The organism is Maribellus maritimus (assembly GCF_022267315.1).
Lineage (GTDB): Bacteria > Bacteroidota > Bacteroidia > Bacteroidales > Prolixibacteraceae > Draconibacterium > Draconibacterium maritimum.
The window spans coordinates 1-57,671 of sequence record NZ_JAIKLE010000041.1; the positions used below are offsets into that span (position 1 = coordinate 1).

Genomic DNA, 57,671 nt, shown 5'->3' on the forward strand with positions numbered 1-57,671 from the left:
ATCCGGGTCAGCTCCACCTTCCTGGTGTGGCCCGTTGTCGGAACTAAACATCACGATGGTATTATTTTCCAATCCCAGTTCTTTTAGTTTGGCCAGTACTTCGCCTACCTGCTGGTCTAAAAGTGTTACCATGGCGGCAAATGCGGCATGGCTTTCTGCTTGTGTGCCGTAAGCTCCGTTTCTAAAATCATCATCCCCGGGCTCTGCACCTTTAAACTCTTTTTCAGGAAGAAACTGCCCCCGAAACTCAGCCAGGTTTTTTTCGGGTAACAATAACTCGGCATGTGGAATTACATTCGGATAAAAAAGAAAAAATGGCCTGTCCTTATTTTTTTCAATAAACTGCAAAGCTTTTTCGTGAATCAGTTCAGCGGCATAATCTTCAAATTTATCCCCCCGGTTTCCTTCCAAGATAATTTTGTTTTGGTTGTCCCATAAATATGAAGGATAATAGTTATGTGCCAATCTCTGGCAATTGTAGCCAAAAAACTCATCGAATCCCTGGTTATTGGGCTCACCTTCAGAGCCGGGATAACCAAGGCCCCATTTCCCAAAACCACCGGTTACGTAACCGGCCTGTTTAAGCATCTCGGCAATGGTAAACGTGCCATCAGGAATGGGCCACTGTCCTTCGGGCTGAACTTCTTTGTTCCCCCGGATAGGCGTGTGCCCGGTATGCTGCCCGGTCATCAGCGATGAACGTGAAGGGGCACAGACAGTTGTGCCGGCATAATGCTGGGTAAACAACATTCCCTCGCTCGCCATTTTGTCGAGATTGGGTGTTTGAAAACGGCTTTGACCGTAACAACCCAAATCGCCGTAGCCTAAATCATCAGCAAGAATATAAACGATATTGGGTTGGGAATTTGTTGTTTCATCGCCGGTTTTTTGTGGTTTGTTTTGGCAGGAAAAAAGAATTGGAATAATAATGGTAAGGAAAAGATTTCTTTTCATTGAATAAAAGTTTGATTTGATCATTTGTTGAACGTAAACACCTCAGATTCCGTTCTGGCTGACTCCATTAATTTTAATAAGTTGTTGGTAATTTCGGGATGTCCTTCAGCTACATTGTTTTCTTCTCCCGGATCATTTGCCAGATTATAAAGTTCGGTTGTTGTTTTTTCAGGTGAAAACACGTCATAACGAATTAGTTTCCAATCGCCTTGACGCACAGCCAGCCGACCGTTTCTTTCATGAAATTCCCAGTACATATAATCATGTTCCTTTTGATTTTCGTTCCCCAGCAGCGTTGGCAAATAAGAAATCCCGTCGATATTTTCCGGTGTTTCTGCTCCAATCAAATCGGTTGCCGTAGGTAGAAAATCCCAAAAAGCCGAAATATGATTGGTTTTACTTCCGGCCTTAATTTTTCCGGGCCAACGTACCAGCATGGGCATACGGATTCCTCCTTCATACAAATCGCGTTTATACCCCTGGAAGGGTCCGTTGCTGTCGAAATAATCAGGATCAGCTCCGCCTTCAAGATGAGGCCCGTTGTCAGAAGTAAAAATAACAATGGTATTATCATCAATCCCGAGTTCCTTTAGCTTTGCCAAAATTTCTCCCACCTGATCATCCAACAGATTAATCATTGCGGCAAACGCTGCATGTGATTCAGGTTGCGATCCATAACCACCGGTTTTAAAACGGGGAGCTCCTTCGTCTGCTCCTTTGTATTCTTTTTCAGGGAGAAATTTACCGCGGTATTTTTTGATGTACTCTTCAGGAGCAAACAACTCGGCATGAGGAATTACCGATGGATAATACATAAAAAACGGTTTGTTTTTATTTTCCTCCATAAATTTTAAAGCCTGTTCGTGAATGGGGATTGGGGCGTAGGTTCCACGGCCCGCACCTGCGTTATCTTCCAGCCAAACTGTATCCTGATTGTGATTTAGAAAATAAGGATAGTAATTGTGTGCCAGGGTTTGATCGTTGTAACCATAGAATTCATCAAATCCCTGTTTATTTGGATCGCCTTCCGAGCCGGGATAACCAAGCCCCCACTTTCCAAAAGCCCCGGTAGCATAACCATTTTCTTTTAGTAGTTCAGCTACTGTTAATGCTTCCGATGCCATCGGCCAGTTGCCAAATTCGTCACGTTTGTTTCCGCGAATCGGTGTATGCCCGGTGTGCTGCCCCGTTAATAATACGGAACGCGATGGAGAACAAACCGTTGAACCTGCATAATGCTGCGTAAAAGTTATTCCCTCACTTGCAATTTTATCGATATTTGGCGTTTGAAAATGGGTTTGCCCCTGGCAACTCAAATCACCATAGCCCAAATCATCTGCTAAAATATATATGATGTTGGGTTTTGTATTCTCCTTATTCTCCTGTGGTTGATTCTGACAAGAGAACAGCAGTAAATTCAATAAAAATAAAATGAATAAATTCTTCATGTAAAATTATATTTAGGTTTTTTAGTTCAGCGTATACTTCAAAAATACATAAATCAGTCTACCAAACCATACGACACCCAAATTTAACTGATTCGGTTTGCTAACAATTAACACATAACACTCTCTCTTCAACCAAATCAATAACAACTAAAAAAGCGTCTGTTGATAAACAGATAAAAAGTATTCTAAAGTATGACGACCTAAAATAAAATTTTACGTATTGCTTCTAATTTTTATTGTGTTTGATTTTAATCCTTTCCCCTTGACTTGTAGTTCAATTTCACCGGCTTCCTTAATTGATTGAACAGTTACAACCAATTTTCCGTTAAAAGCTTTCATGGTTGGGATATGAAACATTTCCAGCGACGTAGCATCTCCGTTACAAACTGCCCTAAATTCACCTGCACCCGATACTTCAAAACTTAACTGATTGTCAGCATTCGGACAAAGATTTCCATCTTTATCAACCACGGAGACCGTTACATAACTTAAATCTTTTCCATCGGCTGAAATTACTTCCCTGTCGGCCGATAATTCAAGGTGATGTGGTTTTCCCGCGGTATGAATTTCTTGCTCTGCAACCGGATTCCCATTGCCATCAAAAGCAACTACTTTAAGAGTTCCGGGTTCGTATTTTACATCCATCCAGCGCAAACGGTAACGATCGAGTCTTTCTTCCCTGTTTTTTGTTCTTTTCCCCTGGCTCACGCCATTTACAAAAAGTTCGGCTGTATTATAGCTGGTGTAAACAAAAACAGGCGTGGTTTCTCCTTCACGACCATCCCAATTCCAATGTGGTAAAATATGTAAGGTCTCCTCTTTGGTATTCCAGCGACTTCGGTACAAATAATACCTGTCTTTCGGTAAACCGGCTAAATCGCAAATTCCGAAATAGGAACTCCTCGAAGGCCAGGCTTCATTATACGGTGTTGGTTCTCCCAGATAATCAAAACCTGTCCAGACAAACTCGCCAATTACCCAGTCATAATCATCCTGCCAGACAAAGTCGTCGTCAGGGATATTTGACCAGTTACACGCTTCCAAATCGTAGGAAGAACTTTGAAAATCACCGTAAGTTTTTTGTTTATACTCTTCCACCGGAAATTTATAAACACCACGCGAACTAACGGTTGAAGCTGTTTCCGAGCCCAGGATAAATCCTTGCGGGAACCGTTGATAAGCTTCGCCGTACAAAGGCAACCTGTAATTTAGGCCGGGAACATCGATAATTGCTCCGAATCCATTTTTCATTGTATTAGCCACCTGGTCCATACCAACCGTAACCGGGCGGGTGGGGTCTTCACGATGAAAGATATCCTGTAACCATTTTGCTCTTTTTACTCCTTCGTCTCCCCATTGGTCGGGAACTTCGTTGCCTGAACTCCACATTACAATACTTGGATGATTCCGGGTTGCGCGAACCAGGTTAACAACATCTTTTTCCGCCCAATCGTTAAACCACCTGTTGTATCCGTTTTTCACCTTTGCTTTTGCCCACTCGTCAAAACTTTCGGCCATAAATAAAAATCCCATTTCGTCGCATAATTCCAATTGCTCGTGCGAGGGCATGTTATGCGAAGAACGAATGGCATTGCATCCCATATCTTTCAAAATGGTAAGTTGCCGCTTTAACGCTGCTTTATTTACTGCTGCTCCCAGTGGCCCCAAATCGTGGTGCAGGCAAACGCCTTTAAACTTTGTTACTTCACCATTCAATATCAATCCTTTCCCGCGTTCGTAAACTACACTTCTGATTCCAAAACGGGTAACTAACTCATCTTTTAGTTCATTTCCCTCGAATAGTTTTGAATGTGCAGTATATAAATACGGCGATTCTGTATCCCATATTTCCGGATGGGGAACAGCAATATTTTGTTCTATTGTTTTACCAAATTTTTCATCTGAAGTTTTGCTTGCCACCACTTTTCCATCTGCGTCAACAATATCAGTAACCAATCTTACATCTTCACCATTTACATCTGATTTGATATTCACTTTTGCCACCTCTTCTGAAACAAATGGTGTGGTAATAAATGTTCCCCACTGTTTAAAACTTGTTTCATCTTTTACGATTATCTGCACCTTTCGGTAAATTCCGGCACCCGGATACCAGCGCGACGAATTTGATGGATTTTCTAACCTCACCGCCAAAATGTTTTCGCCATCTTTTAAATAATCAGAAATATCAAAATAAAAATATGCGTAACCATAGGGATGATTTCCAACTTCTTTACCATTTAGCCAAACGTGTGCATCGCTCATGGCTCCATCAAAAACCAGCAATACTTTTTTCCCTGCCTTAAGTCCGGGAAGTTCAAATGTTTTCCGGTACCAACCAATACCAATATGAGGTAATGCTCCTGTTCTGCCAGTTCTCATCCGGGCTTCTTTTTCCATGTCTTGCGTAACACGTACTTTTTGTGCATCGATTTCTTTATCGAATGGTCCTTTAATAGCCCAGTCGTGCGGTACGGAAACCGTTTCCCAGCTGGCTGTGTTTGTTTCCGGTTTTTCAGCTCCGGCAACTTCCTTATTTATAAATTTCCAGTTTGAATCCAACGTAACGAGCTGACGAACCTGTGCATTGCCCCCCAAAAAGAGAAAAACAAAAAAGCAAAGAAATATTGATGACTTCATGGTTTAAATATTATTGTTTAAAGTAAAGACTTTTCCAAAATAGAAATTACCTAATTTATTTCAAAGTATTCTTGTCTTTTGCTTTGTAATTTTGAACCGCTCCACCATATGGGAAGCCGGGAGTCTCTGAACGGTTTTTCTCAAACAACTCTTTCATTCTCTGAACCATTTCAGGGTTATCTTTGGCAACATTATTTGTTTCTGAAATATCGGTAGCAAGATTGTATAGCTCTATTTCATGGGACAATCCGTAGCGGACGCCTTTCCAGTTATCAATTCGGGCAGACTGGCGAAATCCTCCATCAGGCATAATTCTCCCCCAGCCATCCAACTGAAACTCCCAGTTTAAACTCTCGTGTTTGGCTTGTTCTTTTCCTTCTAAAACCGGCAAAATTGAAATCCCGTTGGTTTGAGCGGGAACCTCGATACCGGCAACTTCAGCAAGTGTTGGGAGAATATCCTGAAAGCCGCTGATATGATTTGTCATTGTTCCTGGAATAATTTTTCCTTTCCAAACAGCCATCATCGGCACCCTTATTCCACCTTCATACAAATCGCGTTTAAATCCACGCAACTCCCTGTTACTGTTAAAAAACTCGTGGTTGTGCCCTTCGTGGTGGGGGCCGTTATCGCTGGTAAAAAAAACAAGTGTATTTTCCATTTCTCCCATCTCCTCCAGCTTTTCCAGCAGTCTCCCAATTTGTTTGTCAAGTAAGGTAATTTTGGCGGCGTGCAACCTTTCATTTGCAGGCCAGCCTCTGTCCGCGTAGATATCTTTATTTCCAATTTGTCGCTCATGCCCGTGCGGCGCCCTGTATGACATAAACAGAAAAAAAGGCTTTTTTTGATCAATTTTATCCAGATAGTCAAATGCAAGTTCCGTTCTGAATTCATCTTTACATTCCCAATCCTCCCAATTATAATAAACCGAGTCCTGTTTCCCATTTATCCAGTGAAGTTCTTCATCATAATTAATACCGCCAAAACGCGAACTCCATTGTTCCTGCACGGCAAAATCAAAACCTCGGTTATATGCCCAGGTTGAAACATCATTGGGATCATCCAAATGCCATTTCCCAATAAAAGCAGTTTGGTACCCTGCGGTTTTCATCATTTCACCCAAAGTCATTTCACTTTTTTTCAAAGTTACTCTCATCCAGCGGTCTCCGGAAAAGCTGCCGCTATTTCCACGAATGGTATTAAAAGTAGATGAAATGCCGGTCATTAGCACTGCTCTTGAAGGAGAACAGACACAGTTTCCGGCATAAAAATCGGTAAACTGCATTCCCCGACCTGCCAGGCTGTCGAGTGACGGCGTTTTGATGATTTCCTGGCCATAACAACCCAATTCCCCGTAACCAAGATCGTCTGCAAGAAGAAAAAGGATATTGGGTTTTGTTTTATCAAATTTATTCTCCTGATTTTGACAGCTTGTCAAGACCAAAAATAACGCGGCATAAAAAAGAAAAAAAGGCTTCATATTATAGTAATTAAAAAACAGGTTATTTGATTTAAATTGGTTTTATAACTCTTCAGTTGTTATTTCTATTTCCATTTGATTCCACTTGTAATTGGTAGTGTGGTCATCTCCTGCATCCGACCATATCAATACCATTTTTTTACCGTCTTCGCTTATCCATTTAGGATTTAGTTTAAATCCGTACGTACGATTTTCTTCCCTGTCAACATAAAAGTCTTCCTCGTAATAAAACTGCTTCCATGGACCGTATGGAGTTTTGGAATACCAGAATCCTATGCAAGCCGGATATTTACAGTGATTACACCAGCCGTCCCAAAAGCTTTTATTTTCATCGGTAATTCCATAGCTTACCATCATGTACAAATCAAGCCCTTCGTTATACACAACACTTGGAAGCCATGATGCCCACATCCATTCTCTTCCTTCCGGAGCTTGCGGGTATTGCAGGTTTACTCCACGTTCTTTCATATTTTTTGTCCATTCTGCTTTCTCACCTTCCCAGTGTTTAAAATATTCATAAGATTCTTTATCCCGGATTTTATCCTTGTGTACTCTTATCATCGATAATTTATCGGGAGCGTGTTGCTCAGGAGCATACATATAAACAAAATCATCTTTGGCGGCTGAATTGTCCTTTCCATTCTGGCAGAAGGCAATCCAATTAAAAGCATATGAGTCTTTATCGATATGGAACCTGGGATCTTCTTTATAAAAGAAAAAAGATGCCGAATCAGTTTCGCCAAATGTTTCTTCGGTTTCCCGTTGGTCGTTCCAGCGATAAAATGTTTGCCCCAGATCGGGTGAATACAGTAAACGGTTAGCAATGGGTCGGCGATACCAGGTATCTGTTGCGCTTTTCCAAAGCCACACATAAATAACACCTTCAACAGATATGGTTCCGTACGCATACAATGATGAACTGCCCGGATTTACCGGCCATCCTTCCATTTTAGTAACATCTTTATCTGCAAAATTTTCGTCTCCCTCAATACGAATGCACATCGATCCCTGATATGAAGGGGCGGTGGTATTTTTTGTGCTATCTCCCCACCAGCCGTTTCCGTCGTCGAGCATGGTGTAAATATTTCCGTCGGCTGCCCAGGTCTGACACCAGTTGTCGCCAAACAATCCTTTTCTGGCAACCGTTTCTTCTTTAAAAATTATTCCGCTTGGATACTCTTTTTGTTTTTCCTGACAACAGGTAAAAAGAACGATAAGTACTGCTGCCTGAAGTATATTTTTCATTGATAAAAATTTTATAGTATATCCGCTACCTCATAATTCCAATAAATAATTTAATTAGGAGGAATAGGCAAAGGAACCACATCGCGATAAATAATCATCCAGCGATGAAGTTGCGTTTTAAATTCATGTTCCCGTTTTTTATGTTCCTCTTTCCCGGAAAGATTTACAAACTCATCGGGGTCATTTTTTATGTCAAAAAATTCGAACATTGGCCTTTCCGGAGAAAATATAGTGGTATGTGAAAATTTTTCTTCGAGTTTCCCTTGTTCGTGCAGTTGAATCATCTCTTTCCACATCTCGCTACCTGCAAAATCAACCGGATGGTAAGACAAATGAAAAAGCGGATTGTAGATCAACTTGTATTCTTTATTGAAAACTGTCCGCGATAAATCAAATGCTGATGAATTGCCCGGTAAACCTGAACCGTGTGCTCCGCGAACAGCAAACAAATATTCGTGATTTTCGGTTTCATCGCCCTGCATGGCATGTTTAAAACTTTTCCCTGTCATTTGTTTATCGGGTTTTATACCGGCAACGTCGAGAATAGTCGGACCCAGATCGCCGCCTGAAATCAGAATGTCTGACTTTGTTCCGGGCTCTATCAATTCAGGGTATCTGGCAATTAAGGGGACATGCAGACCACAATCGTACAAAGTTCCTTTTCCCCGCAATAAAGCCGCGCCATTATCTCCCATAAAAATAACAAGTGTATTATTATACAAGCCCCGTTGTTTCAATTCATCTAAAACTTGACCTATTCTGAGATCCAGTCGATTTATTTCGCCAATATGTGCAGCCAAATCTTTTCTTACTTCTTTTGTGTCCGGCATGCCTTCAGGAAGCGTTATTTTTTCAGGATCCGGTTCGAATTCCGGGGCAGTAAAAGGTCGGTGGGGATCGCTGTAGTTCGCCCACATAAAAAACGGCTTGCCTTTTGGAACCTCATCCAGAAATTCTTTAATCTGAACCAGAACTTTATCGCCAATGCCCTGGTTCACATAATCCATTCGTTTTCTGAAAGTTTCCATTCCGAATTCTTTAAAAACATCAATGGTTTCCCAGGGTTTTTTACCTGAACCATCAAGATGATAACTTCTTCCGCAAACGCCGGTATAGTATCCTGCTTCGCGCAATAATTCTGGAAAAGTAATGATGTCTTTGTCGAGTGGTGCGGAGAACCGCAACATTTGCACATCCAGTACATTTCGCCCGCTTAATAGAGAAGAACGGGAAGGAACACACTGTGGTGCGGTTGTATACGCATGATTAAACAACATACCTTCTGAAGCGAGTTTATCAAGACTCGGCGTTTCCATATCCTGATTTCCGTAGCACCCCAGATAAGGTACACTATGATCATCAGATAATAGAAACAAAATATTTGGCTTTTCTGCCGCTCCCGTTTTTGAATAACTATTTAAAAGAAACAGAAAGCACGCTAAAAATGGCAGGATATTTTTCATTGTAAATGGAGTTTGGTTAAAATTAAAACGTTAGTTTTTCCTTTTTAAAGTTATAACTGAAAATGATATAGCTTTTAAATCCAATTTAACCTTGTTTTGCTCTAGGTCAATATCTTTGGAAGTTGAAAAAACAGGACTCTCGTCATATGGATTTGTTCCTGAATATTCTACAAATGAATCAATAAAATCAGGCTCAAACCCGAGGATTTCGATATCAACTGTTTCTGATTTGTTGTTTTTATTGATTACAAGGATTTTGAGGACCTCCAGATCTTCGCTAACAGTTGCGTATAATCTTATAAAATCGTTTTTGTGAGGAAAATCAATAAAATAATCCAACACGTTTTCATTGATTAATTTGGTTATATCTCCCCGGGGTTCCCGATTATTGTCCATATCAAGAATATTATATGGCTGATTTTCATCTGGTCCGTTCCAGGGTCCGTGTGTGTTCCAAACATAGGTCGCTTTTACATCTTCGAAACAACACGCATTTAATACCATTTCACCATATGCAAGCGCTCTGAAAATATCATCATTATCTGATTTATCTTTCCAGGGACGCGAATTTAATTCCGTTACATGTATCTCGATCTCCGGAACAGCAGAGTTATTTACGGCATTCTGGCATTTTTCAACGTTATTCACCAAAATGTCAGTACTATTTTTCCAGCCCTCGTAATCCTGATTTCGCCATTCGTATTTGTATAAATAATTATGCACACAAATAAAATCGATAAGTTCAGGGGCATAATTTAACACCTCGGCATGCCAGTTTCCAAGTAATCCGGGACCAACCATAATAGATGGATCCACCTCTTTCATCGCCTGAGCAAAATCGGCATAAATGGTTTTATATTCTTCAAGTGAAATCAAATCAGAATGATGATCCACTTCGTTTCCGATGGCCCATCGTTTTACACTATACTCTTTTGTTATATTGGCATATCGAACCCACTCAACAGCCGTTTCTTTAAGATATTCGTAGGAAGGGCCGTTTTCGTATGTAAAAGAAAAAATATTAATTACGACCATAGGTTCGGCGCCAACTTCGCGACAAATGGAAATATATTCATCAAAATCCATGTCTTTAATAAACTCGCCGGAAGATTGATCTACCGCCCAGTCCCATTCACCGGGGGCCTGTGAAAAACTGGCCACTTTGGGTGTAAGCTTATTGCCCCAGTCTCCGTCTGCATCCCAGAGGTAGTTATCTGCCAGGTGTCCGTATGGAAACCGAATAAATTTTACCCCCATGTCTTTCATTGCATCCGCAAATGAAATTTCAGGGGAACGTTCTATATCAGAATCCATTAGCCAACAAGCAACAACACCTGCCGGCTTTGCCGTGACTTTTTTAATCGTTTTTGAAATATCAATTTTGATATCATTTACATCCGGTTCATTTTGAGTACTTTCTCCTATATCTGATTTCTGACACCCCAGAAACAGAAAAAACATTACGTATAAAATAACATTCATTTTCAAATGGCCAATTTTAGGTTAAGAAGAGGGGACTGATACCCCTCTTCATTTTCTAACAAACTAAACTAAACTACCAACCCGCATTTTGTTTCAGACTTGGATTGGCTTCCCTTGCGTTAAAAGGGATTGGATAAATATAATTTCTTAGTGTTGCATCTGCCTTGCGTGCGGGATTTACATTAAGCGTAAATTCCTCAAGCAATCTGCCTGTTCTCTGACAATCAAAATAGTGCAGGCCTTCAAAACAAAGTTCCCACTTTCGTTCCTGCCATATCCGCTCTCTGAGTTCTTCTTTTGATATGGGAAGTTCAATTGCAGGTTGACCCGCTCTACCCAGTACTTCATTTATTCCTTTAATTGTATTTGCATCGGGTGTTGAGCCGGCTTCGTTCAATGCTTCAGAATGCATTAATAAAACGTCGGCATAGCGGAGTACAATCCAGTCTGCACCGTAATCGGTTGCGTTTTGTGCACTTGTTTCAGGACCAACATCAGTTAGAAATTTTCTTACATGAGGTCTTTTGAAAGTATTCGAGGAACCGTTCCAAACTGTATCACCATTTGCACTTACATAGTACTCCAGAAATGTACGCATGTAGCGGTTATCGTTTTTAGTGTTATTTGCGATAAAGTCCTCCCAGAATGTTTCGTTAACCGAACATTGAAGCCACGAATAAGGCGTGTAGTCTGTTGCCCCGCGTACACCTGTTCTGGCCACTATCTGGTTTCCTTCTCCGGTTACCCCGGCAACCGCTGATTCAAGATACTGAATAGAAAACAGGATTTCTTCATTGTTAGCCACCTCATAAATTGACGGGTAGTCCTGCAATAAATCGTAGTTACCCGCCGCAATTACCTTCTCGCATTGCTGAGCGACATCGCCGTACAAGCTTGCATCACCGTCAACCAACTGTCCTGAATTATAGTCATATTGCTTACCTGCCATCGCCAGATAAACCCTTGCCAGCATTCCCGAAGCAGCACCACTTGATACTCTTCCTGCATCACTTTCCGTAACATTTGAAGGAAGATTCGATTCAGCAAATTTTAAATCTTCTACAATAAAGTCATAAATATCGTCTCGTTCTCTTTGTTTGAGAAACTCACTTTCAAATGCTTCCACGTTGGTGGAATCGGGTGCTAAAACATCGTTTAAACTTTCGGGTGATTTTGTAACCAATGGAATTTGACCAAACATCCTTACCAGATTAAAGTATGCGTATGCCCGGATAAACTTTACTTCTGCTTCGTACCTGCTTTTAATGGCATCATCGAGCGTTGAACCTTCCAATGCTCCCAAAACGGCATTTGCCCTGCTAATTGCATCGTAATGCCTGTACCATAAATTCCATATGTCACCCTGATCATCCTCGTAAACCATCGATTCCGCCCAGGGGCTCCAGTTGTGTCTCATTAAACCACCAATACACTCGCTTGTGTAAAATAATCGCCACCAAATATTCAGATCCTGGATTCCGTCGTAAACACCAACAAGGGCAGTTGTAACGTCTCTTTCGCTTTGAAAAAAATTGTTTGGAGTTATGGTTGAGTATACTTCTTCTTCAACTAATGAATCACAAGCTCCAAATATTATTATTACTATTAGAAGATATATTAACTTTTTCATTTCTGTAATTTTAATCTGTTAAAAAGTAATGTTTAATCCCATGGTAAAACTTCTAGGCACCGGATGCGATGCACGGTCGATACCATAATCAGTATTGCTGTTTACAGAACTTACATCAGGATCCCACCCTGTGTATTTTGTGAATGTAGCAAGATTTTGAACGCTGAAATAGATGCTCGATTGAGTAAAGATATTTTCAAGCGGCAAATTATATGAAAGCATTACATTTTGAATGCGCAAAAAGCTACCATCTTCAATATTTATATATCCCTGAGGTTGAGCCCCAAGTTTAGCATATTTTGAATCGGTATTTTCAGCTGTCCAGAAATTCCGTGTAATGACTCCATTATCAATTGACAATAATTCGCGCGACATATTGTTCCTGACATTCAATAAATTAGTCATGTAACCTTTGGTTTCATTTTTAATTTGTCCTCCATAGTTCCCATACAAAAACATACTAAGAGTAAAGTTTTTCCAGGTTATTTCATTGTTCATACTGAACGAAAAATCGGGTTCGGGATTAAAGATTATAACCTGATCTTCACCCGTTATTTTGTAATCGCCATCTGTATCAACTCTGCGATAATCGCCAATTTGTGCTCCACTTATAGGCACTCCCTCCGGGTCGCTATAAGCATCTAAATCGGCCTGATCCCGAATTATTCCATCAACAACATAACCCCTGTCTGCACCAGTTGGATATCCTATTTTCCAATCTTGTGTAGGATCCGATAATTTTGTGATTCGGTTCCTGTTCAAAAAGATACTTGCCGAAGTATTCCATTTTACTTCGCGATCGACAACCTGTGCATCCAACGAAAACTCCCAACCCTCGTTTTCAAGTTCTCCGGTATTCATTGTTGTAGAATTAAAACCCGATGTTTCGATGAGTGAAACACCTAGCAATAAATCGAGTGTTTTTTTGAAATAATAGTCAACGTTAAAAGTAAGACGGTTAAACAAACCGATATCCATACCAATGTCCAGTGTTTGTGTTGTTTCCCATTTTAAATCAGGATTTGCCAAACGGTTGGCTGCCACACCTGAAACAATTTGATTACCAATAGGATAATTAGCCAAACCAAAAGTCGCCATTGAATTATACAGGCCAATATTCTGGTTGCCGGTTTCTCCCCAGCTCGCTCTTAATTTTCCATAAGACAACCAGTCCAATCCTTGTGCAAACTCTTCTTCTGAAACGCGCCATGCGCCAGCTACAGAAGGAAAGAATCCCCATTTATTTCCTTCTCCAAACCTCGAACTGCCATCATATCTTCCCGTTACTGTGAAAAGATATTTATCAGCCAATACATAGTTAATCCTACCCAAACCAGAAGCCAACGACCACTTGGTTTTGTTTGATTGTGGTGTTCCGTATGTAGTTGCGGCAGCCAGATTATTGTATAAATAAGCATCGGTAAAAAAATCGGTCGCACTTGCTCCCAGCCTTTCATAAACCTCTTGCTCATAAGTAAAGCCACCAACAATATCGAAACGATGAATACCAAACTCCTTTTTATATGTAGCAATATTTTCATTAATTATGTATGAATTGTCTTGAATATTTAAGCTGGCATTACCATTTGACAATCTTCCATACTGAGTTGTTGTTGGATCGTAGTAGTAGTTTTTGCGGTTTCTGATATCACCGCCAATGCTAAATTTTACCGACAAATCCTTAACAGGCTTCACATTCAGATAAATGTTTCCGAATGCCCTGTTCATCCTCTGATAGTTTTCCTGCTCTTTTGCCTGGGCAACAGGATTTTCCAATGTTTGAGTTGCCGGCAGGTTGTTGATCTGATAATCACCATCTTCGGTATAAATTGGTAAAGCAGGCGACATTTTGATTGCCTGATTTATAATTCCTCCCCTGCCTTCCATACTTGTATTTTCGCCTGAGTTGGCTTCTATGTTATGACTCAGAAAAAGATCAAGACCAGTATCCAACCAACTGGTTATTTCGCTGGAAATAGCAGATTTAATGTTAATACGATCATACTGCCCTGAAATCATTAAACCTTTATGATTGAGATAACTTACCGACATAGCATAGGTGCTTTTATCGCTTCCCCCATTAACCGAAATTAAGTGATTTTGCACCATCCCTGTGCGAGTTATTGCATCAAACCAATCGGTTCCCTCACCTACTTCGGAAGGAAGTGGCCGGTCGTATGACGAGCCGTTATACCATACATCTGCCGGATCCAAACCGGGGTCGGTTGCCAGTTCCCACTCTGAATAAAAAGTAGCGAATTCTTCACCATTCATCAAGTTTAAATCGCCTGGAATAGTTTCGAAAGTGAATCGCGAACTATACATTATTTGTGGTTTTCCACCTTTGCTTCCTTTTTTTGTGGTGACCAGAATTACACCGTTTGCTCCCCTCGATCCATAAATAGCTGTTGATGAAGCATCTTTAAGCACTTCAATTGACTCAATATCTTCCACGGGAATTGTATTGATATTGCTTAGCGGAACACCGTCAACAATATAAAGTGGCTGAGATCCACTGTTAACAGAGTTATGCCCCCTGATGGTAATTGAAACACCTCCGCCCGGAGCAGAAGAAGTAGTACGAACCAATACTCCGGATGCTTTCCCCTGCAGTGCCTGTCCTAAATTAGCACTGGGACGTTCAACCAAATCTTCTGATTTTACTGAAACCACTGAACCGGTTAAATCACTCTTTTTCATTGTTCCGTAACCAATAGCAACCACTTCTTCAATTCCAATTACATCTTCCTTCAATGACACACCGATAGTTGATTGCCCCTCCACTGGAACCTCAATTGTGCTAAACCCAATAAATGAAAAAATAAGGGTTGAATTAGAACTGACACCAGACAAGGAATATCTCCCATCGATATTGGTAGTTGTGCCTGTGGTCGTACCTTTAATGACCACATTTACGCCGGGTAAACTCACACCATAGCTGTCGGTAACTTTCCCGGACACAGTGATCGTTTGAGCCTGAGCAAAAAATACACCCAGCAGCCCAAAATTTAATAACAAAATTTGAATGAATTTTTTCATACTTAATTAATTTTGATTTAGTTAGAAACTTTTAATTATCTGTTGATTGATATAAATTTTAGCAAAGACAATTTATTTATCATAAAATTTCTTTTTGATTCAATTTTCTTTCACACAAAAACAAATATTGATTTAAGCAACAGAAAAACAACGATTGCCAGCAAAATGATGAGGACAGAAAATACAACTTTATGTTTATTCAAAATTTGTTTCATCGGTTTAATTTTATGATACAAACTTATCCGGAATGAGTGGGTCTGGCGAGACGGAATTTTTATAAAACTGACATCATTTCTTTCTAAAAACAGCAACAAATTTGACGATTTCCGGACACAAATTTGACGATACAATATCATAAAAACCAGAGAATCAGCTCACTGTATATTTATTCGCAGAAATAAAAAAGGAAAGATTATTTTTCTGATTAAAGGGAGGAAATTATTTCTGAAAGAAGGACTGAAGAAATAAATTTTACCGGTTTAAACACGGTCGATATATTCCCTGGGAGCCATTCCATACAATTTTCTGAAACATTTTGAAAAATAAGAACGGTTCGAAAATCCTGTTTGATCCATCACTTCTGATACTGTAAACTTTTTAGTGCGCAAAAGTTGCTCTGCCCGCCGGATTCGAACCGTTCGAATAAATTCATTCGTGGTTTGCCCCGTTAAATTCTTAATTTTCCGATATAAAGCATTGGACGAAATCCCTGTTTGTTGCGAAAGTTTTGCAATGTTAAAGTCCGAATCCGATATATTATTCTCGATACAGTTTACAATCTTTTCAAGTACTTTTTCGTCTTGTGATGCGATGCTTACTTTTTGGGGAGTCACTATTTCATCGAGGCGCAAATACGCTTTAAGTTGCTCTTTCTTTTTCAGGAAGTTTTCAATTCGCACCTCAAGAAGTTCTATATCAAAGGGCTTAGTTATATACGCATCGGCACCACTCTTTAATCCTTCCAGTTGCTTTTCGGCCTCCGACTGTCCTGTTAGCAGAATCAAAGGGATATGTAAAGTTTTGGGATTGTTTTTGAATTTTTTAGTGAATTCAATTCCATCCATTACCGGCATTACGATGTCGCTGATTACGAGATCGGGTTCTCTAAGCATTACCATTTGCAGTGCTTCTTTTCCATTTAAAGCGACCTCTACATTGTATTTTTCTCTTAAACTCGCTTTTATAAAATCAACTATTTCAGTGTCGTCTTCAACCAGCAAAATATTTGGTTTTCCGTTGGCAAAATAATTTACCTCCAGGCTCTCATCCAGTGCTTCTTCTTTGGGTAGCTTTAAAATGGTATCCAAGCCTTGTTTTTCTGATATCAAACCTTCTTCCCGGTAATTATTATTTACAGGCAGGCATATCGAAAATCGAGAACCATTGCCGGGTTCACTTTTCAAATCAACTTCACCACCGTGCATTTTAACATATTCCATAACCAGGGTTAGTCCTATTCCGGATCCTCTGTTCATTTTCAAAGCATCGTTTGCCTGGTAGAAACGGTTAAAAACCTTTTGTTGATCTTCACTGGAAATACCAATCCCGGAATCGCTTACCAAAATCCGGAATTTTTGTTCTGATGCTGTTTCACCACCAGTAATTGAAACATCTATTTTTCCATTTTCGGGTGTAAACTTAAAAGCATTGGAAAATAAATTGAATAAGATAGTTTCAATTTTTCGCAGATCCATATAAACTTCCAAATGGTCAAACTCAGAATGAAATAAAAATTCAATATTTTTTCTTTCTGCTTTATCCGTAAACAACAAATAAACATTCCTGGTAAATTCAACAATATCAAACCTGCTTATCCGCATTTTTAACGTTTTGTTTTCCAGCAGTCTGAAATCAATTAATTGGTTATTTAACCACAATAAACGACGGGCATTGTTTTCGATTAAATTTGCATATTTTTTCCCACCGGCATCGAGATTTTTATTTTTAAGAAGCTTCTCAACGGGGCCAATTATCAAACTGAGCGGAGTTTTAAACTCGTGAGCAATATTTGTAAAAAACTGTTGGCGAGCCTTTGTCAGGTTATCGGTATACTCCTTCTCCACACGAATTAATTTCAGCTCACCTTTCATTTTTAACCTGTTTGTATAATAATAGATAATAGTCCAGGTTACTCCAATAATTAAAATAATATACAAAGTTATAAATAAAGGACTGGCCCATAGCGGAGCTTTTATTCTGATATCCAGGGTTGTTTCGGCTTTATTCCAAACACCATGATTGTTTGTACCTCTCAATCTGAATTTATAGGCCCCGGGTCGCAAATTTGAGTAAATTGCATTTCCTGCTGCTCCATTAATATAATTCCAGTCCGGATCTGCATTTTCCAGTTTATATGCATAGCGTATCCCGTCTCGCTCGTCGAACTGAAGTGTTGTGAATTCAAGCGAAAATGAACGATCAGAATAATTCAGTTCAAGCTGATGTGTAAACGAGATGTCTTTTCCCAATATTCTTTTGTCGTTGTACAATTGACCCGGAATAATTTTCTGATTGCTTACTTGCAGTTCTGTGAGTACAACGGGAAAAACAGTATCAATTTTTTTGATGTCTTTTGGATTGAACCGGATAAAACCATCATGTCCTCCAAAAATCAGATCGCCATTTTTACATTTCAGATTACAGTTTTCAATAAACCTGTTAATCGGTATTTCATTTCCACTGGGGTAAATTTCAAAACTACCGGTTTCGGGTGTAAATTTTATGATTGCGGAATACGATGATGCCCAAATTGTTCCCTGTTCATCTGCTAAAATATTTATTAACGGGTAATTTTGATTTGATTTAATTTCAAAACAGGAATATTCTTTTGTTGAAATGTTGTATTTGATTATACCATTTTTTAATCCCAGCCAGATGGTTTTGTTGTCAGCCGAAAAGATTGTATATATCCTGGAATTTTCGTTTGCTAATTGAAAGTCAATTTCGCTGGTCCCTTCAAAAGTTTGTAAATCAATTTTATACAAAACAGTTCCGCGGCAACTATACAAATTATCTTCGCCTTTATACAAATTCAATCCCATATCAACCAAAAACCGGAAATTAAAAGTGCCGTTTACCTCTTCAGCTTTATGAAGACCAGCAAAAGTATTTACCAAAATTGTACCATCCTTAAGTTCAAAAAACTGGGTAATATAATTGGTTCTCAATCCACTCAACGAATTAAAATCAGCGGTATATTTTTCCATTTTTTTATGATAAGGATCCCAAATATTTATGCCGCCATTGGTTCCCATCCAAATCCTTCCTTTTTTGTCTTTCAATAAACATTTTGCGCCATTAATCGATAATTTTCTTGGCTCAGGTTGTTCAGAATTAAACGCCTGAACGATACCCTTTTTCGGATGAAATGTTACAAATCCATATTGAGTCCCAAGCAAAAGATTTTCACCGGAATCTTCAACAACGCTTCTAATTTCGTAACCCGCTATATTATTCTCGCGGGTAAAAGACATGGGATAAAATCGAAACCGGTTATTTGTTTTTGAAAGTATGCTCAATCCGTTGTTTGTACCAAACCAAAGCGCACCGGAATTATCTTCAAAGATATCCCAAACGATGCTGTTTGTCAAAGAATTAGAATTAAAAGGGTCGTGAACATGAATCTTAATGTCAAAATCCGGATTCATTTCACCCAGTCCAAAATCGGTTCCCATCCAAAGTTGTCCGTCACGCGATTTTAAAATGTCTTTGGTTGCCGAATTGGTAAGATTTGAATTTTCTTCCCTGAAAAATTTTTTCTCGTTGGTAAACCGGTTATATAAAACTAAGCCTGTTTGTGTACCAATCCATAATAATGAATCGTTATTTTCATCAAATGGAAGGAGACTCATGGTCAGGTTATTTTTGATGGAAGGACGGTAATCCAACTTCATATCAATTGTTGTAAATACGGCAGACCCTTTTGGTAATTTATTTAGTTTATCGAAAGTACCAACCCATAAGTTTTCATCTTTGTCTTTATAAATAGCCCGAACAATGTTTTGGCTTATATTACTGTTTGAAGTATTAAACTCCTGATAACTTTCTGTTTTTGAGTTATATTTAATTAAACCGGTTTGGGTGCCAATCCAGTAAATACCCGGCTCCGGATCTTTATAAATGGTACGAACCTGTCTATATCCCCCCAAATCAATCCTTCTGCATTTTTTTGACTGCACATCCATTTTACACAAACCTGCCCCTGTTGCAATCAACACCGAATCATCTTCAAATAAAAAATCTTCTACATAATTCGAAGGAATCGTGTGCTGGTCGTCAGCATCAAAAAAAAATTGTTTAAAACGAACCCCGTCGTAAATGTTTAATCCGTTTCCTGTACCAATCCACATAAACCCGTATTTATCCTGCCCGATTGAATACACAATGGAATGGGATAAGCCGTCGGCCATGGTAAGATTTCGAAATTGTGTATTTTGAGCAAAACAAAACTTGACTGAAATAAGGAAAAGAATAGACAGGTGATATTTAATTAGCATTAGTTTCACAAGACGAATGTAAAAAAATACCCAATTAAACATCAATTTTTTCAACACAGAATTTTACAGCAATAAAAAAAATCCTTAAAGTTGACTATCCCGAGGCAGAGCCAAGGAGTATTTCGCGAACTTTATTTTCAACAACATTGCAGAAAAGTCAGGTTTTCTTTATTTCACCCCTCTGTCATCCACCATCTGGCCGATGAAGTCTCCCCTGAAATCAGGGGAGAATATAAGGTACCCCCGAGGCAAAGCCTCAGTGAATTATTTGATTAAAAGTAACAATTCTGTTTATCAGCTTTCTCTCCATAATACAATCAAAGGAGTAACCTTTTTTAAGGAATTATTCAACACAAACGATAAAATGCACTTTTAGAATTTATGTGTAGAAATTTAGTTTTCACTGCCCGGCATAAATAATTGAAATGATTCCGGCAACAAACAAAACAAACATTAATGTAAGAAGTCCGTTTGTGCTTTTGGGTGAATTTTTAAATTCCTTCCAGATAAAAACACCCCATAAAGCAGCCACCAGTGTTGCTCCCTGTCCCAGTCCGTAGGAAATAGCAGCCCCGGCCTTACCTGCAGCGATAAGATTTAACGAATTTCCAATTCCCCAGATTATTCCGCCTAATATACCCACCCAGTGAATCGACATTTTTCCTTTAAAATAAGCTTTATATTTTACAGGCTCGCCACTTATGGGCTTTCTCATTAAAATGGTATTAAACAAAAAGTTGCTAATAAAAACACCAAGAGAAAAAATAACAAATGCTGTATACGGAGTCATCATTCCTTTGGCAGGGTTGACGAAATTATCCAAATCCATTGATGCTGCTACAAAACGATAAAAGAAAGACATTAATACACCGGCAAGGACAGAAACAAGAATTCCTTTTGTAGTTACCTTTTGATTTCCGGAAGATGCTTTTTTAAACGCTACAGCATTTAAAATAATAGCAATAGTAATTAATCCAACGCCTAGAAAAAGAAAAACCGGGTCACCTTTTTGTGAGCCCAGATAGTTTATAATCACCCCCAAAACCAGTGCCAGACCGATCCCCACTGGAAACGCCACCGACATTCCGGCAATTGCAATAGCTGTTGACAGCAAAATATTTGCTGCATTAAAAATTACTCCTCCCAAAAACGCACTTCCAATATTTTTCCAATCAGCCTGAGCCAAATCAACTACAAATCCACGTCCGTTTTCGCCGATACTTCCAAGAGTAAAAGCAAAAAGCAAAGAAAGCAAAAGAACACCGATTACATAATCCCAGTAGAAAAGCTCGTAGCGCCAGGTTTTCCCGGCCAATTTTTGCGTATTGCCCCACGAGCCCCAGCAAAGCATGGTTATAAAACAAAAAACAATTGCCAGGAAATAACTATTTACGATAAACATAATAATTCGATTTAGTTGTTATTTTTGATTTAGTTAAAAAATTCACTCACCTCTTTTTCATGAGGTATCGACATTTGCGCCCCCATTCTTGTTACACAAATAGCTGCAGCAGTGGTAGCAAACTCAATGGCTTGTTTTAAATTGGTTCCGTTGCTCAATTTTGCAACCAAAGCACCGCAAAAGGTATCTCCGGCTGATGTGGTATCAACTGCAGCAACTTCGAGTGCTTCAATCATTCCTTTAAACTCGTCACTCAAAACAAAAGCACCTTTTGAACCCATGGTTATGATTACGATTTGTACTCCTTTGTTTTTTAAATACTGCGCTGCCTGTTCAGCAGTTTTTACATCTTTTACACAAATCCCTGTCAACAACTCAGCTTCCGTTTCATTTGGAATGAGCATATAAAGATCAGCTAATAAAGCATCCAACAATTTATCAGCCGGCGCAGGGTTAAGTACTACTTTTTTCCCTTTTCCTGAAGCAATTTCGGTAATATAGTTTACTGTAGAAAGAGGGATTTCGAGTTGAAGCAGAATAAAATCTGAAGATTCAATTTCATTAATTTTCTCGTCGATATCTTCAGGCAATAAGGTTTCGTTGGCGCCTGGTGCAACAACAATTGAATTTTCACCTTTTGCATCGATAGTAATTAATGCAATTCCGCTGGGTTTATCTTTGTTAATACGAACCGGTTCAACATCGATTCCATCATCTTTTAAATTTTGAAGCGCCTGTTTTCCAAATATATCATCCCCTATTTTCCCAAGAAAAGATACGTTTCCACCAAGCCGTTTTGCCGCCACAGCCTGATTGGCTCCTTTTCCCCCGGCATTCATAAAAAAATCGCCGCCAAGAATGGTTTCACCAGGTGCGGGAAATTTTGAGGTCTTGATTACCATGTCGGTGTTGGAACTCCCGACAACAAGGATTTTATTCATTTAAATAAACTTTTAACTGTTTAAAAATCAATTTGGTGTATGCATCATCAGCGTTTCAATTTGATAAGCAAGAGAGTCGGATGGCATTTTTTCCAATAAATACTCATGTCTTCCATTTGGATCATCCACCCAACTGTTGCTACCATCGGCATGTGCGATAAACTTTCCTTTTTGCACATCAAAATAAGGGTTAATTCCACGCGCTGCTACCAAAACGGCTGTCTGATCCCAACTTCTTCTTCCATTTTTGTCGTATTCTCTTTTGGGAATACTAATGGCATACACTTTCCTTACAGGACTGTCCGGTGCTCCATCTTTAACGAGTCTTAATCCTGTGAGAACCTCAACACCTATTTCAAATCCGCTAAACACTACTTTACCCGGCCAGTTTTCAATTACATATACCGATGAGGCTGAATCTTTCATTACATTGTATTCCTTTCCTTCCGGAAATTTGCCGGCCATTGCCACCCACAATTTTACTTTCTTCGCCACCAAGTCTTTTCCGTTTAAGGGTGAAAACGAGTCGGGGCCAGACAACAACAAATTTTTCAGGTTGGTTAAAAAACCGACGGTCACTACTGTTACACTTGTGTCAGGCTGTTCGGCCAGTATTTTACGGTAAACACCAACGGCATCAAGGGCATCAGAAGTTTTTTGATACCGGTGCGGGTAATTTGCCGATAAAGAATCGGACCAATGCAGCTCTCCGCAATCCTGCGCTACACCTTCAGTTTTTGGTGCTCCGACCGGAAGATTTGGACGCCCAAAATAAGTATTTATGACATCGATACTTGGAACTACTAACGGACTTAGATTTGAAGCTATGGTTGCCAGTATTTCTATTTCATCATTATCGGCCAGGGCATGTATCATTGCCAGGGCGCCAACATCATCGTAATCGCCACCAATATCAGTATCAAAAATTATGTGTGGTTTCTGAAATTTATTTTCCGCCTGTTTTAAGCTCTTTTCTTTTGAATTACATCCCTGAATTAAAATAGCAGCAATAAAAAAAGAGAGGATAAAACTTGCACTGGTTTTTGTGTAGCTCATCTTTTTTGAATCAGATCTTTTGATGATATTTTTGTGAACAGATCCCTAAAAATAGCATCGCGGTTTAATTCATTCGCCATACGGATAAAATGCCTTCCACGATCAACGCTGTATGTTACCTGGTCTGTTAAAACAGGACTATGTACCAGGTTGGTTGAAATCCATGATGAATTAACCAGCCATGCTACTGCAGTAACATCCCAGATCACTTTTGACCATGCTTCTTTCCCGTGACTGTATTCAACTACAATGTTGTACAAATAATCCGAAAGTTCGTTCTTCCCTTCAAGGTAATATTTCAATTCAGGAATTGTTGTATGAAAATGCGAAACCACAGGCCGGCATGGCATAATTACAAATGGTACTCCTGAGTTTAAAACCACCTGTGCAGCCAATACATCCTGTTTCAGATTGAATTCCTTTTGATGCGGCCAGTTCAATCCGTTTCCCCCCAGCCACACAACTACAATGTTTTTAATAATTTTGGGTTCTATCAATATCGCCGACGCAATATTTGTTATACAACCAACCGGTACCACGTATAAAGGATCGTCGGGAGAACTCGCCATTGCCTTTTTTACCAAATCAAGTGCGGCATCGCTTCTAATTGGTTTATTTACATCCTGCAAATAGTTGTCTGAGCCACGAAAAGCAAAACCTTCAGGCGATTTCCCCATAAACTTTAACAAACGAAGTATTTCCTGGTAGCTCTTTTCCATTCCATCTCCCGGCCCGTTAGAGCGGCCATTGTGAAATGGAGCTGCATAAACAGCCTGAAGATCTATTTTTTCTTTTGATAAATAGGCATACGCCAAAGCAAATTGGTCATCCACCTCGTTGTAAGTATCGGTATCCAAAATCATTTTTACTTTCCCGGTGGGCGGAGTTAATTGTTGCAAACGGAAAGTTTCCTTTAACACAGGAAACCCCTGTCCGTTAGCAAATAAAATTGGAAATATTAAAAACAACAGAAAGAACATCTTTTTCATTTTCATTTCTTTTTAATTGGTTTATATCAGATTCTTTTTACGTAGAGAAAATATGCGCCGCAAATTTCATTATTATTTTTGTCGAAAAACCAGGTTTGGATACTTATATCGCCTTGATTTAAATTCATTGTAAATGTTACTTCTTTATCAGAACTGGCAATCTTTTTTGATTTCTCCCGGTTCCCGATTCTGATCTTCGCTGAACGAACGGACAATTGAACTCCTTTTTCAAGCCAACCATCTGTTACTTTTTTCAAAGGAAGGCCGTCCTGCAAAGCTGTTTCCGATTCCCGTGGCCAGCGTCTTAATTCAAACCGGTACTCTCCCGGCTGGTGTACCGCAACATGCCAAACGCCATTCTTTTTTACACCCCACCGAATTTGCTTCTGCTGATCTACAAAAACATCCAACCACTCGCAGGCGGTAAGTAATGCAGGGTTTTCCTGTTCGTTGCCGATAACCACGCGTTGCACTACAGCAACCTCATCTTTAACAGCATCCCACCAATTGTTCAGGTGATTTCTCATTTTCTGCACAATTTCGGGATATTCCAACGCAACATCTTTGTCTTGATGTGGATCTGTAGCAATATTGTACAATTCGCGATTTTCTATCAAACGCCAACTCTTCCAGAGAACACCGGCACCATCTCGTTGCGGAATTGCAGGATTTTTAGTCGTATATTTTACCTTAAAATTTGGCATCCGGCTGTAATTGATCACCAGCATTCGATCCTCCAAATTCTCTTTTGCTTCATTCATTAAAGGAAAAAGATTCATCCCGTCAAGATTTTTGGGAATTTCTTTAATCCCGGACATGGCCGCCAAAGTAGGCAACAAATCCTGAACCTGGCATAATTCTTCAATCGCTTTCGGGCTTTTACAGATTTTTGAAGGAGTTCGGATAAAAAGTGGCACACGATGTCCACCTTCCCAAAGTTGTGTTTTTCGGCCTTTCATGCCCGCGTTGTAATAATCTGCTCCAAATGTACTGCCATTGTCGGTCAAAAACACAATTATCGTTTTTTCAAGCTGATTGTTTTCAGTCAGAAACTCGTAAAGTTTTCCGATATTTTCATCAATGTTATTTCCCATTGCCAAAAAACTAACGAGCTCCTTCTTTTTCGATTCTGAAAGATGTTTAACAATTTCCGGATGTTCTTTAATCGATCTTTTTATTGATTCACGGTACTTATCCGGAACATAATGTGGAGAATGAGAAGCGTTTAACGGAAGATAAGTAAAATATGAAATCTTTTCGTCAATCTTTTCCGACATCCACTTTATTGCCTCATCAAAAAAAACATCGGTACAATAGCCCTTGTATTCTTTTCTGTTTCCATTATGCATATATATGTCGTCAAAGTAATCGTTGTCCCAAAAGTCGGGTACACTGTTTATATGAGAAGAGGGAAACCACAGCGTTTCATCAAACCCCCTGTCCTGCGGACGATACGGATAGTTATCTCCCAAATGCCATTTGCCAAATACAGCAGTGGCATAACCCGCCTTTTTAAAAACATTGGCCATGGTTGGCAAGTCGGCTCTTAGCAATGTGCGTCCGCTACTTACATTTACAGCACCATTTCGAAATGCGTCGAGCCCGGTTAATAATTCCCCGCGGGTTGGAGTGCACATCGGGGCTACATGAAAATCGGTAAAACGAAATCCTTCTTTAGCCAGCCTGTCGATATTTGGGGTGTGAACCAAAGGATTTCCATTGCACGAAAATTCTCCATAGCCTTGATCGTCGGTTAAAACAATTACAACATTGGGACGTTGACTTTGTGCCCATCCAGAGAAAAAAACAAAAATCAGACTGATAAAGATTAGACACTTCATAATGAACTGAATTCCACTTGTTAATTTGATTTAGGACAGTATATTCACTACAAACATAAAAAAACAAAGCAATTTGAACAATCGTTTGCGCATATTTTTTTATGAGGCCTATAATTTAATCCAAAGCTTCAACTTACAAATAAGCACAAAATACTATAAATCAAATACGTACAAATTATCACAAAATCCGATCTTCTTATGCATATTAAAACTACAGAATTATTATGCATCTTTGAATAAACGATTGTACATTTTGTATGGTAAAACAAAAAATTAGCATAACAGATATAGCGGAGAAAACGGGCTTGTCCACCACTACAGTGTCGAGAGTATTAAACGGAAAGGCAGAACAGTACCGGATTAGCAAAAAATCTCAGCAAAAAATTAAAGAGGTAGCAAAAGAATTGCATTACACACCTAATCAGTTTGCCGCTAACCTCAGAACTGGCAAAAGCGGAACAATGGCTTTAATTATTCCGTCGTTAAATAATCCTTTTTTTGCCGGAATTGCGAGTGAAATAAACACTGAATTACGTAAATCGAACTATACAACCATTATAAGCGACAGCGACGAAAACCCGGAAACAGAAAAAATGGAACTGCAGCAATTAATTGCCAGAAATATAGAGGGATTAATTATCGTTCCCTGTGGAAATGAATGGGAACATATCAAGTCGCTTCAGGAGCAGGGATTGCCCGTGGTATGTATCGACAGGTATTTTGAGAACCTGGATATTCCTTTTGTTTCCACTGACAATTATACAGGGGCATCCATGGCCACAAAGCAACTGATTGAAAACGGCCACTCGCGAATAACCTGTATACAGGGCGTTCAACATTCTACACCAAATAAACTCAGAATTAAAGGTTTCAGAGATACGATGAAAAAGGCAGGCCTGGAAAGTGAAAGTATCGTCGGAGATGATTTTACTTTTCAAAACGGATACCTGGAAACAAAACTTTTGCTGCAACAAAAAGAACGCCCAACTGCAGTATTTACCCTGAGCAATACCATCGCCATGGGCTGTATGAAAGCCCTGAAAGAAGAAAATATCAAAGTGCCCGACGACATTTCGTTAATAACCTTTGATGATCATCCCTATCTTGATTACCTGGTTACTCCGCTTTCTTGCATTGCCCAGCCGGTAAGCGATATAAGCAAAATCGCTGTTAAGTTTTTAATCTCAAAAATTAATAAGCAGGAAGTAAAAACCAGCCAGGTTCTTTTAAGACCAACGATTAAAATGAGGGACTCAATAAAAAGAATTAATTAGAGCAAATCGTTTCTGTTCCTTCGAAAACTAATTTATATTACTTCACAGGAAGGCTGAAACAAAACAGGCTACCTTCGCCCACGGTACTTTCAACCGATATTGTACCCTTATTTTTTTCAACAAATTCTTTACAAAGAATAAGTCCGAGACCCGTTCCTTTTTCATTGTTTGTGCCATTTCTTTGCACGCTATGTTCAATCTTAAATAATTTTTCCAAGGTATCCTGGCTCATGCCAATTCCATAATCTTTAATACAAATCTTCAGCTCGTTCTCACTCTCTATTATCGAAAATTCAATTTGACTTCCCTTATGAGAAAATTTAATCGCATTGTTTACAATATTCCGAATAATAAAATTAACCATGTTGTAATCAGCATAAACTGAATAGCTATTTTCAGTCGGTGCATATATCTTAATGTCTTTTGCTTTAAGCGTTTCCGAAAAAAACAAAACTGTTGATTTTATAATTTCACCAATTTCAAACTCTTTAGAATTCATTTTTAAGGTACCAATTTGCGAGCGCGACCACTCAAGCAAATTCACCAGCAAATCATGTCCAGACTTAGCTGTTTCCAGCAAACCCTGCATTAATTCTTCATAATCCTGCGTATCTATATCTGGATTTTCTATTAAAAGTTCAGAAATGCCGATCATTGTATTAAATGGATTTTTTAAATCATGTCCAATAATTGAAAAAAACTTATCTTTCGTTGCATTCAATTCAGTTAGTCTGGCCTCACTTTTTTCCAGATCGGCATAACCTTTTTCAAGTAATTCTTTTTGACGATTGATTACATCATAATTCGATTTCAGCAATTTATTGTGCTTTCTTTTAACAAAATAAAAACAAAGTGCCACAATCAGTATCACCGCCAGGAAACAGGACAAAAAGATAGTAAAATACAACCGCGAACGAATTTTCATTAACGTATTTTCATCTTGCTGAATTCGAAGGTTCTGTTCAAGTTTAAATCGCTCCCTTTCTTCTTTTAGTGTTTGCTCCTTTTCAAAATTTCCAAGTATCTGAGCCAATACATCTTTATTGGATAATTCGTCTTGTTTATCAGCCATTAAAAGAAATTGATATGCTTTATCATGTAATCCGAGTCCGGACAAAACTTTCGCCTTATTTTTATATAATTCGTTTAGATAAAAAGAAGATCCCATTTCAGAATATTGCACAATGGCACTATCAATAACAGAAAGACTTTGTTTGTACTTCTTTTCTTTTAAAAGAACTTCAGCTTCCACAGAAAGGATGTCAGCTTTTAATATCAGATAATCGTATTTCGCGCAAATATCCTTTGCTTTCTGAATATTTTCGAAGGCTTTGCTTAAGTCACCTGCTTCGTTATAATAGATAGCTAACCGAAGATATACCATTGTTTTATAATAAGGATCTTCTATTTCCGGCATTAGTTCGCGAGCCTTTAACAAATGCTCCAAAGCGTCGTCGAATCGCCGAAGTTTTACGTTAATGTAGCCAATATCGGTATGACTTACGGCAATTTTATTATTGTCTTTATAATACAAATCAATTTCAAAGCCTTTTTTATAGTATTTTAAAGCCGAACTATATTCTTTTAAATCAGCGTAAAATCCGGCAACGTTACTGTATGCTTCTCCCAAAGTGAAAGAATCTCGGACTGCTTCACCAACTTCAATGGCTTTTATAAAATATTCGAGGCTTTTTTTCTGATTGTCTCCATAAGAATAATAAACGCCCAAATTATTATAACACCCTGAAAGATGAACAGAATCTCCTATCTCGATGAGGACCCGCTTTGCCTGTTCCAAACTACTTATCGACTGTTCCGTATTTCCTAAAACATCGTAATAATAACTTTGCATCAAACAGCTCTGTGCCTGTCCCTTTTTATAGTCGATTTCCTGCGAGAGATTTAACGCACTATCAATATAAAACAGCGCACTGTCGGGATTATTATGCGAAAACTTTCCGGCGATATGACCGAGGTTACTTACAATTTTTTTCTTGTCTGTTTCTTCTCTATTGAGTTTTTTCAGAGAATCAATTGCAGATAAATCCTGCGCCAACAAAGAAGCTGGAATTAACAAACAAAAAAAAACTGAGAAGGGAAGATGGTACATCTTTGTTTCCATAAGCAAAAGGGTTCAGAGGGGTCAAATATAACCAATTTTATTACGCCCAGTCCTCATATATTTACAAAAACTCTGCTATTAATCAGGTTCAAATAAAACAATCAAAAGTTTATTTCGAAGGGAAAAGAGATAATCCTTTGTCCGTTTATCAATGCTCCTTTAGATATCTGTGAAACAAAACATAAAATATGACATTTAAAGAAACCTAAGCTTTGTATAAGCACCTACAAAACTAACCTAAGTTCATTTTTGGGTCGTATTTTTGTCCGGAATAAATCATCTCATCCCAAAATATTCCTTCTTTAGAAGTTGCGCTGCGTATCCCTAAAATTGCTGAAAGTGTTGACATTGCTCCCGAATCTGCTTCATTTATATAGTTTCCTGTTTCAATACTATGAATAAGATTCTTCACTTTATTTGGTGTTGAATCTTGTAAAGAAGAAGTAAAAACCTCTGCATCAAGTTGTTCCGGAGTCGGTGTTTAATTTATCGAACCTTGACTTTGCTTTTTCCAGTTGATAATCGAACAAATCAGCCATTGAAATAATTTGCCGCCGGTGTGTTTTACCATGTCGGAAATAACTGCTCTTCCCCGACTTCCACATCCTATAATTCCGAGTCGAACGGCAGAATTTGCAAGGGTTCCGAAAACGGTAGATGGTTTTAAAATAGTAGCTGCAGAAATAGCTACAGACGAAGCAATAAATTTTCTTCGGTGTATTTGGTTTTATAAAAATTGGATTTAGATCTGTTCCAAAGATAAAAAGAACTTATTCTTTTATGCGATTTCGCTTCTTTTTATCGTTGCGTACCCGTTCCTTTGCCTCCTCATATTTCGCAATCCGGTGGCGATAAAAAGCATCGGCAAAACCGAAAAGAATGCCAATTCCGGTAAGGAGATAAAAAATGGTAAAAATTTTACCAAAATCAGTAGCCGGAGAAAAATCGCCATAACCAACTGTTGCCAAGGTTACCACTGAAAAATAGAGCGCATCAATCCACCGCCATCCTTCAACAAAATGGTAAACCAACATTCCGGAAAGAAGAATGGAAAACGTTGAAATTACGAGCGGACGATAAGTCTTATCTCTCAAAAAATCGAAGAATAATTTTAATGGATACATTGCTGAGTTTTTTCGGCTTACAATATAAAACTATTTCTTCAGCTTTCGGAACAGACAAACTCCCCAACAATATACTACAAACGAAAAAAGCCGGGCAACAGCCCGGCCAGATCTATTGGGGAATAGATATAATCAAAATAATCTTTTAAAGCCTATTACTTCTTTTACTTCTCTTAATGTACGTGAAGCTGATTCCCTTGCTTTATCAGCTCCTAATTTAGCAACTTTTGCCAAATACTCGTTATCATCCAGAATTTCAATAATCCGTTCGCGAATGGGAGCTGTGTAGGAAATAATATCCTCTGCAAGCTGTTTTTTCATATCACCGTAACGAATTTCGCATTTGTTATACAATTCATCAAAATGCGCAAGGGTATCCGGTGTTGAAACAATTTCCATCAGCGTAAACAGGTTCTGCACAGATTCAGGTTTTTCCTGATTCATTTCTGTTGGGCCGGAATCGGTTACTGCACGCATTACTTTTTTGCGAATTGATTTTGGATCTTCATACAAATTAATCGCATTCCCTTCCGACTTTCCCATCTTCCCGCTTCCGTCCAATCCGGGAACTTTTATCATGTCTTTCCCATCAAAAGTATAAGGACGCGGAATCGGGAACACCTCTTTTTTATACATCCGGTTAAAACGTTTGGCAAATTTCCGGGCCATTTCCAGGTTTTGCTCCTGGTCTTTTCCAACCGGAACAAACTGTGCTTTATGAATAATAATATCGGCAGCCATTAAAACCGGATAAGTAAGCAAACCTGCGTTAACATTATCGGGTTGTTTGCGGGCTTTATCTTTAAACGAAGTAGTCCGCTCCAATTCACCCAGGTAGGCATTCATATTCAGAAAAGTATACAACTCGGCTACTTCCGGAACATCGCTTTGAATAAAAATGGTTGCTTTTTCAGGATCAATTCCACAAGCCAGATATTCAGCTAAAACCTGTTTTACCCCCGACTGAAGATCACCAGGCGTTGGATGTGTTGTTAATGAGTGTATATCAGCGATAAAGAAAAAACAATCAAAATCATCCTGCATGCGAATAAAATTGCGCACGGCACCAAAGTAATTTCCGAGATGCAAATACCCTGTTGGACGTATTCCGCTTAAAACTGTCGGTTTGTTCATTTTAAAAAATCTGATTTTTAAGTAGCTGCAAAAATATACATTCAGCAGAAAAGTAAAAAAATAAAAGGGTTGTGATTGTAAAAATTAATACTTAAAACCAGGTAAAGCTCTTTTTCCGGTGACCCCCGTATTAAATTAAATCGCAAACTATTGCGCGAATGTAGGAAATCAGATCATCGGGATTGACTTTCAGTTGCTGTCCGCGAATTCCCGCACTCACAAAAATAAATTCAAAATCCATACAGGTTTTATGAATATAAACCGGGTAGTGCTTTTTCATTCCAACGGGCGAACATGCTCCGCGAATATAGCCTGTAAGTTGAAGCAGTTCTTTCATAAGTACCATTTCTGCACTCTTGTTTCCCGATACCTTTGCTGCTTTTTTTAGGTTTACCTCTGCACCTCCGGGAATAATTGCAACAAAAATCCCGGTTGATTTCCCCCTCAAAACAAGGGTCTTAAAAACCTGGTCGATATTTTGTCCCAAAGATTCAGCAACATGAACAGCACTTAAATCAGCTTCGTCAACTGTATATTCCACAAGGTCGTACCTTATTTTCGCTTTGTCGAGCAAACGGGCTGCATTTGTTTTTTTCATTGTAAAAAATCTTCATCTACAAAATTTAGAAAATAATGTAGCTTATACAAGTTTAAACCCCTGTCCGTTTTTTAAGAAAAAATAATTAGTTTTACATGCTATTCAAAAATCGAATATGTTCAAAATGCCTTTATACGGAAAAGAATGGAACTGGCGCAACGTTAAAATGGAAGCGCGAGATAACAATATGAATTTGCGGTAAAGGCCGGGAAAAGGGATTTGTTGTGTTTACAGCAAATCCCTTTTTTGATTAAATATGAATTTAAAACTATAAAATCATGACCAGACAAAAGAAAATTTTTCTTGAAGAGTCGGAATTCCCAAAACAATGGTACAACCTGGCACCCGATCTGCCAACACCTTTAAATCCGCCACTCGGACCGGATGGAAATCCGGTTGGACCGGAAATGCTGGCACCTGTTTTCCCAATGAATTTGATTGAACAGGAGGTTAGCCAGGAACGCTGGATTGATATTCCGGACGGAATCAGAGATATTTTGATACAATGGAGACCAAGTCCGCTTATTCGTGCCTACGAACTGGAGGAAGCTCTCGGAACTCCGGCAAAAATATATTACAAAAATGAAGGTGTTTCGCCAGCCGGCAGCCACAAACCAAATACTGCCGTTGCACAGGCATGGTACAACAAACAATTCGGAATAAAAAAACTGACTACCGAAACCGGAGCCGGACAATGGGGGTCAGCTCTTTCTTACGCCTGTGCTCAGATTGGTGGAATTGAATGTAAAGTATTTATGGTGCGGGTTAGTTTCGACCAGAAACCGTTCCGTAAAATGATGATGGAAACCTGGGGAGGAAAATGTATCGCAAGTCCGAGTACAGAAACGAAGGCCGGACGCGATATCCTGGCTCAATTTCCCGATACTCCGGGAAGTTTGGGTATTGCTATCTCGGAAGCTGTTGAAGCTGCGGTTTCTGATCCAAAAGGAGAAACACGGTATTCGTTGGGATCAGTATTAAATCACGTAATGTTACACCAAACTGTAATTGGACTGGAAGCCAAAAAACAGTTGGCAAAAGTGGGTATACAAAATCCGGATGTTGTTATCGGATGCTGTGGTGGCGGAAGTAACTTTGCAGGACTTTCATTCCCGTTTATTTACGACAAAATTAACGGCGCTAATATTCAGGTTATCGGAGCAGAACCATTTAGCTGCCCAACACTAACCAAAGCACCGTTTATTTACGATAATGGCGACGTAGCTCAGATGACTCCGCTTCTTGCTATGAACAGCCTCGGACACAACTTTATTCCTGCTCCTATTCACGCCGGTGGATTACGTTACCATGGTATGGCTCCACTTGTTAGCGCCGCACTTCGCGATGGTTTAATGGATGCGATTGCCGTTCATCAAAGCGAATGTTTTGAGGCAGGTTTGTTATTTGCAAAAACTGAAGGAATAATTCCTGCTCCGGAAACTACACACGCCATTGCAGCAACCATTCGGGAAGCAAAAAAAGCCAAAGAAGAAGGAAAAGAAAAAACCATCCTTTTCAATTTCAGCGGCCATGGTTTAATGGACCTGGTTGGTTACAACAAATACCAGGCAGGCGAATTGCACGATTATGAATATCCGGAATCGGAAATTGCCGAAAACCTGAAAAAACTGGAAGGTTATCCGTTACCAAAATAAGATCATAGAAATAGTGGATTATGAACCGGAGCATGCAAATGTTCCGGTTTTTTTGGTTTAGATCGGAAATTATATGCTAAAGATTTAAGTTTAAATATAACGTTAATTACTTTTCTATTTCCACATCTTGAAATTTACGAAATGTAGCATTATCAAAACGCTCACCATAACAAATGTGATTTACAACCATCATCATTCGTTGGTAATCTTCATCCAGCTGCGCATGTCCTCCTGAGCGTAAATGAATAAGATTATTTTCAGTCTTTTGGTACAAATTAAATGCATAATCAGATGCTTTCCACATTTTGAATGTACTCACCGGTCCTGCCCATATTGCATCAGCACCATTTGCTGCCTCGGTGGTTAATATTACCCTTGGAGCAATTAATGCCCGTGCAAAATGCATATCGAGCGGCAATTCATTTGCATCATCAATATATTCCAAAAGTTTTGCAGAAACCCATGTAGGCTGATGCTTTACAATATCTATTGCCTGTGTTCCTTTTTCTCCAAAATTCCGAAATCCTGAAGCTCCTGCCGCTCCTGAATTATTGGCCACTATAATTTTAAACCTTTTATCATAAACTCCTGCGCAAATAGCTGCCTTTCCAGTCCTCGACATTCCAGCTATCGTAATATTTGCAGAATCAACACAATCAAGCGTTTCCAAATAATCTACTGTGAGCGATGCGGCATAAGCCCAGGCCATTAGCACCTTTGTTTCATTCATATATTTTTCCGTAACTTCACCATTATCCGGAGCAACGGTTAAATGATTAAGTGCAACAATAATATATTTGTTACTACCAATACATTTTGATTCTATTGGAAAACGAAAACTTTCATTGCTCTCATAACGAATAATTACCGGGTAATTCCCCTTTTCTTCCGGACGAGTTAAACGTATAGTAAAACAACGTGAATTACCATAATAAAGTCGGGCGGAATAGGTTATTGCATTTCCGGCTACCTGAATATCCCGGTATTCTGCAGCGGTTATCACCGAATCAAGTTTCATCTTTGGTCTTGCCCCATAAACGTATTCCTCCATTAGTTTTAGCAGAAAATTACGGCGGGCTTCCCATTCATCAGTTTTCTTTATTAAAGTACCATCATTTTTAGCAAAGGGACTTGGCAGTGAATCTTTCAAATTCCAAATTACATTTCCTTTTTCAACTGAGATTCCCGGCTGTGAGATGTAATTTACTACATATTCAAAATTTTTATTCGTTTTCGGAGTACAACAAATAATAATTGCTAGTATGCATACTAGCAAGAACACCAACCATTTGATTTTCAAATTTATATTTTTAAACAAAAAAAACATAAACCAATTTATCGGGAACTTTATCTGACACTTCTATTAATGCCTGCTGAATATCTTCAAAAAAATGCCTCTTCCCTAAAAGTTTCTCAGTTAGTTGCCTGTTTATTTTCTCTGAAAAATAATTACCGTCAACCTTTATTTCGTTTATTATTCCTTTTACTGTTCGCAAATTCACTTTCACCTCTCTCCCATCAATATTTATTTTATTTTGAAAAAAATATTTGGGTGAATAGCCAAAATTCCACTCCCAGGTTTTAAATTTTTCTCCAGCCAATTGTTGAATATTCTGAACATCCTTTTCACCCGGTTCATAAAACCGTGCCTCCTTATTTTCAAGCTGAACATTTAGCAAAAACTGTATAAAATCTTCTATTGCCATTTCCTTTTTCAGAAAGGAAGCAATATTCGCTACAGGGCTCCGGTTTGATTGTACAGCTTTACTTTCGTATTTTCCCGGAATCACTTTTATTGCCTGCCCAAGATTTTCCAAATCTGAACTGTACAACAAAGTTCCGTGATGCAACACCCTGTTTTTAAAAACGTGCTCCGCATTTCCCGAAATTTTTAATCCTTCAAGAAGCAAGTCATTCCTTCCCGAGGTTGAAGCGTTTAAATCCAATTTCTCAAGTGCATTTACAACCGGAGCTGTAAACATTTTAAAGTTAATTTCAGCCGGGCTGTTTACATTCTTTATAAATGCAAAATTTACATTACCGGCATCGTGGAATACCGTTCCTCCGCCTGAAATTCGCCGCGCTACAGTGATGTTATTTTCCCGGACAAACGGATAATTTATTTCTGCCAGGGCATTCTGGTGCTTTCCAACAACAACAGTGTCTTTACTTTGCCAAAGCATAAAAACATCCTCAGAAAATTTTTTCAGAAGATATTCTTCTGCCGCCAGGCAAAAAAACGGATCGGTATTTTTCAAGTGAATACAAAGCATAAGCTGTTTGATATCAAAACTTCAATGTACAAAGTTAAATCACTTTTTTACATAAAATTACCATATCCCAAAAAACCGTTTTAAAGAAACTATTTCTATAAAAGTTAAATAGTCCGAAAACTTTTTAATACTTTTAATAGATAACTAAACCTTTTCAAAATGAACAAATTAAGTGGTTTTATATTTCTGATAACAATTCTGGCAGCCTGCACTCAGCCTTCCGAATTTGATTCTGACCTTGTCAACAAAGCTCTGGAAAACGGAAAGCAAGCCAATGAAGGATTTATACGAAGCCTCGATTTTGTAAATGGGTGGCTGAGCAAAACCGATAGCATCACCGGGCTGATTCCAACCAATCTTACGAATAAAACCGATGTTTGGGAAGCACACAATTCAGCTGCCGATAATTATGCATTTATGGTTTTAACGGCGTTTATTCTGGACAAAGCGTTGTATCGGGGTACATTACTCGACATGTTAAACACAGAGCAAAGACTTACGTCGCGAGTAGAATCATTGCCTGATACCTGGTCGTTTTCAAAACAAAATTTTGCCTCGAACGAACTAAAAATGGGTGATGTAATTTTTGGTACATCTGAATACATTAAAGATGGATTAATTCCTCTGAATGAATACATTGGAAAATCGCCCTGGCAGGATCGCATGATGGAAATGCTGGATGATCTTGCAGCATATATGAGAGAAGTAAAAGACCTGGAAAAATATTTTGAAAGAACGGCATCAATTGAAGAAGTGAACGGCGAAATGCTGCAAACACTATCCCGCGTGTATTGGATGACCGGTGATCAAAAATACCTCGAATGGGCAATTCGAATCGGCGACTACTACCTGCTCGGCGATCGTGATCTTACACAAACCGATTACCTTCGAATTCGTGACCATGGCTGCGAAATTATTGGAGGATTAAGTGAGTTATATGTTACAACTCATTTTGCAAATCCTCAAAAAAAGGAAGCGTACAAACTACCGCTATACGCCCTACTCGACCGCGTTTTGGAAGTCGGCCGCAACGAAGATGGTCTATTTTACAATGCCATAAATCCGAAAACCGGTGAAATCACCGATTTCAATATTGTGGACAACTGGGGTTATGTTTTTGATGCCTATTACTCGGTGTACCTGGTTGACGGTAAAGAAGAATACCGCGAGGCTGTGTTAAACGGATTTCAGAAACTAAATGAGAAATACCGCGACTATGCTTGGGAAGGTACCAGTCACGACGGATATGCCGATGCACTGGAAAGCGGAATAAATTTATACAACCGCGAACCGGTGCCGGAACTAAAAAACTGGATCGACAGCGAAATGCAGGTAATGTTTAACATGCAACAGGATAACGGAATAATTGGAGGCTGGCACGGCGACGGGAATTTTGCTCGAACAGCCATTATGTACAGCCTCTGGAAAAGCCGGGGAGCTATCTTACAGCCCTGGCGCAAAGATGTCATTCTGGGAGCCGAACAAAACGACGGACAGATCTATTTTGTAATAACCGCAGAAAAAGACTGGACAGGAAAACTCGTATTTGACACACAGCGATACAAAACCATTTTAAATTTACCCATCGACTATCCACGTATTAACCAGTTTCCGGAATGGTTTACAGCAAAAGAGGGAGGAAATTACACTTTAACTTCATCGCAAAAAGACCTGACCGGAACATATACAGCAAACCGGCTGCAGCAAGGAATACCGGTAAAAGTAACGGCTGATGAACAACTTATAATCGTCATAACAAAATTAACTAATCGTTCCAAACTTTAAATTAATTGTAACCAAAATGAAAATCTATAGATAAAAAAAGACAATTTTTATACCAAAACATTGACCCCGAAAAACAATAAATAAGGATTCTCTCTCCAAAACTCTATTCCACTGTTTTCGTCTGCCTATTCTCGAAAAAACAGACTGTTCACATCCTAAAATTTGTGGATAAAATTAAAGATATTTTCCTCTTAAATCGCTATTTCTTAGGATTGATAGTGATCTGCCTGCTAGCTAATTTTGTCCTCAAACTTATTTGAAACAAATCAATACCCAATAGAAAAATGGAATGATTTACAGAAAAGCAGTTCGTGCAAATTTTTTGCAACACGAACTTTCGAAACTGTAAATCAATAATAAATGAAACAAATAGAATTGTTTACAAAAAAAATTCAAATGAAAAAATTATTCAATCTACTGTTATTACTAAACATTGTAACCTCACTATACGCTCAAAAAGGAAGAATAAGTGGAAAAGTTATTATTCCTGAAGAAAACAAAGGCTCCGCAGTAAACATTGGTATCATCGGAACGCCAAAGGGTACAATTACCTCACCCGGCGGTTTTTATGAAATTACTGGTATAAATCCCGGGAAATACATTCTTGAAGCATCTTTTGTAGGATTAAAAAGCGAACAGCAAAACATAGAAGTTTTTGCCGGCGAAGAAACCATTGTTCCCGCTATCGTTATGAAAAAAACAGAACAGAAAATATCGGAAGTGCAGGTTGTGGGAAATAACTCAACAAATTACAGAGCTCTGGTATCATCCGATGCTTTAAAAATGAAAACACCTTTACTCCAAATACCGCAAAACATCCAGGTTATCACCAAAGGATTACTTGATGACCAGCAAGCTGTTGATATGTTGGAGAATGTGACCCGAAATACAAGCGGAGCTATGATGATAGAACATTGGGGAACTTTTGCACGCATTAACATGAGAGGGTTTAAACTTCCTGCTTTTAGGAACGGGTTTAACGTGGATTTACCCTGGGGACCATTGACCGAGGACATCTCGCTTGTTGACCGAATAGAATTTGTAAAAGGACCAGCCGGTTTTATGTTGTCGACCGGTGAGCCCGGTGGACTGTACAACGTGGTTACCAAAAAACCACAGTTAAACCAAATGAACGAAGTTTCGCTACTTTACGGTTCTTTTAACACACTCCGTGCTACCGCTGACATGAATGGAAAGTTAAACGACAACGGACGCCTGTTGTACCGTTTAAACATAATGGGATTAACCAAAAGAGCACACCGCGATTATGAATACAACAAACGATACTCAGTTGCTCCATCATTAAAATATATCATTAACGATCGCACAACATTAACTGCAGAATATATCTACCAGCACTCTGAATTGCTGGTGGTTGGGTCTGCTTATGTTTTCTCTCCGGAAGGAATGGGTACTCTCCCCCGGAACTACACTTTGGCGGAACCCAATATTGATCCGACTAACGTGAGCGAACACAATGCTTTCCTTACATTTACCCGCAAACTTTCAGATAACTGGGATTTTACAGCTAAAGTTTCTTATCTCGATTATAAAATTTCGGGAAGTTCACTTTGGGCTGACTCGGTTACTACAGCCGGAATTTACCGCTCAATTAGTATTTGGGATGCCATTAGTTTTGCTGAGCAAGGACAGGTTTATGTAAATGGAAGGGCAGAAACAGGTTCGGTAAACCACACTATTTTAGCCGGACTGGATATGGGCAACAAAGAATATTACGCCGACTGGTTTCAGAACGGACCATTGGCAGGCCCTGACAATCCACTGACCTACGACAATCCCGTTCATTATGTGCCGTCGTCAGTAATGCCTGTTTGGGACAGAACTCAGAGCATCAGAAAAAGAGCTTTTGGAAGCTATTACGCCAATCAGAGTCAAAGTTATACTGCTTTTTACGTACAAGACGAGCTTGGATTTTTCGATAATCGTTTACGATTAACGCTTGCCGGACGATATACTTCTTTTAACAGTTCATCCTACGGCGCCGGAACAAATGATAATATTTTTACACCACGAGCCGGAGTAAATTTTACTATCGATAAAAATACATCGATTTATACATTATACGATCAATCGTTTATTCCGCAATCGGGAACAACAAAAAACGGAAATCCGTTTGAACCGGTTCGAGGCAACGATATTGAATTTGGTGTGAAACGAAACTGGGCAGACAATAACTGGAGTTCGGCACTAACATTTTATGTAATCACCAAAAAAACGTATTGACGACTGATCCGTCAGATATCAATTTTAGTATTCAGTTGGGAGAAGCTCAATCAAAAGGACTGGAATTCGATGTTCAGGGTGAAATTACAAAAGGCCTTCAGCTTATTCTGAATTATGCCAACACCAACGTAGAAGTAACCGAAGATACCGATCCAAATATAGTTGGAACCCGCCTTGCGGGCCACGCACGTCATATGACTAACGGGTGGTTAAAATACAAATTCAGCAATCCCGCCCTAAACGGATTTGGACTTGCCCTGGGATATCAATACCTGTTAGATCGTTCATCCTGGACCTGGTCGGCAGAAAATAAATCGGATATGCCGGATTACTTTCGACTTGACGGAGCATTGTCGTGGGAAGATAAACAATATTCCATCGGGCTAAATGTTTATAACCTGCTTGATGAGTACCTCTACTCGGGAAGTGCATATGCCAACTATTATTACTGGCAAACTGAGCCAGGAATTAACTTCCGTTTAAACGTAAGATATCGCTTTTAAACAGAAAAAAGATTGTGTAATGATAATTTCACCCCAAAATAATTACTAACTCAACTTCGGCTGCGCCAACCTTTTCAGGTTGAACGTAGTCGAAGTCTTTTGATTAAGATTTCTTTTAAAATAAAAAAATAATGATAAAAAGCTGGATTGGAAAAATACACTTGTGGCTGGGATTAGCGTCAGGAATTATTGTGTTTATTGTTTCAGTAACCGCTTGTATTTATGTATTTAATCAGGAGTTCACAAAGCTTGCCCGAAAAGAAGCAATTTATGTAACCAAACCTTCTGTCTCAAAGATACTTTCGCCTTCACAACTTTTTGAAAATGCACAGCAACTTTTAGGCGAAAAAAAAATTGGGTGGGTAAATATCTACAGTAAACCCGATAAAAGTTGGGTGTTTTTCAGTTACAAAGGAAATTCAGAAGCTACAACCTATTTCAATATGATTGACCACTACGAATCAGTTTACATCGACCCATATTCCGGAGAAACAACCGGAAGCTATAATGAAAAAACAGACTTTTTTAACATTGTAAAATATCTTCACTGGAGTTTGCTTCTCAGCACCAAAATAGGGCAACCCATAGTTGGCTGGAGTACGTTAATATTTGTGGTTTTGCTAATTTCCGGCTTGGTTCTATGGTGGCCCAAAAGTTTTAAAAATGGGAAAAACCTGTTTTGGATACGATGGAAAAAGCGCACTTCTGCAAAGCGAAAAAACTACGATCTGCACAACGTACTTGGTTTTTACAGTCTTATTTTTGCTCTGATAATCGCACTCACCGGTATGGTTTGGGCTTTTAAGTGGTTTCAGGCTATTGTGTACGTTGTAGCCTCAGGAACAACTGTACCGCCTGCTGTTGAAATAAAACAATCGGTTCCAACGCAGGTTGAAGATTCAAAAGCCATCGATATCGCATTTCAGCAAACATTACAAAAATATTCGCAAGCCGCCCAATTTCGAATTGTTCCGCCTGCCGACAGCCTGGCAGCACTTAACATTTATGTTGGCGATAAAGAGGGAGTTTACTACAAAACTCATCAGCTTCAGTTCGACCAATATTCAGGAGAGTTACTTAACGAACGAACACACAACGATAAAAACTTTGGCGAAAAACTGATAACAGCTAATTACGATATACATGTTGGTGCAATATTAGGGATACCGGGAAAAATACTTGCTTTTGTTGTAAGCCTGGTTTGTGCTTCGTTGCCTGTCACCGGATTTTTCGTGTGGTGGAACAAACGTAAAACACGTAAAAAACCGCTTTTCCAGTAAATAATAATCATGTTAACAACAGCTATAAAAAAATTATTTGGCCAAAAGAAGCTATCTCCAACCGAACTGACCATACTCTTTGGCGGACATTCCGGGAACTCGGAGTTTATAGCCAAAGAATCGTTCAGATATTTCAAACAAAATGGAATTAATGCCCGATTGGCTGACATGTCAAAATACAACTTTGATCGCCTGCCGGAAGAAAATTTCCTGTTGATTATTGTAAGCACTCATGGCGAAGGAGAACCACCTTCAACAGCCAAAAAGTTTCATCGAAAATTGTTTGCTGATGATACTCCGGATTTAAAAAATATTTCTTTTTCGGTATGTGGATTGGGTGACAGCAGCTATGAAAAATTCTGCCAAACCGGAAAAGAAATTGACCAGCGCCTCGAAGAATTGGGTGCCTCGCGCTTTTTAGAGCGAGTGGACTGCGATGTAGAATTTAACCAAACGGCGGCGCAATGGGTTTCAACTTTTTTGGGAAAATACCGGTCAGGGAAACCAAAAAATATAGCAGCAAATATTCAGCGAAACAATAACAACGAATATTTTGGCGCTATTGTTAAAAATCGTTATGCGCTGGATAAAACAGCAGAGCCACTTGTTTATCACCTTGTTTTAAGCGTTGACGACAAAAATTTCGTTTACCACCCGGGAGATTCGGTGAGCATTGTTCCGCAAAATCCGGCAGAGCTGGTTAATACATTAATCAAAAAATTAGGAAGCACGCCCGAAAATCAAGTCACATATAAAAACAAAATTTATACGTTGGAAGAACTTCTGACAAAAAAGATAGAAATTACAACAATCAGTAAAAGATTGCTGGAGAGCTATCTCAAAATTTCCAAAAATCCGGAATTAAAAAAACTCTTGTGCGATGAAAAAGAATTCCGCAACTATCTGGAAACATCCGATGTAATTGACTTGCTCACCGATTTTCCCTGGAAAGGCAACCTTGATGAGCTCACTGATATTTTTCGTCCAATTCAGCCCCGGTTATATTCTGTGGCATCCAGTATAAAATCCACTCCGGGCGAGTTGCACCTCATGATAAAACTGATTTGTCTGCAAGTTCGCAAAAGAACACACATGGGAGCTTGCTCGTCGTATTTAAACCAATGGATAAAACCCGGAACCCGGATAAAGCTAAAAGTTATTCCAAACAAAGCGTTCCGTTTGCCACAACACAATCAAGCCCTTATAATGATTGGAGCCGGGACTGGTATCGCTCCTTTCCGTGCTTTTATGCAGGAACTGGATGCAGAAAACCGAAATAACCCGGCATGGTTAATTTTTGGAGAAAAATACGCCCACAGGAATTTCTTCTATCAGGAAGAATGGCAAGACCTGTTTAACAAAAACACACTTACTCGCTTTGATGTCGCATTTTCAAGAGATTCTGCAAAAAAAATATATGTACAGCATCAACTGGAAAAACACGCCTTACTTTTTTACGAATGGCTGGAAAACGGAGCGAATGTTTATGTTTGTGGTTCGGTAAAAATGGGGCACGATGTTCGAAAAGCAGCTATTTCATGCCTTTCCGAAGTTCTTCAATTAGGAAAAGAAAAAGCCACAGTTTATCTTGAAAAACTGGAAGAAGACAACAGATGGCACGAAGATCTGTATTGAAAGCAAAAAAACCACAGTCACTCACCTAACAATAAAAAATACAATCGACCAAAAGGTCCTAACACTTTTCAGTATTATAGCCTTGGCCATCAGCCTTGACTATGTTTTACAACATATCTAAAATTTTGTTTCTTAAAAATTTCATTTGTTACATTTGTCCTACAAATAGAATTAATTCTAATTAAACCAATATGAAAACAGGTTTATCAACAACTACGCTTGCCGACCAGGTTGAAGAAAAAATCATTGAATACATCAAGGAAAACCATTTGGTTCCGGGAGATTCGCTCCCAAATGAAATGCAATTTTCTGAAATGCTCGGTACAAGCAGAAATGTAGTTCGTGAAGCTTTGAGCCGATTACGGATGTTAGGACTTATTCAATCGCGTACCAAAAGAGGGATTGTTGTTACAGAACCTCCTCTTTTAAACGGTTTTAAAAAGGTTTTAGACCCTAATCTCCTGAGTATTAAAACTATCAAAGAAATGATGGGTATGCGAATTGCCCTGGAAATCGGTATCGCGGAATTTCTTTTTGCAAATATCACTGAAAAAAAAATTGAAGAACTCGAACAAATTGTCTCCCGGCAGCAAGCTATCGGTATAAATAATCTTTCAGTAGAAGATGAAATGATTTTTCATACTAAAATATATGAAATTGCAGGGAATGATTTTATTCTTCAATTTAACCGGATAATGCACCCCGTTTTTGAATTTTCCAAACAAAATTATGAAAGTTATTTTCAGCCCGTAAACGAAAAGCTGAACGAAAAAGGAGATATCATACAACACACAGATCTTTTAAGATTTATCAAAAACAGTGATAAAGAAGGATACCAGAAAGCAATGCAAAAACATTTAAAACCCTATTGGGAATTCTTATATAATTACGATTAAGTTTATGAAGATAAAAAAAATCAAAGGACTAATTGCCGCCCCATTTACACCGATGAAACCTGACGGCGAAATTAACCCTGCAATTATTCCGGAGTATGCAGAAAAGCTAAAATCTTCGGGAGTAAAAGGTGTATTTATCTGCGGTACAACCGGAGAAGGAATGTTAATGACCCTGGAAGAACGAAAAATAATTACTGAAGAATGGGTTGGCGAACAAACGAACGATTTTAAAGTAATTGTGCATGTTGGTACCACTTCTGCAAAACAATCGAAGGAACTGGCAGAACACGCACAAAGCTTTGGTGCTTATGGAATTGGTTGCATGGGGCCTGTGTTCTTAAAACCTGGCAGAACCGAAGAGTTGATTGATTTTTGCGCGGAAGTTGCCGCAGGAGCTCCTGATTTGCCATTTTACTATTACCACATTCCTTCTGTTTCAGGCGTTACTCTATCTATGGTTGAATTTCTGCAAAAAGCTGCACCGGTAATTCCCAACCTGGCCGGGATAAAATTCACCCATAATAATTTTATGGAAATGCAGCAATGCCTTCAGCATGATGAAGAGAAGTGGGATATCCTAAGTGGTTTCGATGAGATGCTTTTAGCCGGACTCGCTTTTGGAGCCAAAGGAGCCGTAGGAAGCACATTCAATTTTATGGCTCCCATTTATAACCAAATCATCGAGGATTTTGAGAATGGGAATATAGAAGCCGCCAGGATCAAACAAATCAAAACCGTAAATATTGTTGAAATCCTTGTAAAACACAATGGTGCAATAGTAGCCGGAAAAAGTCTAATGAAATCTGTTGGTATTGACTGTGGAAAATGTCGTGCTCCACTAAGAAACCTAAAAGAAAGTGAACATAAAAACTTGAAAAGAGAACTTGAGAAAGAAGGTGTTTTCGATAAAGAAACCCAATTATAGCTTGGTTTAGTTAAAAAGGTTCTGTGGTTGCGACACAGAACCTTTAAATACACTAACTCAATAAATTGAATTAATTTTTAACAATGTAAATCTATGAAAAAAATTGAACTTGAACTCGAAAACAATAAGGCAGGAATACGCTTTATTGGTTTTTCTCCCTTTTGGAACTTTTTAATTATCCTGATGTTTTTATCAGCTAATGTTTGGGGACAACAAACAAAAAAAATTACAGGAACCGTCACTGACAAGTCGGGACAGCCATTGCCAGGAGCTACAGTTGTTGAGCAAGGAACCATGAACGGAACTGTTACAAATGGTGATGGAGTATATAACATTTCAACAACCGAAAACGCAGTGCTTGGTTTCTCTTTTGTTGGAATGAAGCCACAAACAGTAACTGTTGGGAACCGAAGTCAGATAAACATACAACTTGACGAAGAAACAATCGGACTCGATGAAGTTGTGGCTATTGGTTATGGAACACAGTCGCGGGCAAAAATAACAAGCTCTGTCTCTAAAGTAAATGCCGAAGAAATAAGGAATTCGGGTGAAATAAACCCGATAAATGCGTTACAGGGAAAGGCGGCCGGAGTTGAAGTACGTGTAACAAACGGACAACCTGGAGCATCTGGAAAGATTATCATCCGAGGTGGAACTTCAACCAATCCGGATTCTGACAATCCGCTTTATATAGTTGATGGAGTAATCCGCCCAATCAACGATTTAAATGCGGAAGATATTGAAACCATGCAAGTTTTAAAAGATGCTGCTGCTACCGCTATTTATGGAGCTCGCGGTGCAAACGGAATTGTTATTATTACAACCAAATCCGGAGCTAGTGGTGGTAAAGGTCAGATTAATGTCAAATATTCTACCGATATTTCTACTATCGCCAAATCCTATCCCTTTACCAATGCTGAACAATATTTGTGGGCAAGCCGAAAAGCAGCGGCACTTGGCCTGGATGATGTAAACTCTGCATCCCGGCTTTCAGACGGCGCCTATCCGTATTCAACTAATAATATTAGCAATACCGCCCATGGTGGTGGTTTTATGAATTCAAAACACACTGTTGAGTTTTTAGATGACTTAATTTCAGTTGAAGGACAAGATCTTGTAAGTGACCTTCTGGACAATCAGGGTTACCGAATAATGAACGATCCAATTTCCGGAAAAAGAATGATTTTTAAAGATAATAATTATGATAATGTAATGTTTCATACCGGAGTTAGTCACAACTACAACATCAACTTTTCCGGTGGAAACGAAAAAGCAAGCATATACACCAGCCTTGGCTACACGAATCAGGATGGTATTGTAAAAGGAACCTTTTACGACCGCCTAAGTTTTTTACTTAATGCATCCTATTTCGTAAAAGACAACTTAAGTGTAGAAGCAGGTGTAAACTATCAATATGTAAACTACAAGGACCCAAGGGGCTACAATGAAACCATTAACCGCTCTTCACGACTACCACACACTGTTCGCTTGTATTATCCTGACGGAACTCCGGCAATTGGAGAAAGCGCCAGTTCTCCTCGAAACATTCTGCATGAATTATACTACGAAAATATTGAATCAAAAAGATACAGAACTACTTTTCGTTTCGGACTCGATTGGGAAATAATTAAGGATTTACATTTTAAGCCATCTGCTTCGCTATTCCTGAACGAAGACGTTTACAACTATTTTGAAAGTTATCATGAATTCGATAAAAAAAGAGAAATGTCATCTTACCATAATCAAGACAGGAGATACATGGTAGATGCTGTTTTAAATTACAACAAAACGCTAGCTGACGCCCACAACATAAATGCAATGGCGGGTTCAAACATCAGTGATTTTCATGAATTCAATATTTCAGGAAGTGGAGCAAATGCTCCAACAGACTATATTCCAACTCTTAATGCTTCAAACACAGAAGATGAAAGGGCTTCAACATCTATTGGTGATGACCGGCTGGTATCCTTTTTCGGTAGGGTTAATTACGATTATAAAATGAAATACATTCTTGGTGTCAGCGGCCGCATCGACGGTTCTTCCAAGTTCTCAGAAGCCCATAAATGGGGATTTTTCCCGGCTTTTACACTGGGCTGGAATATTCATAACGAAGATTTCTGGAATTCCGGGGTACTTACTAAACTAAAGCTACGAACCAGTTGGGGTGAAGCAGGAAACAACGTACTTTCCATATCAGATACGCAAGGAGCATATTCTTCCGGCTACAATTATAGTTGGAGCCCAGGAATACTAAACACAACATTAGCTAATAACTCGCTGGTTTGGGAGACAACACGCTCAATTGATGCAGGTTTCGATGCCGGATTCTTTAATGACAGAATCACTTTTTACGCCGATTATTACAACAAACTAACAAGAGACCGCCTTGTATCAATCCCACTGGCTCGAGAATCGGGTTTCAACAGTATTGTTGCCAACTATGGTTCCGTAAGAAACCAGGGAGTTGAATTTGAATTGGGGGTTAATGCAATCAAAAAAACCAATCTTAACTGGAACATTTCAGCAAATTTTAGCTTTAACCGGTTAGTTGTAGCTTCCCTTCCAGACAACGGAAAAGATAAAAACCGAATCAATGGAGGTGAAATTTATGACAAAGAATCCGGCGAATATATTATGGTCGGTGGTCTGGCCGAAGGTGAGCGCATTGGCGGAATTTGGGCTTTCCATATGATTGGAGTATATGCAACCGATGAAGAAGCAGCCCAGGCTCCCTACGACACAAAAGTTTCGGGCTACTGGCTCAATAAACCTGCAGGCGAACAAAAAGTGGCTGGTGATGCTATTTGGGAAGATGTTGATTCAAATGGAATTATCGATGACCGCGATATGGTCTTTATGGGCTGGGAAGCCCCTGATAAAGTAGGCGGAATTACAAATACTCTGCAATGGAAAGGACTTACTGCTAGATTCGTTATGGATTATGCACTGGGACATGTAATTTCAAACGGTTGGAGAGCAAGAGCAAATGGAAATGCCCGCAACCGGGTAATGACAATAACCGATGTATTAAGTGATAATATGTGGTGGGAAGAAGGAGACCAGGCCACTATTCCACGTTATAGTGCTGCTTCCGACTGGGATAACGGAAAACGAAACCACATAAGAAATACTTCTTATAGTGGAGTTGGACCAAGACATAATTATACATATCCGAACTCACTATACATTAAAAAAGGTGATTATCTGGCTTTTAGAGAATTCTCTCTCTCTTACGATCTTCCATCCGGCATTTCACAAAAAATAAATATGAATAATATCCAACTAAATGCAGGAGTGTACAACATTGGTTACTTAACCAAATTTGACGGATTGTCGCCAGAGCGCTACGACGGCGGAGAAAGAGGCGAGTACCCAAGACCACGACAGTTTAAATTTGGCGTTAATTTAACCTTTTAATAAACCACGTTATGAAGAACAGATATAAATCAATAATAGTAACCCTGTCGGTAATGTTAATTTTATCGGCATGTGACAATTTTCTGGATGTTAAACCGGTTTCGAGCATAACTTCATCCAGTTTTTGGAATAAACCGGAAGATTGTGAAGCCTACCTGACAGGTATATATAATTCCGTGCGCTCTCGTTTAAACACTGAACTATATGGAGAAGATAGAGGCGATTCGTTTGAACCCGGGCATATTGGGCCGGTTTCTGAAGCCTGGGCACAATCACTAAATGCTTCAAATTCCCCTTCCTGGCAAAGCTTTTATAACACGATATATCACTTAAACAGATTGTTTAGCGAAACTGAAGGGATTGAATTTACAAACTCAAACGACAAAAATCGGATATTGGCAGAAGCATATGCACTGCGGGCACTTATATATTATCAGATGGCTAAAATCTGGGGTGATATTCCGTTAGTTACAACACCAACTGAAAATGCAGATGTTGAATTGGTTGCCAGATCTGGTGTAAATGAAGTATTCAACTTTATCAATCAAGATATCGATCAGGCTTTGTCGCTTTTTCCCGAAGAAGGCTATGTGGATAAAAACCGGATGTCGAAACCGGCAACTTATGCTTTACAAGCCGATGTGAAAATGTGGACCGGCAAAGTACTTGGTGGAGGAGAAGGTGATTTTAACAGTGCTTTATCTGCCATTGAAAAAGTAGAAGCTTCAGGCGTCAGTCTTTTAAACGACTTTAGATCCATATTTGACAGCTCAAACAAAAAGAACAACGAAATTATATTTTCAATCTTCTTTGAATATCAGGAAGCAAACGAGCATTATGCAAAACGAATTTCTTCATGGGGAATAAATGTTACCAGTGCAGTAAACTACAGCGACCTTCCCGTTACCGAGCGAAATAATGCCAGGCATGTGTATGGACCAAGCTCTGAATTAAAGAATGCATTTGCTGAATACAATACCGACGTACGAAAAAATGTCTCAATGATTGATGCTGTGCTTTCTAATGGAGATATTATACTTTCCAGCCAAAATAAATTCAGGGGAACAGTATACGACGACAGATATTTTGATGATGATTTAATTGTCTATCGCCTGGCTGATATTATATCTCTTAAAGCAGAGGCACTTGCTGCTTTAAACCGTTTACCTGAAGCCATTACAGAATTAAATCGAATAAAACAAAGAGCTCAAATTCCAGCTTATTCAGGTCCTGAAGAAAAGGTAGCTGTTGAAAAAGAAATATTAAAGGAGCGATGGAAAGAACTATTTCTGGAATTAAAACGATACCCCGATTTAGTACGCTTTCATTTCGGAGGCACGATAAACATCTACGAAAAAGTACCTAATCTGAACGGAAAAGAAGGCTATCCACTTTATTTCCCGGTTGAGCAATCAGTAATGGATAACAACGCATTAATTACCCAAACCGAGGGATATGAGTAAGGTTGTAATTTTCCGGCAAAACCTAGAAAGTATTAAAAATCAAAAGACAAAAATGATGAAAAAAATAATATTATCGATAGTATCACTCTCTGTTATTCTCGGTCTTTTCTATTCCTGTAAAGACGAGATGGAAGTAGTGCCACTGGAGCCTAACTTTGAGTCGAACAAGGTGGAGGTCACTGCTGGCGAATCTGTTATTTTCAACGATATATCGCAGGGAAATCCCTCCAGCTGGGACTGGACATTTGAAGGCGGAACACCTTCCACATCGCAGCTAAGCAGTCCTTCCGTAACATATAATTTACCGGGAAGCTATAAAGTAACCTTAATGATTGGTCGGAAAAACGATTCAACGTCAGTTATCAAAGAAGAGTATATAACCGTAGGATACGGACAAATTGCAGCCGACTTCGAAGCAAATGCAACTACTGTTACCCAAGGTGAATCAATAACATTTAGCGATTTGTCGACAGGTATTCCAACTACCTGGAGATGGGAATTTATTCCTGGAGATGGGGGAGAAACAATCACCTCCGAAGAACAAAATCCAACCATAACTTTTAATACACCAGGTACCTATTCGGTAAAGCTGACCGCCTCAAATCCGGCAAGCAGCAATGAAACAACAAAAACAGACCTGCTAACAATTATTGATGCTTCTTATGTAGAAGCCGGAATAGCGGCGGAATCGCAGGGCACTTACGCAAGTGGCTCAATCCAGTTTAAAGATGGTTCTTTAGGAACAGCAAAAACCTGGAGTTGGACATTTGAAGGAGGAACGCCCGCGAGTTCTACAGAACAAAATCCGGTAGTTACCTATAATACTCCCGGACGATACAATGTAAAACTTGTGGTTACCAACGATTTTACTTCTGATGAAACAGAAACTGAAGATTATGTTCTGGTTGTTCCGAACGACAAATTGAGTGCATTCTTCCCGCTTGACGGTAATGGATATGACGCGGGCCCCAGCCATGTGAATGCATCTAACTTAGGAGAGGGAACTATCAGCTTCGACCAGACAGATAGAAAATCAGTTAACAGTGCAGCTTACTTCGATGGAGAAAGCGTGCTGGTAGCACCCGATAACGATGCGTTTAACTTTGGAACAGATGATTTCACAGTAGCCTGTTGGGTAAAAACCGATGTAACCTCGCGCATGATGGTATGGATGGAAAGTGGCGGAATTAATGGCTCTGGTGACAAACAGGCATGGTTAAGAATTGGCGACAATACTTCCGACAGAAAAGCCAGGTTCTGCGTTGAAGATGACAGCGGATCCAATATATTGAATTCATCCGCTGAAGTGTCGGATAATACATGGCACCAGGTGGTATGCGTAAGAAAAGGTAACAATAGTAGTCTTTATGTAGATGGAATACTTGTTTTGTCAAAAGACGCTTCAAACCCCAAAGATGTTTCCAGTTCCCAACCTTTTAATATTGGCGGGCAGGCTGCATCAGGAGGAACACACAACAACTTTTTCATCGGTTTAATTGATGAATTAATTGTGTACAAAAAAGCTTTAACTGAACAAGAAATAAATGAGTTGTACGATCTTTAAAGTGTGGTATCATTTACGGAAGAGGGGAAAAACAATCCCCTCTTTCTATCTTAACAAAATAAATTCACATATTTTTTTAGGCTGAAACAGTTTCCGGTAAAAATTGAAATCCTATATGAAATTTTAAAACCATGCGAATAATAAAACAATCCGAGCTACTATTACTTTTGTTTACTTTTTTGGCGCCAATACATGCATGCACAAAAAAGGAAAACATACCAGATAATCCAATAATTGAAGAATTTAGTGCCGAAATAAATGTCTCTCATGAACAAATACCGGTTTTAACAGGGAAATCGCAAAATCTTGTGCTTGAGATACAACTGCAAGTTGATTCCCCTTCTAAATACATTATAAAAAGTGTCAAGGTTAATTTCGAAGGAACAACAGATATCAACGATATTGAGAGTGTGAGACTTTCTTATATTGGAAAAGATGCTGGCTCATTGGCCGACCGCCAATTTGGAGAAACAATGCCAGCTTCTGCTTCAGTTATTTTTTCAGATAATTTAAATATTAGCGACCCAACCGCTTATTTCAAAGTGTATGTAAAACTAAAAGATGCCATAGATTTATCTCATAAAATAAATGCAACCTGCGAATCCATTGAAACCGGCTCGGGAACCATAAAAAATACGGAAACAGCGGAAACAGCAGGATTACGACTGGGAGTTGCCCTTCGTAAACACGGCGATGACAATGTAGATACCTACCGTATTCCGGGGCTAACAACCACAAACAACGGAACTTTACTTGCCATTTATGACATAAGACGTGATATGAGCCGCGACCTGCAGGGAAATATAGACATAGGATTAAGCCGCAGTACCGATGGCGGACAAACCTGGGAAGCGATGCGAATTGTTCTCGATCGTGGAACCTGGGGCGGATTACCTGAAAAATTTAACGGCATTAGCGATGCCAATATTCTTGTAGATAAAAATACAAACACAGTATTTGTCGCCGGACTATGGATGTACGGAGTAATCGACTCCAACGGGAAATGGATAGAAGGATTAAACGAAGCTTCAGCCGACTGGAACCATCAATGGAAAAACAAAGGTTCGCAGCCAGGATTCGGTGTAAAAGAAACGTCGCAATTTTTGGTAACAAAAAGTACCGACGATGGACAAACCTGGTCAGAACCAGTGAACCTTACCGAAATGTGCAAAAAAGAATATTGGTGGTTGTGGGCTCCCGCACCCGGGCATGGAATTACTTTAGACAACGGTACTCTTGTTTTCCCAACACAAGGCCGCGATGCCAACGGAAATTCCTTTTCAAATATTACCTGGAGCGAAGACGGTGGCGAAACATGGACAACCAGTAATTTTGCCAGCCAGGGAACTACCGAAAACATGGTCGTCCAATTGTCTGACGGTTCGATTATGTTAAATGCCCGCGACGGTTCAAATAAAGGAAACATGTCTGACACAAACGGAAGGGTTATCTCCACAACAAATAATATGGGACAAACCTGGACTACTCACCCTACGTCAAGAAATGCACTGATAGAGCCCGGATGTATGGCCAGCATTCATAAACACGAGTATACTGAAAACGGACAGAAAAAAAGCATTTTATTCTTTTCAAATCCTGATTCAAAAGTCAACCGCGACCACATGACGATTAAAGTAAGTCTAGACGATGGGAAAACATGGCCCGAAAAATACTGGATATTACTTGACGAAAAATCGGGCCGAGGATATTCTTGTCTTACTTCTGTAGATGAAAACACGATTGGAATCTTATATGAAGGCAGCCAGGCCGATATGGTCTTTCAAACCGTAAAAATTAGTGAAATACTAAACAAATAGAACGCCAAAGAGTATAGAAAAAAAATGACTAAATTAAAGACGATGAAATATAATTTTTTAATTAAAACACTTCTCCCGGCAATTTTCCTGGGGTTCATACTTCAATCTTTTAGTGAAAAAAAGAAAAGCATTCAGCAATCCATTTTGTGGGAGCAAGGTACAGGAGATTATAACAACTACCGAATTCCTTCAATAATTGTTACTCCAAAAGGAACACTCCTGGCTTTTTGTGAAGGGCGGGAAGCAGGTGATGCGGGAGATATCGATTTATTATTAAAACGTTCGGAAGACAATGGAAAAACATGGAGTAACGAGCAAATTGTTTGGGACGATGCGCAAAATACCTGTGGAAACCCTTGCCCGGTAGTAGATGAAGAAACCGGCAGGATTTGGCTGTTTCTGACATGGAATAACGGCGAAGATCATGAATCGGCTATTATTCACAAAACATCTTCTTCTCCAAGAATTCCCTATCTCTGCTATTCGGATGATGATGGAAAAACATGGTCGGAGCCGGTAAATATGGGAGAAACCTGCAGAAACGATTCGTGGGGATGGTACGCTACCGGACCGGGAATTGGTGTCCAGGTAAAAAACGGCAAATATAAAGGCCGCCTAGTTATTCCAGCCAATCACAGTTATGACGATCCAAACGGAAATGTACGTAGAGGGCCCTACGGATACGGAGCACATGTTTTATACTCTGATGATCATGGAGAAACATGGCAAAAAAGTGAGCCCATTAAACCCGGCTGCAACGAAAGTCAGCTTACCGAACTTTCTGACGGAACATTGGTAATGAATATGCGATCATATAATGATAAACACGCAAGGGCAATCAGTTTTAGTAAAGATGGAGGAAATACCTGGTCGGAAATTGAACATGACTACCAACTTGTTGAATCGGTTTGCCAGGCAAGCATTTTAAATTTTGGCCCGTTTAAAGGCCAGCAAATGCATTTGTTTTTAAATCCGGCAGTTACCGTTGCCCGAACACACATGACAGTGAAAACAAGTTTCGACAATTGTAAAAACTGGAGTAACGGGAAACTTATCTATGCCGGTCCTTCTGCCTATTCCTGCCTGACAAAACTTCCAAACGGCAAAGTTGGGATGTTTTTCGAAGCCGGAGAAAAAAGCGCTTATGAAAAAATGGTTTTTGTCGCATTTGATCCCATTGAATTATTTACAGCTGGAACGATATTAAATGAAGGCAGTTTAAAAAAATGAAACCTCTATCGTCAGTCGAAATATTTGGAAACTGGGCAACATTACTTTTAGCTACAAATAGCAACGGAGATATCGATTATTCAAAATTATCAGATGAAATAGACATACTTATTTCATCACATCCAAACGGAATATACTCCAACGGAACGGCTGGTGAATTTTACTCACAAACCGAGGAAGAGTTTTTAAAAACAAGCGAATTACTGGCAACAAAGTGCGAAAAGGCAGGTATTCCATTTCAAATAGGTGTAAGCCACATGAGCCCGCAAATTTCATTCGAAAGGCTTAAAATGATAAAATATCTGCAACCAGGGGCAGTTCAGGTTATTTTGCCCGACTGGTTTCCCCCAACACTCCAGGAATGCACCATATTTTTGAAAAAAATGGCCGAAGAAGCGGGAAATATCAGCCTGGTACTGTACAATCCACCTCACGCAAAGAAAAAATTACAGCCGGCAGAATGGGCCATCTTAAAAAAGCAGGTTCCGTCTTTAATGGGAGTAAAGATTTTCGATTATAATTCTGACAAACTTTGGTATGAATCCGTAAGAGAGAACAGTGAGGGACTTTCGGTATTTATCCCGGGACATAATCTGGCAACCGGAATTAAACTTGGCGCACAAGGAGCATATTCAAATGTAGCATGTCTGAATCCGTTCGCTGCACAAAAATGGTTCAATCAAATGCAAAGTGATATGAATTCCGCACTGGAACTGGAAAAACGAATCAAACAATTTATGAATGAATTGATTGAACCTTTCATCACCAAACAGTTTTTCCCGAACCACGCCTGCGATCGGTTTATGGCAACGGTTGGCGGATGGGCGGATGTCGGTGCAAATTTACGCTGGCCCTACAAGTCCATCCCCGAAGAATTGGCCGAACCTGTGCGTAGAAAAGCGCTCGAAATCATCCCCGAATTCTTTTAGTACGAATTTGAAATAACAATTAAAATGAAATACTTTTTTTCGATCCTTCTCTTTTTTACTATCTCCGCTATTCATGGTAAAAACCACTACCTGAAATTTTCATCGCTTCCGGAACTTCCTCCCAATACAGGTTATTCCGTTCAGCCCGGCCTAGCCGGATCTTATTCGGGTGTGGATGATGATGTATTAATCGTAGCAGGAGGAGCAAACTTCCCGGAGAAAGTTCCGTGGGAAGGAGGAGCAAAAGTATATTACAACGAGATTTTTCTTTTACAAAAAAACGGTGATGTATATTCCTGGAGAAAATCGGAGGTAAAACTTCCATTTTCCGCAGGTTACGGAGGTGCGGTTTCCACTTCGGCAGGATTATTTTGTTTTGGTGGAAACACAAGCAGCGAGTGTATTTCTGAAAGTTGGTTCATCAATTATATTCCTGAAAACGGAACTGTTGAAATAACTTCTGGACCACAACTTCCTGTTCCTTTAACCAATTTTGCATTTGCCAAGGTTGACAATACCATTTTTGTTGCCGGAGGAATTTCAGAACCGGGCGGAACCTCAAAAAAAATATTTCTTTCGTTGGATATTTCAAACGCAAACTCCAACGAATGGAAATGGGAAAGCCTTCCTGAGTGGGAAGGACAACCGCGTGCTTTCTCCGTTGCAGTCGCCCAAAGCAACGGTGTTACCAACTGTTTCTATCTCTTTTCAGGAAGAAACGTTAGGCAAAACGGCGAAGTTGAAATTCTTTATGACGCACATGTCTACAACCCTTCGCTAAAACAATGGTCGCTTATTTCTGAGGGAAAAAACAAAGAATTTCCGGTTATGGCCGGAACTGCTTTTCCGGTTGGCGCCAGTACCATTGCTTTTTCGTCAGGTGCCAACGGCGAATTGATGCTAAAACAAATGAACATTGAGAAACATATCGCAGAACTTAAAGCTGCAGATAAAAATGAAACGGTTGCAGCTGAGTTAGCAAAGACCCAGCAAAAATTATTAAGTCATCTGGAAAACCATTCGGGCTTTGGAAACAAAGTTATAGGATTTAACACCCTAACCAACAAAACGTTCGAACTTGCCACGCTCCCTGAAACAGGACAAGTAACAACCACCGCTATTCAGTGGGGAGATGATTTTATTTTTCCTTCGGGAGAAATCCGTCCGGGAATTCGCACACCAAAAGTCCTTAAAATTCAAGTGGTAAAAGATGCGAAACATTTAAGTTTGCTCGACATCGTTGTTATCGGACTTTATTTTCTGGTTCTTTCGTGGATGGGCTATTTCTTTTCAAAACGACAAAAAGATACCAACGATTATTTCAAAGGCGGCGGTCGAATTCCGTGGTGGGCCGCCGGACTAAGCATTTTTGGGACCGCACTCAGCGCCATTACTTTTATGGCCATTCCTGCAAAAACCTTTGCCACCGACTGGTCGTATTTTACGCTCAACATGACCATCTTTTTAGTAGCTCCGGTTATTATCCTTCTATTTATTCCATTTTTCAGGAAATTGAATGTAACCACTGCTTACGAATACCTGGAAAACCGTTTTAATATCACCATCCGTCTAATTGGAAGCCTTTCTTTCATCGTTTATCAGATTGGCAGAATGGGCGTCGTTTTGTTTCTTCCGTCAATCGCGCTAAATGTCGTTACCGGAATCGATATATTCTTATGCATTGCCCTTATGGGGATTGT

36 protein-coding genes and 1 pseudogene (1 of these 37 running past the window's edge) are annotated in these 57,671 nt (G+C 39.3%); 15 read left to right on the forward strand and 22 right to left on the reverse strand.

The features are described from left to right. From K5G00_RS24490 to K5G00_RS24560, 15 genes are all read right to left on the reverse strand, one after another. A partial coding sequence (locus K5G00_RS24490) for a sulfatase-like hydrolase/transferase (RefSeq protein WP_238769145.1) occupies positions 1 to 954 on the reverse strand: 954 nt, incomplete at its 3' end. 20 nt (positions 955 to 974) lie between these two features. After that, on the reverse strand, positions 975 to 2,402 hold the full coding sequence (locus K5G00_RS24495) for an arylsulfatase (RefSeq protein ID WP_238769146.1): 1,428 nt from the start codon (positions 2,400 to 2,402) through the stop codon (positions 975 to 977). 213 nt (positions 2,403 to 2,615) lie between these two features. After that, the gene (galB, locus tag K5G00_RS24500) at positions 2,616 to 5,039 is read right to left on the reverse strand and encodes a beta-galactosidase GalB (protein ID WP_238769147.1); all 2,424 of its coding nucleotides are present in this window, start codon (positions 5,037 to 5,039) and stop codon (positions 2,616 to 2,618) included. 55 nt (positions 5,040 to 5,094) lie between these two features. After that, on the reverse strand, positions 5,095 to 6,519 hold the full coding sequence (locus K5G00_RS24505) for a sulfatase-like hydrolase/transferase (protein ID WP_238769148.1): 1,425 nt from the start codon (positions 6,517 to 6,519) through the stop codon (positions 5,095 to 5,097). Between the two features lie 42 nt (positions 6,520 to 6,561). After that, positions 6,562 to 7,764: a hypothetical protein gene (locus tag K5G00_RS24510; protein WP_238769149.1), complete on the reverse strand. Its 1,203-nt coding sequence runs from the start codon at positions 7,762 to 7,764 to the stop codon at positions 6,562 to 6,564. Positions 7,765 to 7,814: 50 nt separating this feature from the next. Beyond that, positions 7,815 to 9,227 carry a sulfatase family protein gene (locus K5G00_RS24515; RefSeq protein WP_238769150.1) on the reverse strand — a complete coding sequence of 471 codons (1,413 nt, stop codon included), beginning with the start codon at positions 9,225 to 9,227 and terminating at the stop codon, positions 7,815 to 7,817. Positions 9,228 to 9,257: 30 nt separating this feature from the next. Beyond that, on the reverse strand, positions 9,258 to 10,709 hold the full coding sequence (locus tag K5G00_RS24520) for a GH39 family glycosyl hydrolase (protein WP_238769151.1): 1,452 nt from the start codon (positions 10,707 to 10,709) through the stop codon (positions 9,258 to 9,260). Between the two features lie 73 nt (positions 10,710 to 10,782). After that, complete coding sequence (locus K5G00_RS24525) at positions 10,783 to 12,339, reverse strand: RagB/SusD family nutrient uptake outer membrane protein (protein ID WP_238769152.1); 1,557 nt, start codon at positions 12,337 to 12,339, stop codon at positions 10,783 to 10,785. 18 nt (positions 12,340 to 12,357) lie between these two features. After that, positions 12,358 to 15,378, reverse strand: a complete 3,021-nt coding sequence (locus K5G00_RS24530) for a SusC/RagA family TonB-linked outer membrane protein (RefSeq protein WP_238769153.1) — start codon at positions 15,376 to 15,378, stop codon at positions 12,358 to 12,360. Positions 15,379 to 15,857: 479 nt separating this feature from the next. Further along, the gene (locus K5G00_RS24535) at positions 15,858 to 19,787 is read right to left on the reverse strand and encodes a two-component regulator propeller domain-containing protein (protein ID WP_238769154.1); all 3,930 of its coding nucleotides are present in this window, start codon (positions 19,785 to 19,787) and stop codon (positions 15,858 to 15,860) included. Positions 19,788 to 20,274: 487 nt separating this feature from the next. Continuing rightward, complete coding sequence (locus K5G00_RS24540) at positions 20,275 to 21,276, reverse strand: GRP family sugar transporter (protein ID WP_238769155.1); 1,002 nt, start codon at positions 21,274 to 21,276, stop codon at positions 20,275 to 20,277. Between the two features lie 29 nt (positions 21,277 to 21,305). Beyond that, complete coding sequence (gene rbsK / locus K5G00_RS24545; RefSeq protein ID WP_238769156.1) at positions 21,306 to 22,217, reverse strand: ribokinase; 912 nt, start codon at positions 22,215 to 22,217, stop codon at positions 21,306 to 21,308. Positions 22,218 to 22,244: 27 nt separating this feature from the next. After that, positions 22,245 to 23,273 carry a nucleoside hydrolase gene (locus K5G00_RS24550; RefSeq protein ID WP_238769157.1) on the reverse strand — a complete coding sequence of 343 codons (1,029 nt, stop codon included), beginning with the start codon at positions 23,271 to 23,273 and terminating at the stop codon, positions 22,245 to 22,247. Then, positions 23,270 to 24,262 carry a nucleoside hydrolase gene (locus tag K5G00_RS24555; protein ID WP_238769158.1) on the reverse strand — a complete coding sequence of 331 codons (993 nt, stop codon included), beginning with the start codon at positions 24,260 to 24,262 and terminating at the stop codon, positions 23,270 to 23,272. The genes K5G00_RS24550 and K5G00_RS24555 overlap by 4 nt, the downstream gene beginning before the upstream one ends. A 26-nt stretch (positions 24,263 to 24,288) precedes the next feature. After that, positions 24,289 to 26,103: an arylsulfatase gene (locus K5G00_RS24560; protein WP_238769159.1), complete on the reverse strand. Its 1,815-nt coding sequence runs from the start codon at positions 26,101 to 26,103 to the stop codon at positions 24,289 to 24,291. A 257-nt stretch (positions 26,104 to 26,360) separates the two neighbouring features. Here K5G00_RS24560 and K5G00_RS24565 point away from each other — a divergent pair, with 257 nt between their 5' ends. Further along, positions 26,361 to 27,377: a LacI family DNA-binding transcriptional regulator gene (locus tag K5G00_RS24565; RefSeq protein WP_238769160.1), complete on the forward strand. Its 1,017-nt coding sequence runs from the start codon at positions 26,361 to 26,363 to the stop codon at positions 27,375 to 27,377. A 37-nt stretch (positions 27,378 to 27,414) separates the two neighbouring features. Here the strand turns inward: K5G00_RS24565 and K5G00_RS24570 are convergent, their stop codons facing one another. The 5 genes from K5G00_RS24570 to ybaK form a co-directional block, all read right to left on the reverse strand. Then, on the reverse strand, positions 27,415 to 29,499 hold the full coding sequence (locus K5G00_RS24570; protein ID WP_238769161.1) for a tetratricopeptide repeat-containing sensor histidine kinase: 2,085 nt from the start codon (positions 29,497 to 29,499) through the stop codon (positions 27,415 to 27,417). A gap of 232 nt (positions 29,500 to 29,731) precedes the next feature. Next, positions 29,732 to 29,911: a hypothetical protein gene (locus K5G00_RS24575; RefSeq protein WP_238769162.1), complete on the reverse strand. Its 180-nt coding sequence runs from the start codon at positions 29,909 to 29,911 to the stop codon at positions 29,732 to 29,734. Positions 29,912 to 30,269: 358 nt separating this feature from the next. Next, positions 30,270 to 30,623 (reverse strand): potassium channel family protein, encoded by a 354-nt coding sequence (locus K5G00_RS24580; protein WP_238769163.1) that lies wholly within the window; start codon positions 30,621 to 30,623, stop codon positions 30,270 to 30,272. Positions 30,624 to 30,755: 132 nt separating this feature from the next. Further along, on the reverse strand, positions 30,756 to 31,757 hold the full coding sequence (gene trpS, locus K5G00_RS24585; protein WP_238769164.1) for a tryptophan--tRNA ligase: 1,002 nt from the start codon (positions 31,755 to 31,757) through the stop codon (positions 30,756 to 30,758). Positions 31,758 to 31,887: 130 nt separating this feature from the next. After that, positions 31,888 to 32,355 carry a Cys-tRNA(Pro) deacylase gene (gene ybaK, locus K5G00_RS24590; RefSeq protein WP_238769165.1) on the reverse strand — a complete coding sequence of 156 codons (468 nt, stop codon included), beginning with the start codon at positions 32,353 to 32,355 and terminating at the stop codon, positions 31,888 to 31,890. Positions 32,356 to 32,633: 278 nt separating this feature from the next. Between ybaK and K5G00_RS24595 the strand changes: the two genes are divergently transcribed. Next, positions 32,634 to 34,010, forward strand: coding sequence for a TrpB-like pyridoxal phosphate-dependent enzyme (locus K5G00_RS24595; protein WP_238769166.1), 1,377 nt, complete (start codon positions 32,634 to 32,636; stop codon positions 34,008 to 34,010). Positions 34,011 to 34,116: 106 nt separating this feature from the next. On the opposite strand, the gene K5G00_RS24600 is transcribed toward K5G00_RS24595, so the two are convergent. Together K5G00_RS24600 and K5G00_RS24605 are read right to left on the reverse strand one after the other, a co-directional pair. Beyond that, positions 34,117 to 35,310, reverse strand: a complete 1,194-nt coding sequence (locus K5G00_RS24600; RefSeq protein WP_238769167.1) for a glucuronyl esterase domain-containing protein — start codon at positions 35,308 to 35,310, stop codon at positions 34,117 to 34,119. A 10-nt stretch (positions 35,311 to 35,320) separates the two neighbouring features. Further along, the gene (locus K5G00_RS24605; protein WP_238769168.1) at positions 35,321 to 36,283 is read right to left on the reverse strand and encodes a lipoate--protein ligase; all 963 of its coding nucleotides are present in this window, start codon (positions 36,281 to 36,283) and stop codon (positions 35,321 to 35,323) included. A gap of 159 nt (positions 36,284 to 36,442) precedes the next feature. On the opposite strand from K5G00_RS24605, the gene K5G00_RS24610 reads away from it, so the two are divergent. The 13 genes and pseudogenes from K5G00_RS24610 to K5G00_RS24675 all read left to right on the forward strand — a co-directional run. Next, the gene (locus tag K5G00_RS24610; RefSeq protein ID WP_238769169.1) at positions 36,443 to 38,068 is read left to right on the forward strand and encodes a glycoside hydrolase family 88 protein; all 1,626 of its coding nucleotides are present in this window, start codon (positions 36,443 to 36,445) and stop codon (positions 38,066 to 38,068) included. 396 nt (positions 38,069 to 38,464) lie between these two features. Further along, positions 38,465 to 40,815, forward strand: a pseudogene (locus tag K5G00_RS24615) (TonB-dependent siderophore receptor). A gap of 131 nt (positions 40,816 to 40,946) precedes the next feature. Further along, positions 40,947 to 42,095: a PepSY-associated TM helix domain-containing protein gene (locus K5G00_RS24625; RefSeq protein ID WP_238769172.1), complete on the forward strand. Its 1,149-nt coding sequence runs from the start codon at positions 40,947 to 40,949 to the stop codon at positions 42,093 to 42,095. 9 nt (positions 42,096 to 42,104) lie between these two features. Further along, positions 42,105 to 43,730: a diflavin oxidoreductase gene (locus tag K5G00_RS24630; protein WP_238769173.1), complete on the forward strand. Its 1,626-nt coding sequence runs from the start codon at positions 42,105 to 42,107 to the stop codon at positions 43,728 to 43,730. 191 nt (positions 43,731 to 43,921) lie between these two features. Beyond that, positions 43,922 to 44,626 carry a FadR/GntR family transcriptional regulator gene (locus K5G00_RS24635; protein WP_238769174.1) on the forward strand — a complete coding sequence of 235 codons (705 nt, stop codon included), beginning with the start codon at positions 43,922 to 43,924 and terminating at the stop codon, positions 44,624 to 44,626. A gap of 4 nt (positions 44,627 to 44,630) precedes the next feature. Next, positions 44,631 to 45,551, forward strand: coding sequence for a dihydrodipicolinate synthase family protein (locus tag K5G00_RS24640; protein WP_238769175.1), 921 nt, complete (start codon positions 44,631 to 44,633; stop codon positions 45,549 to 45,551). A 93-nt stretch (positions 45,552 to 45,644) separates the two neighbouring features. Continuing rightward, positions 45,645 to 48,968, forward strand: coding sequence for a SusC/RagA family TonB-linked outer membrane protein (locus K5G00_RS24645; protein ID WP_238769176.1), 3,324 nt, complete (start codon positions 45,645 to 45,647; stop codon positions 48,966 to 48,968). A gap of 11 nt (positions 48,969 to 48,979) precedes the next feature. Next, positions 48,980 to 50,431 (forward strand): RagB/SusD family nutrient uptake outer membrane protein, encoded by a 1,452-nt coding sequence (locus tag K5G00_RS24650; protein ID WP_238769177.1) that lies wholly within the window; start codon positions 48,980 to 48,982, stop codon positions 50,429 to 50,431. A gap of 52 nt (positions 50,432 to 50,483) precedes the next feature. Next, positions 50,484 to 51,995 (forward strand): PKD domain-containing protein, encoded by a 1,512-nt coding sequence (locus K5G00_RS24655; protein WP_238769178.1) that lies wholly within the window; start codon positions 50,484 to 50,486, stop codon positions 51,993 to 51,995. A gap of 131 nt (positions 51,996 to 52,126) precedes the next feature. After that, positions 52,127 to 53,812 carry a sialidase family protein gene (locus K5G00_RS24660; RefSeq protein WP_238769179.1) on the forward strand — a complete coding sequence of 562 codons (1,686 nt, stop codon included), beginning with the start codon at positions 52,127 to 52,129 and terminating at the stop codon, positions 53,810 to 53,812. Between the two features lie 42 nt (positions 53,813 to 53,854). Continuing rightward, the gene (locus K5G00_RS24665; protein WP_238769180.1) at positions 53,855 to 55,042 is read left to right on the forward strand and encodes a sialidase family protein; all 1,188 of its coding nucleotides are present in this window, start codon (positions 53,855 to 53,857) and stop codon (positions 55,040 to 55,042) included. Further along, positions 55,039 to 55,971, forward strand: a complete 933-nt coding sequence (locus tag K5G00_RS24670; protein WP_238769181.1) for a dihydrodipicolinate synthase family protein — start codon at positions 55,039 to 55,041, stop codon at positions 55,969 to 55,971. The genes K5G00_RS24665 and K5G00_RS24670 overlap by 4 nt, the downstream gene beginning before the upstream one ends. A gap of 24 nt (positions 55,972 to 55,995) precedes the next feature. Beyond that, positions 55,996 to 57,671 carry the 5' portion of a sodium:solute symporter family transporter gene (locus K5G00_RS24675; RefSeq protein ID WP_238769182.1) on the forward strand. It continues 949 nt past the right edge of the window, so the window shows 1,676 of its 2,625 coding nt (coding positions 1-1,676); it begins with the start codon at positions 55,996 to 55,998; its stop codon lies off the right edge, out of view.

Bases quoted from the DNA above. Each gene is read 5' to 3' on its own strand.
- K5G00_RS24515 (WP_238769150.1), bottom strand. From the start codon at position 9,227: ATGAAAAATATCCTGCCATTTTTAGCGTGCTTTCTGTTTCTTTTAAAT.
- K5G00_RS24530 (WP_238769153.1), bottom strand. From the start codon at position 15,378: ATGAAAAAATTCATTCAAATTTTGTTATTAAATTTTGGGCTGCTGGGT.
- K5G00_RS24560 (WP_238769159.1), bottom strand. From the start codon at position 26,103: ATGAAGTGTCTAATCTTTATCAGTCTGATTTTTGTTTTTTTCTCTGGA.
- K5G00_RS24625 (WP_238769172.1), top strand. From the start codon at position 40,947: ATGATAAAAAGCTGGATTGGAAAAATACACTTGTGGCTGGGATTAGCG.
- rbsK (WP_238769156.1), bottom strand. From the start codon at position 22,217: ATGAATAAAATCCTTGTTGTCGGGAGTTCCAACACCGACATGGTAATC.
- K5G00_RS24665 (WP_238769180.1), top strand. From the start codon at position 53,855: ATGAAATATAATTTTTTAATTAAAACACTTCTCCCGGCAATTTTCCTG.
- K5G00_RS24670 (WP_238769181.1), top strand. From the start codon at position 55,039: ATGAAACCTCTATCGTCAGTCGAAATATTTGGAAACTGGGCAACATTA.
- K5G00_RS24660 (WP_238769179.1), top strand. From the start codon at position 52,127: ATGCGAATAATAAAACAATCCGAGCTACTATTACTTTTGTTTACTTTT.
- trpS (WP_238769164.1), bottom strand. From the start codon at position 31,757: ATGAACAAACCGACAGTTTTAAGCGGAATACGTCCAACAGGGTATTTG.
- K5G00_RS24540 (WP_238769155.1), bottom strand. From the start codon at position 21,276: ATGTTTATCGTAAATAGTTATTTCCTGGCAATTGTTTTTTGTTTTATA.
- K5G00_RS24525 (WP_238769152.1), bottom strand. From the start codon at position 12,339: ATGAAAAAGTTAATATATCTTCTAATAGTAATAATAATATTTGGAGCT.
- K5G00_RS24655 (WP_238769178.1), top strand. From the start codon at position 50,484: ATGATGAAAAAAATAATATTATCGATAGTATCACTCTCTGTTATTCTC.
- K5G00_RS24610 (WP_238769169.1), top strand. From the start codon at position 36,443: ATGAACAAATTAAGTGGTTTTATATTTCTGATAACAATTCTGGCAGCC.
- K5G00_RS24605 (WP_238769168.1), bottom strand. From the start codon at position 36,283: ATGCTTTGTATTCACTTGAAAAATACCGATCCGTTTTTTTGCCTGGCG.
- K5G00_RS24555 (WP_238769158.1), bottom strand. From the start codon at position 24,262: ATGAAAAAGATGTTCTTTCTGTTGTTTTTAATATTTCCAATTTTATTT.
- K5G00_RS24595 (WP_238769166.1), top strand. From the start codon at position 32,634: ATGACCAGACAAAAGAAAATTTTTCTTGAAGAGTCGGAATTCCCAAAA.
- K5G00_RS24630 (WP_238769173.1), top strand. From the start codon at position 42,105: ATGTTAACAACAGCTATAAAAAAATTATTTGGCCAAAAGAAGCTATCT.
- K5G00_RS24510 (WP_238769149.1), bottom strand. From the start codon at position 7,764: ATGAAAAATATACTTCAGGCAGCAGTACTTATCGTTCTTTTTACCTGT.
- K5G00_RS24580 (WP_238769163.1), bottom strand. From the start codon at position 30,623: ATGTATCCATTAAAATTATTCTTCGATTTTTTGAGAGATAAGACTTAT.
- K5G00_RS24535 (WP_238769154.1), bottom strand. From the start codon at position 19,787: ATGGCCGACGGCTTATCCCATTCCATTGTGTATTCAATCGGGCAGGAT.
- K5G00_RS24645 (WP_238769176.1), top strand. From the start codon at position 45,645: ATGAAAAAAATTGAACTTGAACTCGAAAACAATAAGGCAGGAATACGC.
- ybaK (WP_238769165.1), bottom strand. From the start codon at position 32,355: ATGAAAAAAACAAATGCAGCCCGTTTGCTCGACAAAGCGAAAATAAGG.
- K5G00_RS24570 (WP_238769161.1), bottom strand. From the start codon at position 29,499: ATGGAAACAAAGATGTACCATCTTCCCTTCTCAGTTTTTTTTTGTTTG.
- K5G00_RS24505 (WP_238769148.1), bottom strand. From the start codon at position 6,519: ATGAAGCCTTTTTTTCTTTTTTATGCCGCGTTATTTTTGGTCTTGACA.
- K5G00_RS24640 (WP_238769175.1), top strand. From the start codon at position 44,631: ATGAAGATAAAAAAAATCAAAGGACTAATTGCCGCCCCATTTACACCG.
- galB (WP_238769147.1), bottom strand. From the start codon at position 5,039: ATGAAGTCATCAATATTTCTTTGCTTTTTTGTTTTTCTCTTTTTGGGG.
- K5G00_RS24520 (WP_238769151.1), bottom strand. From the start codon at position 10,709: ATGAATGTTATTTTATACGTAATGTTTTTTCTGTTTCTGGGGTGTCAG.
- K5G00_RS24635 (WP_238769174.1), top strand. From the start codon at position 43,922: ATGAAAACAGGTTTATCAACAACTACGCTTGCCGACCAGGTTGAAGAA.
- K5G00_RS24650 (WP_238769177.1), top strand. From the start codon at position 48,980: ATGAAGAACAGATATAAATCAATAATAGTAACCCTGTCGGTAATGTTA.
- K5G00_RS24495 (WP_238769146.1), bottom strand. From the start codon at position 2,402: ATGAAGAATTTATTCATTTTATTTTTATTGAATTTACTGCTGTTCTCT.
- K5G00_RS24565 (WP_238769160.1), top strand. From the start codon at position 26,361: ATGGTAAAACAAAAAATTAGCATAACAGATATAGCGGAGAAAACGGGC.
- K5G00_RS24550 (WP_238769157.1), bottom strand. From the start codon at position 23,273: ATGAGCTACACAAAAACCAGTGCAAGTTTTATCCTCTCTTTTTTTATT.